We start from the raw sequence: 57,671 nt of genomic DNA, 5'->3' as shown, positions 1-57,671 counted from the left end.
GCAATTTTGATCCAGGGAGAAAGCATGCGGCAGCATAGCGCGACACCTCGACAGCATTCAGTACAGTTTGAAGATATAGTGCTTCTGATCCTGGGGCTCATCGCCGGTCCATTGCTGTGGTGGATGAGCCAAGCATGGCGTCAAAACCCTGCAGCATCTTCCGTCGAAACGATGGAGTATTGGATCGCACTATTATGTGGATGCTTGGGCATCGGTCTCTGTGCGATGTGGGGGATCTTCATTCTTGCAGGACTCGGTCTGGTCATTGCCACAAAGACTCGAAACAGAGTCCTCACATACTGGTCGAAGCTATTCACTCCGAAATTCTTACAAAGAATTATCATCGCTGTTCTCGGGATCCAACTCACTTTAGGTTCACAGGCTTACGCAGCTGAAGAGGCTCCTGCGGAATTCACAGAAGTAGCTTCTGCAACCGGTCATAACCCGTTCATGCCAGAACTTGCAGAAATACCAGCTACAGCCGATTCTGACGAAAGCTCATCGCCCACTGCATCAGTCACAAACGACAACGATCCACCTTCGGAATCACCGACCGCCTATCAAACTTCCGACAATCGGGCTAAAACGGAACCATTAGGCGTCCCACCTCAACCTCGCCAGACGAGTCAGATCAAAGAAGAGGTTGTTCCTGAGACCGCGGTAAGTCCGGAGGGTGAACAGAGTCCCGTCAGTCCTACTCCACGTCAAACCACCACGATTCCTGTCCCACAAGAGCCGGAGATTAACGCCATTGAGCAGGACACCACAAGACCTGGTCTGACCAAGACCTATACGCCCAAAAAACCAGCGCCTTCGCCGTATATTGCGGCTCCGAATCCTGATCGTAGTCCCGAAGGTCCCACGCTAGTAATACAAACTGGTGACAGCCTGTGGGATATAGCCCATCAAGAATTGGGGGCCGGTGCAACACTTGCAGAGATCGACCAACGCTGGCGCCAATGGTGGCAGCACAATGAGGACGTGATTGGGAAAGATCCCCACGACCTCTCCCCCGGAAGCATATTAGAAGCCCCACCTTTCACTCACTAAATCGCTCAGCACCTTCACACGAAATGAGGAACACCAATGTCAACTGCACTGCCCGAACCCCTGCACCTAGATCCAGAAGACACGAATGGTTCTGAGACAACTCGCCATTTACGCTCCGTCGCTGATGAGAAGCTGGCCATTACTCAAGTGTCTCGCCCCGACGTTGCTACGATTCAGACCCCCAAGCTTGCTTTACCTCTGACCAATCCTGCAGATGAATACGCTCCTCAACCACTACATCGCTCACCCCACACACAGCCAAATGTGGTTCCGATACATAAACCAGCCGCGACAAAAATTGCTGATCGTTGGCAACTAGAGCAGCGCGAGGCAATCAAGAGGATGACGCAAACAATAGGCGCCGCCTTCGTTGAAGCCGAACTTGGACTACGGCCATTCATACAGCTCAGTTCCTGGATCGAAATGGAACTGTTCCAGAAACTGCGTGCTCGTGTAGAACGTACTGTCAGCGGCAATTACCTTGTAGCGCAGTGCAACGAACCGGGGGTTACGTCAGTCCCCGCAATTACTCCGATAGGAATTCGTGCTGATGCGCGCGAAAATGGTGACTGGGAAACCTCCATGACGATTCGCGTCGGTCAGCGTGCCCGGGCAGTTGCCATGCGCCTGAGTCTGCGCCGGGAGCGCTGGAAAGTAACCGCGTTCGAAATTGGTTAGGAGGTCTTCCGAGCTTTCTTCGCTGCCTTGCGTGCCGCACGTTCTTCCGCTTTTCGCTCATCCCGAGACTTTTGCGGCTGCTCAACCTTCTGGCCATCCGCCGCACGAGTCTGGGTAACAGCGTCACCCGGTGCTGAAGCGGACGGGCCTGAATACTGCAGCGGCTGCTGTTGCTGATTTCCAAAGTTTGCGATCTTCGAAAAGTCACCGGCCACGCCAGGTAACGAAGAACCAGCTTTGACTTCAGGTTTCCGGAATTTGACGTTGAACAGTTTGTAGACTGCATCTTCACGCACCGCTTGCATCATCGATTGGAACATCGTGTGCCCTTCACGTTGGTATTCGACCAACGGATCACGTTGCGCCATGGCACGCAGTCCAACACCCTCGCGGAGGTAGTCCATCTCATAGAGATGCTCTTGCCACTTTTGGCCAATGGATTCCAGCAGTACACGACGTTCTAGGTCGCGCATCAATTCTTCGCCGAATTCCTCTTCACGAAGTCCGTAAAGCACCTTGGCATCGGAGACGAACTCTCGTTTGAGTTCTTCAGGCTTGACCCTCGAAAGCGAGCCAAATTCTTCTTCCATATCTTCTTGCGTGAGCGATACAGGATACAGTCCACGCAGATTCTGCCAAAGCTGATCTGCATCAAGTTCTTCATTCTTGTCGAGCTGATATGCATCATCGACGACGTCTGAGACAGACTCTTCGATAAACTCCACGATCCTGCTTTGCAGGTCTTCACCCTCTAGGATCTGGATTCGATCATTGTAGATTGCTTCACGCTGAGAGTTCATGACCTGGTCGTATTTCAGGACGTCTTTCCGCTGCTGCGTATTTCGCTCCTCAACGGTAGCCTGAGCGCGTTCGATCGCTTTAGTTACCATTTTGGCTTCAAGCGGCATATCGTCTGGGAAGTTACTCATGCCCATAACGCGTTGTGCCATGCCAGCGTTGAAGAGTCGCAGCAGATCATCGGTCATCGACAGGTAGAACCGCGATTCGCCTGGATCACCCTGACGGCCCGAACGACCACGGAGCTGATTGTCGATACGACGTGATTCGTGACGCTCTGTACCTAGGACATAGAGCCCGCCACTTTCTTTTACGGCCTCTCGTTCATGCTCAGTATCCGCTTGAGCTTGAGCAAAGACTTCGGACCAAACCTTTTCGTATTCCTCGGAGTTCTCTTCAGGGTCGAGGCCACGGCGGTTCATTTCCGCAACAGCTGCGAACTCCGCGTTACCACCGAGAATAATGTCCGTACCGCGACCGGCCATGTTTGTCGCCACGGTCACCGCACCTGGTCGACCCGCGTCTGCAATGATGGCAGCTTCACGGGCATAGTTTTTTGCGTTCAGAACTTCGTGCCGGATGCCTTCTTTAGCCAGCAGTTTCGAAACATATTCAGATTTTTCCACTGAGGTCGTACCGATGAGTACCGGCTGTTTATTCTTATGACGTTCTGCCACGTCTTCGATTACTGCCGCAAACTTGGCTTTTTCGTGTTTGTACACCAGGTCTTGTCGGTCGACACGCTGAACGTCTTTGTGGGTTGGGATGGGTACAACCCCGAGTTCATATGTGGACATGAATTCTGCAGCTTCGGTCTCTGCCGTACCGGTCATGCCCGAAAGTTTCGTGTATTTTCGGAAGTAGTTCTGCAGGGTTACAGAAGCTAGCGTTTGGTTTTCTGCATGAACCTTGACTTTTTCCTTGGCCTCGATCGCCTGGTGCAGACCATCAGAGAGTCGACGACCGGGCAACATGCGTCCGGTGTGTTCGTCAACGATACGGATTTCGCCGTCGATAAGTTCGTATTCTTTTCCACGCTGGAAGAGCTCTTTGGCGCGGATTGCATTGTTCAAGTGCCCAATAAGTGGCGTATTGGCAGATTCGTACAGGTTATCAATGCCTAACCAGTCTTCTACCTTGTCAATGCCGTGTTCTAGCACGGACACGGTGCGCTTCTTTTCATCGATTTCATAATCGGTGTCGCGCTTGAGTCGTGGTGCAAGTTTGGCAAACTGCGAGTACCAACCCGATACGTCACCTTGCGCTGGTCCGGAAATAATCAGTGGGGTACGGGCTTCGTCAATGAGGATCGAGTCGATCTCGTCCACGATGGCGAAACCGTGACCGCGTTGCACCATGTCATTTTTCGACATGACCATGTTGTCGCGCAGGTAGTCGAACCCAAACTCGTTGTTGGTTCCGTAGGTAATGTCGGCATCGTATTGTGCTTTGCGCTGGGAAGGTGGGAGTCCGGAGGAAATCACACCAGTTTCCATGCCGAGGAACCGGAAAATACGACCCATGAGTTCAGACTGATACTCAGCAAGGTAGTCGTTCACTGTCACAATATGCACGGCTTCGCCGGACAACGCATTGAGGTACGCCGGTGCAGTAGCAACCAGGGTCTTACCTTCACCGGTTTTCATCTCGGCGATCCTACCTTCGTGGAGCGCTGCACCACCCATGACCTGGACGTCGAAGTGGCGTAGCCCAACGGTCCGAGAGGCGGCCTCGCGAACAGCCCCAAAGGCTTCAGGAAGTAACGAATCGAGACTGACTCCATCGGCGATTTGCTGTTTGAACGAGTCCGTTTCGGCACGTAGTTCAGCGTCGGAGAGTGCGGCGAAGTCATCTTCTACCATGTTCACGGCGTCTGCGTATTGCCACAACCGTTTCAGCGTTCGCTTCTCACCGGTTCGCAAAATCCGTTCAATAAATGATGCCACGTGTCTTATTCTCCCGAAATCTTCGACTCTTGGCGGGGTTACCGCACACTCTTGACAGTCTACGTCGCAAGTCTGTGCACTTGCCAAACTGAAGTGTCTTCACATACATGATGCCCCACCGTTGCCGATGGGGCATCATATTTTAGCACTGAGCTTTAGGCTTCTGCTTGACGATAATCGCGTACCGTCTCAGATTCTTCCTCGCCCATGGCGATCACACCGTAGGACCAGCCACGGCGTCGGTATGCAACGGATGGTAGTTCTGACTCTTCATCGATAAAGAGGTAGAAATCGTGACCCACCAGCTCCATGTTGTCAATGGCATCGTCGAGAGTCATTTTCTGGGTTGGGAAAACTTTCTGACGAATCGTAACCGGAATATCACCGTTTTGTTCCAGCCGTTCTTGTTCTGCCTGTTCTTGAGCTTCGGCAGCTTGCTGCTCAAGTACTTCCTCAACCAGCGAGACATCGGAAGGTACCGGAGCAAAGTTTTGTGTCAGTTCTTGCACTGATGGACGACGACGACCGCTCTTTGCACGTTCACGGAGACGACGAAGTCGCTCTTGCAATCGAGCAAACGCGTGGTCAAATGCTATCTGCTTATCATTGTCATTCGCTTCGGAACGGACGACGTTACGAGGTGAATGCAGGGTAAGTTCTGCGGTAACTAAACCAGAAGCCCCGGTGTGTGATTCGCGGGAAACAAGTTTGACCTCCAGACGCTGTGCTTGTTCGGTCAATGACGAGATCTTGTCGAATTTCTCTTCAACATAAGTACGGAAGTCGTCCGTAAGATCTGTATCGCGGGCCAGGTAATTGATGTCTAAAGCCATCAAATCCTCCTCGTAGTACTTAGTGCAATAAAGTCAGCGGTGAAACAACTCGTGATCCGCTTTGCTTCACCGCCTACGCTGGGTCATCCCCATGGTACCTGTTGGATGCCTGGAGGATAAGTTTTGGTGCTACGATCTACGACATTTCATTGAATATTGATTTGTTCGACGCTTCACGTGACTAATTGCGTGGCGTCACGGTTGATACCACGACCGCTCCGACGACATCAAAACCATCAGATTCCAACGTTCTCGTCGCTGCGGCTAGCGTAGCTCCGGTAGTCAGGACGTCATCCACGAGTATGACTGGTTCTGCAGGGCGACGATATCGCAACGCCACCCGGAATTTCTTACGAGAGCTATCACGTCGGGACTGTGCTCCGGTACCCGCATGTGATGACCGGCTCAAGAGGTGCCACCGAGTTTTTAGAGTAGCACCGTCATACAGCAACATCGGCGGGATTGTTCTGGGCAGCATTGCGTCAACCGGGTTATACCCCCGCTTGCGCATACTTGCTCCAGAAGCCGGAATGGGCATGAGCCGATAGTACGGATAACCCATGGTCTCTGCGGCGTGCTGCAGTGTTCGGTAGACGATCGGCCGTAAAAAACCAGCGGCTTTGATCCGTTGGTGATCTTTGAAACGGAGCAGCAACTTGGACATTTCAGGGGTGTAATAGGAGGAGGCAAACACCGGTAAGGCCAAACCGGTCACCATGTTGAGTGGCAGAGCGTCCGCAAAGTCTTGAGCTTGTATCACCTGGGCATGTTGATCTTTCAGCAACTGCGTACAGCGGGAGCATAGCTGATGTTGGACGGCATCATCCCAAGCACACAACACACACGGATTGGGGATCACCAGGTTCGACATGCCTCGCCATGCAATGGCAATCTGCTTAGCGGTAGGTGAGGTGGCCAAGGCATCGACGATCTGCAAAAGTGAGTGCATATCTGCAGTATGTCGAACACCTCGAAGCGCCAGAGTGCGTGTTGGCACTTGTGTGGATATTACCCCGGGTACGACAGTTCTGTGGGTGCTTCCGGTTGTGCTCGCCAGTTATTACCGACTCGAAGATACACGTTGTCTTCAGTTTCAGCGTAGACATTGCCTGCACCGGTAGAAAAATTCACCATACCCAGCATGGGCTTGAAATTGACTGACGGGCCGCTGAAGCCCAACAGTTCCAGTTCTACACGATCACGGTTGGAGACGCGTCCCGCGAGCACTTCTGCAGTCGAATACCATTCCACGGAATTAGGCGGTTCATCGGCTTGGAGTTTGAATGTATTCCCCAAGGCTTGGGGCTGGCCCTGCTCGTCACGGATCAGACCAGCGAGATACAGTTCCGCGGGCTCATCGTCAGGTTTGACGACGATGGCTGCGCGAGTGCCTTCGGGAGAGATGCTTAGCGAAGTGATTTCAACATCCTGTCCGGCCCAGGGATGGGTGATCTCTAAGACTTGTCCGGTGCGAGTAGTTTTCGCCGCAATAATCTTGTTACCGTCAGTTGCCGAAAAAACCCAGTCGTGGACATCCATAGATGGTGCGATGAGGTCGCTGCCGGTGGCAATTTCATAAGACTGCGTCGTGTCGTTGGCCGCATAGAGGGTCTCTCGATCGGCGTCAACAAAGGCTGCCGTATCCCGCTGCCGGTTCATCGTGGGATCAGTGGGTTCCAAATTCGCCACGTTTGGGAAACCGTCCATAGTACTGGTCGAATTTGCCTCATAGGCGACCAGTTGTTGGGTCTCAGGGTGCACGCCAATTTGGGTGTTGCCGGTGGTGACGGTGCTATCGGCTGGGGTGAATTCCGCGGGTGCTTCATCGAGGTCAATCACGGAGCGTTCGCGGGTCATCGAAACGTCTGAGACCCCGGGGTACCGCTCCAGCGCAAGCTCCAGTTGTTGTTGCATACGGTGTCGCGTGAGTTCTGAGGTGTCGGCGAATGTCTCGTCTGTGAGATCTACCTGGGCCGTCGAGGTCGAGATCGGCACGATATCGCGGAACAGCTCCGCGTCCTGGTCAAAGGCGGAAACGACGGCGCCGTCAAGGTAATCTGCGGGGCCCTCAAGGAGCGCCTGGACAATGCTGGCGGTTTGATCTGAGGTGTTGAGCATCCACCGAACATCAGGCACCGCATACGTGTAGGTTGGATCGTAGAAGTAGAGCGTTTGGGTATTGAATAGCGCTCGGAACTGTGCCGAATCGAGGCTAATCCCGTCGGGCAGCTCGTCAATACGCCACTGACCGTCTACCTGCACCAGACTAAATTCAAAGTTTTGCGTCGCGCCGTCATCGGTCAGTTCCAAGACACCGGCTTCGTCTAATGTCCCAACGGAGGATAGCTCAACGCTGTACTCGTCGCCCTCATTGGCATCTACGATTGGGCGTCCGGTGTAAATGGTGGTCTTGGCGGTGGGATCCCAAGTCTCTGCGGCTTCATCGGTCAGGAATTCACGGGCCGTGGAGAACTCTCCCTGAATACCGGTGGCAGCCAAAATAAAACCGTTGATCACCGACGTCGGCGTAGCATCCTGTGCAGGTCCCGCGGGGTTAAACGTGTAGGCCACATTCTGATCCACATTGGCCTGCTGATCTGATTCACCGATTTGACCGGATTGTGGGATGTTGGCACATCCGACAACCATCGCCGAGGTAGCTAAACCAGCAATGACGAGTCGGAACAGACGAATCAATCTCATGATTGCTCGTCTCTGGGTTGGTAGAGGTGTTGTTCGGTGATCCGGTTAAAGACGGCGGACTGGGAGGCTGCATCATCAGGATCTACGGCGTCGACATCGCGCGGGGCAATACGTTTAGCGCGGTCGTATTCCGGCGGCAACTGTAGGGGTGAAGAGCCTGACACGACGGTGCCAGATATTCTCGGCAGTGTCACACGGAATGCAGCACCCTGTGAAGGTCTGCCCCAGGCGTCGATACTGCCGTTGTGCAGACGGGTGTCTTCCACGGCGATAGCCAAGCCAAGACCTGATCCGCCGGTGGTCCTGGTCCGCGCCGGGTCTGCACGCCAGAAACGGTCGAAGACGTGCTCCAGGTGCGCTTCGGTCATTCCCATGCCGTGGTCGCGAACCACGATCGACACCGAGGTGTCGTCACCTTCGAGTATGACGTCAACGGGTTGTGACTCTCCGTGCTCGATGGCGTTATTGACCAGGTTGCGCAAGATCCGCTCGATCCGACGTGAGTCGACTTCGGCGGTGAATGAGTCGCCCTTGGCCACAATCGACAGCAGCGAACCGGTCTCATCGGCCAGTGGCTGTGCGGTCAAGGCAACGTCGGCAACAAGGTGCAGCAGATCCGTTTTCTCCAACGAAACTTCAGCTGCGCCGGCGTCAAACCGCGAGATCTCTAAAAGGTCTGCCAATAGCGCTTGGAACCGTTCGACTTGGTGGTGCATGAGTTCCGTGGAACGCCGCAGCACCGGGTCCAATTCATTGCGCGATTCATAGAGCACCTCGGACGCCATGCGAACCGTAGTCAACGGGGTGCGCAGTTCGTGGGAGACATCAGATACGAAACGCTGCTGGATCTGTGACAGGTCTGCCAGCTGTGTAATTTGGTCTTGGATATTGTCAGCCATCTTATTGAACGACTCGGACAAGGATCCGATCTCGTCGGTGCGTTTGACGTCCATTCGCACTGAGAGGTCGCCCGATGACAACCATTCTGCGGTTTGTGCAGCCTGTTGGATGGGCTTACCAACCGAACGCGTCACCCACAGTGCGATACCGATGTTGATCACCAGTAGACCGACACCGGCCACAAGCAGGACGTTCATCAGATAATCGATCGTGGCCTGCACATCGGAAAGGTCATAAATAAAGTACAACGCATAGTAACCGCCAGGTGGCAGGACCACCTGGGTACCAAAAGCCAAGCCGGGCTGCGTTGATCCAGCGTCAGGTAACGAAATCGATTGATAGTAGATGCCGCTGCCCGAGGAGACCTGCTGCGCCAGGTCATCGGTAATGAGTTGCTCTGTGGCACCACCGGAGCTCATCGACCCGACATAGAGGTTGTCATCTTCTTCAAGGGGTACCAGCAAGAAGTCTCGTGCGAACGCTGTCTCATCGGTCGTCAGCTGACGCAGCGTGTCAGCAACCAGCGACGTGGTCGATTCTTCATCAGCGGTCGCTGCGTTCTCAAAGACCTGACGGGTTTGCTGCAGAGCATGATTGGCTTCTGCCTGGACCTGGTTGAAGCGTGATTGAAATAGCCCGTTGGTGATCTGCTGGGTCAAGAAAAACGCCAGAAATAACGAGCCGATGATGGTGGCTGCTGCCGCGATAACCGCAGTGCGCAACGACATCGACGAATCCCACTCACGAACAAACCGGCGGCGGGTTCGTTTAAACACGCTGAGCACCCGTTTTACCCACGATGATTTGGGTTCTTCGGGTGCTGGATCGGCGGGGATGACGACGTCGGTGGACATAGCTAGCCGGCTTTATATCCGACGCCACGCACGGTGAGAATCACCTCGGGGTTGTCAGGGTCTTTCTCAACCTTGGCACGCAACCGCTGGACGTGGACGTTGACTAAACGAGCATCTCCCTGGTGGCGATATCCCCAGATCTCTTCGAGGAGCTCTTCCCGTGTCAGAACCTGACCTGGGCGACGTGCCAATTCTACTAAGAGATCAAATTCCAGTGGAGTCAGACTCAAGGAAACGCCATCACGAGTCACTTCGTGGCCTGCAACATCGATGGTTAAATCCGAAATCTGGAGGGTTTCAGAATCCTTCGGGTCCGTTTCGCGTAGGCGAGCGCGTACTCGAGCCACCAGTTCTGCTGGTTTAAAAGGTTTCGGCACGTAGTCATCCGCACCCGCTTCAAGGCCGCGCACGACATCTGCGGTTTCAGACTTGGCGGTTAACATAACCACCGGTGTGTCAGACTCTCTGCGCAGTTCGCGCAGGATTTCGATACCGTCCTTGCCGGGCAACATTAGATCGAGCAGCACCAGATCAGGTCGCACACTGCGATACATGTCATTTGCTTGACTGCCGTCGTAACAAAAATAGGTTTCAAAACCATCGTTGTTCAAGACGATACCGATCATTTCGGCTAACGCTTCATCGTCGTCAACCACTAATACTTTGGTCTTCAACCGCATTCCTTCCAGCGCAACTCGCGTTCTCATTACCAGGGTAAAGCCTACCGGACAAGTTCAGGTATGACTCCTCATCATGGCTTTTCCAGTAATCGCGGCGAAATTGCCGCGATCCTTCAGTGTCATGTGACTAGAATCTGGTTTACCACCGAGTGGACCCACACGGTATATGACACCCCAGCTCGAACAACTCTTGAGGACGGCATGTCGCATTACGGCCCACCTAGCCCAATTCCAGGGCAACCAAACCCGTATCAGAGTGGTTCATATGGCTGGAACCCGCAAGGGGGTGCTCCACAACCACCCCAGAATTATCACCCGGGCTTCGTACCCGTGGCGCAGCCTGGTACGTTCCCCCTCCGTCCGTTGGGGCTCGGCGATTATTTCAACTCGCTGTTTTCCACTCTCCGGAAATCCCCGGGCCTGTTTTTTGGTGCAGCGCTGATCTTCGGTGGGCTTGCCGCGATTTTGACCGCGACCGGAGACTTCCTACTGGGCCGGTCTTTGGGGAACCTCGGTGGGCTAGACACCGCAGCACAACTCGGTCAGACGATGGGGAGTTTTGCCATTTGGATTCTCGTCTCCATGCTGCTGGGCCAGATCGCTATGGTGTTCGGCTACGTCTTCACGTGGGGTATTTATTCCACCATGGTTGGTCGTGCTGCCATCGGGATGAAAACGTTACTGGGCCAGGGCTTTCAACTCCTGCGAGGCCACTGGGGGCGCCTCATTGGGCTAACCCTCATCATCTTCGCCGGCTTTGTCATCGCAACCCTGATCACTGCACTGTTTGTCGGGGTCTTCATTTACGTCTTCTTTAGCGACTTCGAACCAGCCAACGGCGGCGCTATCATCGGCCTGCTCTTCATTATTCTGCTGCTGGTACTCATACCCCTGATGCCGATTTTGTACTTTATGACCCGCTGGTGCCTCGTGGTACCCACCATGATCGTTGAAGATATTGGCCCGTTCGCAGCGATGCGACGCTCCTGGCAACTCACCCGCGGCTACTTTTGGCGCACCTTCGGCATTGGTGCCTTATTCACGGTCATTGTGTCGATTGTCCAAACGGTGATTATGATGCCAATGGCGATGTTTAGTAATTTCGCATTGCTCGGGGCAGGGACCGAAGCAGAGCTGAACCTCGCCCTCATTGTCGCGAACACCATCATTAGTGCCGTTGGCACGCTGATCACCTTTGTCGTCTACAACATGTTGGCAATCGTCACGAACGGTTTGTACTACGACTACCGGTTCAGAAAAGAGGGACTGCACCTGCAGTTCCAGCAGCTCGCAGCGCAGTACTCCACTTCCTCCACGGTGGATCGTTTTGATACATCTCCTGACCAGTGGCAAAGCACCGTTGATGACAGCAGTCTGATCATCCCAGGTCGTCAAACTGTCACGACGCAACAGCACGTGCCCGGCTTGTATGGACAGCAGCCGCCGCAGGGCCCACCGCAACCTCCGGGACCGTTTCAATGATGTCAACATTCTGGACTCCAGACGATGACGAAGCGCGCAGACTCCTCACCGAACGCATCGATTCCTACGATGTCGATGGTTCCTTAAGCCTCTGGGAACGCTTCCTGCGTTGGCTCAGCGAGTCCCTGTCGATCAGTGTCGATTCCTCGGGGCCTGGCAGCATCATCATCGTGGTCTTGCTCGTCGCCGCTGTCGCCGTTCTGCTATTCCTCCTGATCCGCTATTTCCGTCCTTCGGTGAGCCCAACGACGGCCAATGACCCCGAACTCGTTGACTCATCCATTGCAGCAGAAGAATACTTTGCTTCTGCTAAACGTTATCTCGCTTCTGGCGCGCTAGATCAGGCATATGCCCATGCCTACCGTTCGATTGTGCGCAATGCGCAGCAACGGCAACTGGTCGAAGTCACACCTTCGACCACCGCAACAACATTCGGCTGGAGCATGGGTGCTATATTGCCCAACCACCGTGATGCTCTCGATGAAGCTTCCAGCGGGTTTAACCGAGTGGTATACGGTTCTACGACCCCAACTCGAGATGCTGTAGAGACGGTCATGCAGCTGGCACAGTCGCTGAAGGTCGCACAGCCTCAGGCATATAATCCGCACAACGATCCAGCCAGGTTGATACCTCGATGAAAACTGTCCCGCGTCGAAAGTTGGGGTGGATCACCGTCGTGAGTCTGGTGATCGTAGCCTGGCTCGCAGTGTTAACGTGGATCGCTTTCCAACCGCAGCGCACCGAAGGTGACCTCGGTATAGACGACGAAACGAACCAGGGTGCTGCAGGGATCACCAGTGTGCTGGAAAATCAAGGTATTGCGGTACGGCCCGTGCAATCCATGACGCAATTGCGTTCCGAGTTGAGTAGCCATCCAGAGGCCACCGTGCTCTTCCATGATGCGAATTCTGAAATGCAGAACAGCTCGTACGAGCGGCTCGAAGAACTCGCCGAACTGGTACCGGCCGACCAGCGAGTCTTTGCTGGCGTACCCGGCACCGTGGCGCAGTATCTCTTAGACGGCGTGGACACTACGGTCCAGGCACCGGTGGTCGACCAGCTGGAAGTCAACGAATCTTGTCGGCTCGACGCAGCACGCGAAGCCACAGATATCAACAATATTCGCTCGGGTGTGCTCCTCCGTGATGGCGCCCAGGGCTGTTTTGCGTTCGATACCGATGACACGGGCACTGAGCAACCGGCGTATGCCTATGCCGAGACGTCCGAGGGATCCATCGTGTTTGCAGATTGGCAGATGCTCTCGAATGCTGGTCTCCACGATAACGGTACGGCCACCCTGGCCACCTGGGCGCTCGGCCAGAGTGACATCGTGATCTGGTTCCAACCAGATTTCAGTCTGGACCCAGATCACCACGGCGATCTCTCACCGGTCCAACTGCCCGATTGGGTGCGTATGAGCATCGTGTGGGGCGTCGTCGTTACCGGAATTTTCCTGTTGTATATCGGTCGTCGGACCGGTCCGGTCATTACCGAACCGCTGCCGGCCGAAGTCTCCGCAGCTGAGACGACCGTGGGTCGCGGGCGGATGTATGCCAAAGGCAAGCACCATGGTCATGCGCTGGGCATGCTCCAGCAGGCCAGTCTCGCTCGGCTGGCGCGAATGTTGCAATTGGGTCCCGGTACAGCACCGGAGGCCATCTTGGCAGAGACCGCAACTCAGCTTCATCGACCGGTTGCAGAACTGCAGCAGCTTTACAGCCCGCCTGCTCACGAACTGACCAGCAAGGATTTTGTGTCCTGGGCACAACACCTACAACAGCTCGAACACCAAGTGCGTGACCGCTTCGCAGCACCAACAAAGGAGTCATAGTGAACCAATCCCCCCGCCCCGCACTCAACGATGTCCGGGCTGAGGTCGCCAAGTCCGTCGTTGGGCAAGACCACGCGGTGACCTCGTTGCTCATCGGGTTGCTGGCCGAAGGCCACGTGCTGCTCGAGGGTGTTCCTGGCGTTGCCAAAACTCTCTTGGTCCGGAGCCTCTCGGAAGCAATGGACCTCACGAACGCCCGAGTGCAGTTCACACCGGATCTGATGCCTGGCGATGTGACGGGTTCCCTGATTTATGATGCGTCGACATCACAATTCCGTTTCCGTGAAGGCCCGGTATTCACGAACCTTATGTTGGCCGATGAGATCAACCGGACCCCGCCCAAAACTCAGGCAGCACTCTTAGAAGCTATGGAAGAACACCAGGTCTCGGTAGATGGAACAACCTATCCCCTGCCTGAACCCTTCATGGTGATTGCTACCCAGAACCCCATTGAATATGAGGGCACCTATCCTCTACCGGAAGCTCAGCTGGACCGGTTTATGCTGAAGGTAAAACTCGATCTTCCGGCACGCAATGACGAGATCGAAATTCTGAACCGTCACGCGGCGGGGTTCCGGCCAACCGACCTCATTGCAGCGGGGTTGACGGCGGTAGCCAATCAGCAGACGGTTGAGGCTGCGCGGGTCGAAATTGCACAAGTCAAGACCTCGCCCGAGGTGCTGGCCTATATTGTGGATCTAGTCCAGGCCACCCGAACTTCGCCGTCATTCCAGACTGGAGTGTCCCCGCGTGGTTCGACTGCCTTGATGAAGACTGCCAAGGCGTGGGCATGGCTGATAGGTCGGGATTTTGTGACCCCCGACGACGTCCAGTCCCTCGTGTTGCCCTGTCTGCGGCACCGTGTCTCACTGCGCCCGGAGGCCGAAATGGATGGTGTCAGTATCGATCAGGTGCTGCAGGGTCTTACCGCAACGGTGCCGGTGCCTCGGTAATGTTCATTTCGTTTCGGTTCGTCATTCTCGCAATACTTGGGTTTATCCCCATGGTGTTGTGGCCCGGCTATCTCACCGTGTTTGGGCTATTAGGCGCGCTCCTGATCGTGCTTGTCATTGAGCTGCTTCTGACACCATCCCCGCGAATGGTGACGCTACACCGCAGTGAGAACAAACAGGTTCGTCTGGAAGAACCACTCGAGGTCTGGGTCGAAGTTTCAAACCGTTCGCAGCGCCGAATGCTTGGTCGAGTACGCGACGGGTGGCAGCCCTCGGCCCACAATACGCAGGCAGAACATCACATGGATATTCCGGTTGGTGCCTCCCAGCGTTTCACCACGACACTTGCCCCGGGCCGGCGCGGCACCGTTCGAACCCAAAAACTGACCCTTCGCACCTATGGCCCATTACGCTTGGGCGGCCGTCAGCACACGCATACGTCTGCTGGAAGCGTGACCGTGGTCCCTCCGTTTCGATCTCGTCGGCATTTACCTTCAAGGATTCACCAGCTGCGTGAAATCGAGGGGCGATCAGCTGTGCATGCGCCCGGCGCGGGCCACGAGTTCGATTCGTTGCGTGAGTATGTTCGCGGTGACGATGTGCGGACCATCGATTGGCGCGCTTCGGCACGTTCTGACGAACTGATCGTGCGGACATATCGCCCGGAACGTGACCGCCGAGTGGTGGTCGTCCTTGATTCGTCGCGTGCCTCTGCCGTGAGGGTAGGCGATGAGACTCGCTTCGATGCGGGCATTGAAGCCGCGCTCTTTATGTCTGCACTAGCCAATGCTGGTGGGGACAGAGTCGACTTATTGACCCTAGATCAGTCCATCCGGACGCGCTCCTCGTCCGAGGAAAAAGGCCATCTGCTGCATCGCGTCTCCACGGCGTTATCGCAAGTATTTCCTCGCCTATTAGCTGCCGATTGGTCAGTTTTACCGCCCGAGATCTCTAAGGTGACCAGGCAGCGCGCCCTCATTGTGCTCGTGACTCCCCTGGATTCTGCTGCGATTCAAGAAGGATTGATTCCTATCTTGCCGGTGTTAGCGAAACGTCACGTCGTTTTGGTTGCTGCGGTAGCAGACCCTGAACTTGATGAGATGGCAGAAAACCGCAGCGCCTCCGATGAGGCGTTTATTGCAGCAAGCGCCGAGACGCAAAAATTGCGGAACCGTAAAATGGTGCAACTACTGAACCGTTATGGCGCAGATGTCGTAGAAGCCCAACCAGATGATTTACCAATGGCAGTCGGGGATATGTATTTACGGCTCAAAGCGGCCGGCCGGCTTTGAAAGCTTCGTAACCGTACCGACCACCTCTTAGCCGTTGCTCATAGGCGTTACAACGTGGTGACGTATCCTGCCGCGTGATCGGCCAGCATACGCAGCCATTGGAGACCAGCACCAGTTTCCACTTCACCGGCTCGGTCAAAACGTCGGACAAAATGCACGCGGTCCAAGCCGCTGGGGCTCACACCCCAATCCAGGTATTGCTCGATGAGTTCTTCGGCATAACGCTGAGGGTTGTCACGATGCTGGATTTGAAAAGCAACGGGTTTCTGTGCCTGAACGAGTCCGTCAACGCGTTCCCAAGTACGCTCAGTTGTCAAGCTTCGACCCTGCGGCCAGTCGAGTATGATGCCCCCGACTTCAGCCGCCGTGTCGACTAGCTCAGCAGAAGTTTCTAATAGCACGTTTGCATCCGGGGTGTGGGCGGCTTCCCAGTAGGTTCTGACTTCGGAGAGGTCAATGGACCGCTCAAAGCCCGCCCCTGATGCGGTGCGCACCTGACCGGTGACAGCTCGATGCGCTTGGAGCTCGTCTATAAGCAGGGTCGGGGTAGCTCCCAGTACCGCACGCATGCGTGCACTCAGTGTTGCTGCACCTTCAACCCAGGCTCCTGCAAGATCTTCGCGGGCACCTGGGTCACGCAGAATTCGTTGACCTGAGGGCAGCCAACCAGACATCATCAGTGTTACAGGACCTACCAGACGTACCGATACTTCTGGGATGGCATCGGCAGCAGCGATATCTGCCATGGCCTGGATGACACTATCGCGGTGGGATGTAGCTCGTAACTGGTCGCTGGCCGAGATTCTGGTACCGTGCTGCAACTGCCACCCGTATGAGCGCAGTTCAAGAGGCACGCTGAGATTGGCAGCAACTTTGCCGACGTCTGTGGCATGTGGGCCGACGTCTGGCAGTTCCACCAGCGCGGGAATGTGCGGGGCCCCGATTTCGTTGCGCTGCAGTTCGTACACAGCGTGAAGGTCAGTTCCCGCAAATGTGCCATCGACGAGACCCACCGGGGTCGTCACTGCTGCTCCTGCGAGATGGCTTTGTGGTGCTGAATGACTTCCTCGATGATGAAATTCAAGAATTTCTCGGCGAATGCCGGGTCGAGTTCGGCGTCACGCGATAGCGAATGCAGCCGTTTGATCTGAGACTTTTCACGTTCCGGATCCGATGGCGGCAGTTCGTGTGCAGCTTTGAGCTGCCCAACCTTCTGGGTGCATTTGAATCGCTCGGCCAACAGATACACCAGGGTGGCATCAATATTATCGATGCTGGAGCGGATGGACAAGAGTTCTTCAAAGATGGCCGGATCGGTTTTGCCCGCCAACGATGACGCCGTGGAATCGTAGTTCATGGTTCCTAGCTTAGACGTGTGCCAAACGTTCTGCGTTGATTGACTTGTGAATGGTGGCCTGTCCAAGGACCCTGGTTCCCTGGTACACGACAGCAGTTTGTCCAGGTGCGACACCCTGGATCGTTTCGTCGAGTTCCATTTCCCACACCACGGCGTCGGTGCCGTCGACGTCGCCGGTGGTGACGCGGGCACGACCGGGTACAGGTTCTGCGTGTGCCCGCACCTGTACGTGGCAGTCAAACCATGCACCGGTGGCCTCCTCAGCGATTGGAGCTCCTGCCCAGGACGGGCGGATTCCGGTGATGCGATCAACCGCGAGCATTTCGCGTGAACCGACCACAACGGCGTTATCTTTCGGGCTAATTTCCAACACGAAACGAGGTTTACCGTCTTCTGCAGGTTTTCCGATGGATAACCCGCGACGCTGTCCAATGGTGAAGGCCTGAGCGCCGGGGTGGGTGCCGACCTGTTCACCGCTGGTGTCGTAGATCGGGCCGTCTTCCATATCGATCTTTTCTTCCAACCAGCCACGGGTGTCACCATCAGGGATAAAGCAGATATCGTGGGAGTCTGGTTTCTGGGCTACCGAAATGCCACGTTCGGCGGCTTCGGCACGCACCATCTCCTTCGAGGGTGTGTCACCCAGCGGGAACATCGAGTGTTTGAGCTGTTCTGCGGTGAGCACACCCAGCACATATGACTGGTCTTTCGCGTCGTCTGCGGCGCGGTGAAGTTCGAGTTCACCGCTTTCACCCTCAATGACTTTGGCGTAGTGGCCGGTCACGACGGCGTCAAAGCCCAGGGCCAATGCACGTTCCAGCAGGGCAGCAAATTTGATGCGTTCATTACAGCGCATGCAGGGGTTCGGCGTACGGCCGGCAGCATACTCTTCGATGAAATCGTCGACGACTTCTTCTTGGAAACGTTCCGAGAAGTCCCAGGTGTAGTACGGAATCCCCAGCATTTCGCAGGCACGCCAGGCATCGGAAGCATCTTCAATGGTGCAGCATCCTCGCGAGCCGGTACGCAGAGTGCCTGGCATACGAGATAGTGCCAGGTGCACGCCGACGACGTCGTGTCCGGCGTCTACTGCACGTGCGGCAGCCACGGCCGAGTCGACACCGCCTGACATTGCTGCCAAAACCTTTAACTTTTTCATAATGTTCTCCCGTTTAGCGGTGTGAATTTGCTGTGCGGATCGATGACTTCTCTGCGGCCATCCCGGCATCCGCTGCTGCCCGGTAAATTCCCGGTAGCGCAGCTATCACCGAGTCGATATCTTCTTGCGTCGTCGTATGCCCCAGACTAAACCGCTGGGTGGATCGGGCCGCTGGTTCGTCTTGGCCGGTAGCCAAAATAACGTGCGAGGGACGTGATACCCCCGCATTACACGCCGAACCCGTCGATGATTCGATCCCTGCCATGTCCAACCCAAATAATAACGAGTCACCCTCGGCCCCCGCAAAGGAAAAGTGCACGTTCGTTGGAAGCCGATAATTTGGGTCGGTCGGTCCCTGCAGTTTGGCAGTCGGGATATGTTCCTGAACCGCTTCAATCAATTGGTCTCGCAACCCGGCTAATCGAGACGACTCTGCGGTCAGATTCTGGGTGGCCTCAACGGCTGCGGCAGCAAACGCCACAATCAGTGCATCAGCGATCGTGCCGGAGCGGATTTCACGTTCCTGTCCCCCGCCGTGTAGGACCGGTACCGGTTTGGCGTCCCGGCGTACCAGCAGGGCTCCGATTCCAACCGGTGCACCAATCTTGTGCCCGGAAAGTGCCATGGTTGTCATCCCCGGCGCAAAGGTAATGGGCAAACTGCCAAAGGCTTGCACGGCATCGACATGGAAATCCACGCCTGCTGCCTGGCACAACTCAGCCACGTGCTCGACCGGCTGGATGGTGCCAATTTCATTATTTGCCCACATCAGCGTAGCAAGTGCAATGCGTCCTGCGTATTTCTCGAGCGCGGTTTGGAACGCAGCAACATCGATAAACCCTTCCTCGGTCACGTCCACAAACACCAGGCTCGCGTTTTCGTGGGCTTCTAACCATTCCAGTGTTTCCAGGACGGCAGGGTGTTCAACGCCGGTGGCGACAATGACGTCATTGGGCTGATTGGCCCAGTAAAGCCCTTTGAGCGCCAAATTGTCTGCCTCGGTGCCACCGGCGGTGAAGAGCACCTCGGTTGGATCTGCGTCCAAGGTCGCGGCCAACTGATCTCGAGCATCTTCCACTTGGAATTTTACCGAGCGGCCAGCCGAGTGCAGCGCCGATGCGTTGCCATTGCGTTTTGCCTGGCTCACGAATGCTTCGAGCGCGGCCTCGCGCACCGGTGTGGTGGCTGCGTGATCAAGATAGATTCGGGACATGTCCTCCAGTTTAGAACAGGACCGGTAGAATATGGCCCGTGTCAGACAATCTCAGCAACCGTTCAGACCCCTATCAGGTGCTCGGGGTCAGTCCGTCGGCCAGTGAAAAGCAGATCCGCCGGGCCTATCTTGCCTTAGCAAAACGGCACCATCCGGATCGTGGTGGTGATGCAGCACGCTTTGATGAAATAACTAAGGCGTGGAAACAATTGTCTGAACTTGATTCCATGCCCAACGACACGTTTGAGCAACGAACAACGGCGACGCGACAACCAACTGCGCGTGCCTACGAAACGCGGCCGAATGCTTCGAGGCAACCCGAGCCACTGCGGTTCATTCCGCCCTTGGCAGATGGGCCAGTTCAGTTACCGGGCAATCCACCGGTCACCGTGGATTCACCCCTGTCACAACAGGTCGTCCACGGGGCTATCCCGGGCGGATTCTTTAGACGCAAACAACAATCCTTGCACGCACGGCTTTCAGAGGTATTACAGACGCGAGTGCAGTCAGCTCTGCCCGCGCTGCGTATCTTTCACGGCGTCAAGTTGTCGCGACGAAACGTGCTCAGCACCGTGGTACTCGGTGGGACGAAGGTCGCCGTATTTTCCGTGGCCCATGCCCCGCCGGACGTCTACCAGTTCAACGGCACCGCCCTGACCGGACGCAAAAATATTGAACTGACCGACCTCTCCGAAGCCGTCGCCGGGCTCCAGCAGTTGCTACCGGATTTTGAAATTGGCGGATTCGCTGTCGTATTCTCCACGAATCCGCATGCACCTACCATTCAGGCCCCCGTCTCCCTCAACACTCTGGGGCTTACAGAAGTTCCCGCATCGATCATGGATGCGGTCCGTCAGATCAAACTCTTTATCGGTACCGGTGACCACAACGTGGTAGATCGGACTGCGATGGGACAGCTGCTAGCAAGACTATGAATCCACACGCCAACGCACCACGCACCCCCACGGCAACCAATCCGAAATTTCGCGTCCTGTTTCACGAGCCCGAGATTCCCGGCAACACCGGCAATGCCATCCGACTCGCAGCGATTACCGGAGCGGAACTACACTTGGTCGAACCCCTGGGCTTTAATTTTGACGACGCACACCTACGCCGTGCCGGACTGGACTACCACGACTTGGCCCTGGTCACCGTGCATGCCGACCTCGCTGCTGCCTGGGAGGCACTGCAGCCCACCCGAGTATTCGCGTTCACTGGGACCGGCAGTGTGCGCTATGACGCCGTTGCGTATCAGCCCGGCGATGTGTTGGTTTTCGGCAAAGAATCCGTTGGACTCAGCAACGATGTGCTGAACGACCCGATGATTACGGACACGGTCTTTTTGCCCATGCAATCCGGAAGACGTTCCTTAAACCTGGCAAATACCGCTTCAATTGTGCTGTACGAGGCCTGGCGTCAACATGAATTTTCAGGTAGTTAGGGTACCCTGTGGCGCGCCGAGGTGCTCTAGGCGACAACACCTCATAAGCTAGCAGAGATGGAAACTCAAACTCCGGGACCAGCCCAACTGTTGAAGCTTGCCGGCGACGACGATACCGCGGCTTTTGCCGCGCTCTACGATCTCACGTCACCGCAGGTCTATGGCATGCTCACCGTACTTTTTCCTATCGAACATGACGCCATGCAAGCTACGACTGATGCGTATACGTCACTCTGGCGTCAGGCACCACACTTCACGTTTGACTTCAACGTCGACCACGCCGATGAACAGGCGCGAGATCGAACCGTGGTGGCATGGATTAACTCCATTGCCCAACAAATTGGCCGCTATCATCGGCCTGACGCCCAGGACATCGGCGATGTCTCCCGCATGCAGGCCGTTGCGTCCCGGCTCAAAGAACTTGAACCTCTCACCGAGGCACAGGCTTTGGCTTTAACGACCATCTGGTTGGGTGGCCGTACGGTAAACGAGGCGGCCGCAGAGCTCAACGTTGCCGTGCCGACGTTCAAATCCCGTCTTCGGGATGCGACGATCCGGTTGACGCGGCACTATCAGACGGAGATCACCGGCCGTACAAGCGGCGACAATGACCCGCTACTGACGACCCGGGTCACCGGATCGCTGTCCTCATCTGGTGGGCAGACCGCCGCATTTTCTGACGACGTTGAATCCGACCTGCAGGTTGGCCTCGGCACAGAACTGGCCACACTTAATGCACTGCAGGCTTTCGATGATGACGACTCGGTTGCGGTGGAGGCCTGGATCAATCGCCAGGATCGTGAGGTCGCAGCACAGTTACGTGCCCGGCACGCTCTCTTCCAGCGCATGCTCACCTGGGCCTATCGTCGCGTCTCCGCTCACCCTCCAGCCTCACTTTTAGACTCTGTCCTCGATCAGCTGCCCGAACAAAACGTCGGCATTGGCTTTATCGAAGGCGTCGAAGAATACGAGGTTGAAGAGGACCCAGAGCAGCAGCGCCGCAGCCGCACGATGTTTATCGTGGTCGGCATTGTGCTGGTAATCGCCGTACTGGCAGCCGTTATTTTCTTGAACACCGGTGACCTACGCATCCGTAGCAGTGTCGATGATGCGGAGGACACCGTTACCGTTGACGCCGAAATGGAAGACGGCACCGCAACCGGACGCTTCTCCACATCAGAGGACGCAGCCTATCTGACCTTTGACAATGTCCCAGAGATTTCCGAAGACGAGACCTACCAGGTGTGGCTCTTCGAAGAACCCGGCGGGTCAGTAGTTTCCGTTGATACCTACACTGTCGAAGACTTAGAGAACGACGAGGTGGAGTTCCGCGGTGTAGCAGCATATGAGCTGCTATGGATCACCGTAGAACCAGACACCGGTTCGGAAACGCCATCCGGCACTGCGGTCGTAGAAATGTCGCTGCAGGACTAGAATCCGGCAAACGTAGTTTCGTCATTGATCGCGACCACATGGAATACTTCGGCAGCACGGCCAGCTTCCGGGTGGTTTGCTTCTAGCGCGCTGCGCACCCGTGTGTCCATGGCGGCCGGATCTGGGTGCTGTGAGTTATGTTTGTGCAGCGCCTCGAGCTTCATATCCACGTAATCGGTGATATCAACGCGCAGGTTCACCAAGTCGGCAGGTGCACCCATCATCCAAAGTTGGCCGATACGAAAAGCCGGTAGGTGCTCGAGGTCCGGGTAGGCAAAGGGGTTCTCTACAGCCGGGTAGACGGCTCGCACCGTTGCTTCCCCTACCGCAATATGGTCAGGATGTGAGGCTTGCAATCGGTCCCAGTTGCGTTGTGGGTGCTGGCTGATGACGACGTCCGGTTGCACTTCACGCATGAGGGCGACCAACGAGCTGACCAGCTCATGATGAGGTTCGACGTAACCGTCCAAATGCTTCAGGTATCGGACGTCGCTGACACCCACCACTTTCGCGGCGTCGCGCTGTTCCTGTTCCCGTCGTGCAATCATGGCTTCTCGTGAGTGGTCGAGTTCGAAACCACCGGCGTCTCCGGAAGTGACCAAACAATAGGTCAATTCCACACCGGAGGCGCTGAGTGCAGCAATCGTGGATGCTGCGCCAAAATCAATGTCATCGGGATGTGCTGCAATGACGAGGGCACGAGAAATTTCTGACCTTTTAACCAGGTCATGGGCATATACGGGTTGCATATGCCCAGTCTAGCCCGAGTTCATACCGCCCAATTGCAGCGTTTCAGTAAATTCTTCCCCGTCGCGTACAACGGTGAGTTCGACGTCGGAACCAGCCGGATACTCACGCACAGTTGCTGACAGCGAGCCCGGATCTGATACCGATTTTCCCTCAATCGCAGTAATGACGTCATCGGGCTCAAGGTTGGCCCCCGCTGCAGGACCGTCTTCGACGACTTCGACCACACGAGCGCCTGAGGATATGTTCTCGTCACCCGACGGTACGATCGACACGCCAAGCATGCCGTGCGAGGCTTCACCGTTTTCGATGAGCTCACCTGCAATGCGCTGCGCGTATTCGGCAGGAATGGCAAAACCCAAGCCCACGTTGCCTTCTGAGCGCGTTGCGATGGCCACGTTAATGCCAATAAGCCGACCGGCGTGGTCGACAAGAGCACCACCGGAGTTGCCGGGGTTGATAGCGGCGTCTGACTGAATCACGTTCAGATGGATTTGGCCTTGTTCAGCGGGTACTTCCTGGTTTTCAGGCAGACCGAATTCGAATGGGCTTTCCTGTTCAGGCATCTCAGGTTCTTCCGGAACGGCCGAGGACGCCACGGAGATCGTGCGATCAAGATTGGAGATAATCCCCTCGGTGACCGTGCCCGAGAGTCCCATTGGAGCACCAATGGCCACGGCCTGGTCCCCCACATTCAGCTCTTCAGCGGAGCCCATTTCGATGGGAGTGAGTCCTTCTGCATCAATTTTGATAACCGCCAGATCAGACATCGGGTCGGTGCCAACTACTTCGGCACGGTGCACTTGTCCATCAGAGGTTTGCACCTGAACATTTGCCGCTGCTGTTTGTCCACCCAGGGTCACCACGTGACTGTTCGTGAGGATGTGTCCCTCCTTGTCGAGGATGACCCCCGAGCCTGAGCCTTGGGCCTCGTCTCCACCAACCGATAAAGTCACAACGGAGGGCGAGGCGATGGCGGCTGCTTCGGTAGTTGGCGTGACATCGTCGGTGCGATTGAGCTGTGGTGACTCTTGCACGTTTTCGCTGCTCGTTGCACCGGTAGAGTCCGCATAGTGGACGGCGAGGCCACCTGCTCCCCCACCCAGCACTCCGGCCAGAACAACGCCGGTGAGAAGGACGGGCCAACCAAATCGACGTGATTTGTGCTGCGCAGGTTCAGACGGCTGGTCAGACCAATATGGTGAGGTCGATGTTGGTGGAGGCGGGGGTGGAGTCTGCCCTAGTGTCTCTGTGGGCTGTTCGTCTCGGCGACCGTGCTCGCGGGCCTCGTCTGACCAGTTATCGTTCATCATCCGTCCTTTCCTAACAGGACTATTTTGGTACAGCTTGCTGAGTGTCACCCGAATGAAATCGCCATGGAAGCTGTGCACCGGGTACAAGAACTCCGGGCATGCGAAAAGCCCCCGACCTTGTCGGGGGCTTTTCTCTTACTCGTTGCGGGGGCAGGATTTGAACCTGCGGCCTTCGGGTTATGAGCCCGACGAGCTACCGAACTGCTCCACCCCGCGGCGTGTAATTACACTCTACACACCGCGGAAATGGAATGCAAACTGACGAATCAGTTCATAACCCTTAGTCAGAGCCGTTTTCGGCGTCGCTGTTACCAGCGTCACCTTCGTCCTCTGCCGGGGCTTCACCCTCGTCGAGTTCGATTGCACGTTCCAGTGCAGCTTGCAGGTCGGCTTGCGCCTGACCGTATGCTGCCCAGTCGCCATCGGCCATCGCTTCATCCGAACGAGCCATCGCGTCGCGTGCGTCTTCGAGTGCTTCGTCAAGCTGCGCGGATGGGGCATCGGCCATCGGTGGCTCTGCCTGATCGGTTTCTTCGGTGCCTTCTTCCCCTTCGGTTTCAGCTGGACTTTCTGCCTGCTGTTCCTCTGGAGTTTCTGCACCGGCGTCGCCTTCGAAGACCTGGTCGAGTGCTTCAGCGAAGGTGTCAGCGAAGCCGACCTCGTCACCGAATGCCACCAAAACCTTTCGCAGGACCGGGTAGGACGTTTCGCCAGTTGAGCGAACGTAGACCGGCTGGACGTAGAGGATACCCTGCGCGACTGGCAGCGTAATCATGTTGCCGTTGATCACGTCGGAAGCACCCTGACGCAATAGGTTCAGCTGACGAGACACGGTGTCATCAGAGTTGAAGTTGTTCTGCGCCTGTCCAGGACCAGGTGTTGTGGTCTGGCGTGGCAGCTCAAGCATCTGCAAGTGTCCGTAGCCGTCGGATTTGACGCCGTCCTCCCCGGTTCCTGCGTCACCGTTAGCACCCAGAAATCCGTACAGTACGTTTCGCTGGGCGACGCCCTCACGTTCCTGCGGGATAAATGGCGTGGTCAACTGGAACGCTGGATCCTGACCAGGCATCTGCATGGTCATGTAATACGGCGGCAGCTTGACGTCGTTTTCAGCGCCTGAAGTTGGGTCATCTGGAATAGACCAAGCGTCGTTGTTTTCGTAGAAGTCGCCTGGATCATCCACGTGGTAACGGGCAAGTTGTTCACGCTGAACTTTGAACATGTCCTGTGGGTAACGGACATGGTCCATCAGCTCAGCTGACATTTCAGAATACGGTTTCACCGTGCCGTCATAGACTTCCATCCATGCTTGCAACAGTGGATCCTCCGGTTCCCAGGCGTACAGGGTCACCGAACCGTCGTAAGCGTTCACGGTCGCTTTGACCGAGTTACGAATGTAGTTGACCTGACCGGTCAGGGTGAGGTTCTGGTCAACATTCAACGCATCGGTGGTAGCCGATTCCAACTGGGACTGATCCGAGTATGGGAAGGCATCCGAGGTGGTGTACCCATCGACGATCCACTGGACTTCGTCATCCACGATGGCCGGGTAGGTGTTGGTATCTACTTCGAGATACGGTGCAACTTTTTCGACGCGCTCAACAGGATCACGGTCGAACAGGATCTGTGACTCTGAGTTCACATCCTGCGACAACACAATTTCTGTTGCGCCGAATTTGATGGCGAATGCCAACTGGTTGAACAGGCCACCAACTGCTGGACCACCGTCACCGGAGAAGGTGTACGAGGTATCCTGATCCGACCCAGTTTCCTGAGGACGGTCACGTTCACGGTCTGGTTCGCCTTCTTCATTACCGACGATGGAGTAGTCGGGTGAGTTTTGGCCGAAGTAGATACGAGGTTCGTAGTCATCTTCTGAGGCCAGCACACCGGAGGTTGGAATACCTGACAGTAGGAACGATGGCCGTCCACCGCCACCAACTTCAGAGGCATCCGCAGCGACGATGCCGTAACCGTGGGTATAGATCACGTGCTGGTTAACCCAGGAGTCATCTCCCGGAGGGTTCACTTCACGAGCAGCCAGCACGGCGTCACGGACTTCGCCATCGATCTCATAGCGGTCAACGTGCAGTGTTTCTGGGAACGAGTAGTACGGACGGAACTGCTCGAGCTGACCGAACGTCTGGCTTAGCAGATTGGGGTCCATGAGGCGGACGTTTGCTGTCGTCGCGGCGTCACCGGCCAGTGCGCCACGTTCCGCCGCGGTTTCACCTGCGTAATCGGTGTATTCCACATCTGACACGTCGTAGCCTTCACGAGTGAATTCGATGTTTCGCTCGATGTATTCGGCTTCCATGGTCTGCTCAGTTGGTCCTACCCGGTATTCCTGAATCAAGAATGGGTAGATCGCACCGGCGATTAGGGCAGCCACGAGGAAACCAGCGACACCAATAATAGACAGGCGCCACCGTCCGGTGATCATGGTTGCGATGAACAACACGATAATCAAAATTGCGGCAATAGCCAAGATCGTGGAAGTAGGAATGACGGCGTTGACGTCCGTGTACATCGCACCGGCCCAGTTACCAGACTGGTCCTGGAGTGTGCCGTAGCGGTTGAGCCAGAAACGGCCAGCCTGCAGCAACATGTAGATGCCGGCAAAAATCAGAATGTGGAAGCGTGCAGCACGTTCCACTGTGATGCCAGAGCCGTCTTCAATGCGGACCCCACCGTAGAGGTAGTGCACAATGAGGCCGGCAATACCTGAGACCAGCACGACGGACACCAGGAAGGAAACCAAGGTGTTCAAGAAGGGCAACGTAGCCATGTAGAAGGTCATATCCAGACCAAACTCTGGATCCTCCATGCCGTATGGCACCTGATTGAAGAACAGTAAGACTTGTTCCCACCCGTTCATCCCGGCGGTACCAGCGAAGAAACCAATGAGAATTGGGGCACCAATGAATACCAGCCGGCGAATGGGTTCGAGCTGTTTCTGGTACTGCTCGACGTTGCGACGCAGTTGTCCTGCCAAGTTCTTTGGTCGATATTTATAGGCCAGATGTAGTGCCAACCAGGTGATCGCGGCCATCACCAAACCGGCAGCAACAAACAGTATTGCCTTGGTGATGTACTCAGTCCAGAAGACCTGCTGGTAGCCCAGCTGGTTGAACCACAACACCTCGGTGTAGACCATGGTGAACAGCACGAAGAGTGCCACCAGCACACCGAGAATAATCAGTGTGAGGAGGAGTGCTCCTGGACGACGCGAACCTGCGCCGCCGCTGCTTGTAGCATCGCCATTTGACGAGCCTCCGCTGCCTGACGAGAAACCGTTGCCGCGGTCAGCGCCGCCGGAATCGTCAGAGCCACCGGAGGGATCATTCGGGCGGCCGAATATGCCACCGAATCCTTGTCCGAAACTCACGGTAGTTCCCTATCTGCGGGCTGTGCCCGACTTATTTTTTGTACAATCAGTGAAATTCTAGCGAACTGACAGCTTATGAACAGGTGGGGTAATTCATTTCACCTGCGGGCGCATCCAAAATTTCTAGTGCGGTGTCCAACGTGTCGACGCTATAAACGGTCATGTCATTCGGTACATGTGTGATTTCTTCGCAGTTCAGTTCGGGGGCTAAAAAGATGGTGGCGCCCTCGGATGCTGCGGCCGTAACCTTCTGTTGTATTCCCCCGATGGGTCCCACCGTGCCATCGGGATCAATGGTGCCAGTTCCAGCGATGTGACGTCCGTCGGTCACTGACTCTTCGGTCATACGGTCAATTAACGCCAGCGTAAACATCAACCCGGCAGACGGGCCGCCGACATCTTCCAAGAAAATATCCACGTCGATGGGAAACTCAAACTCCGAGTCCAAAAAGACCCCGACCTGATACGTCCCGTCCTCGCCTTGGGTAACCGGGATGGTGTGAGTCTGTTCGGCACCATTCCGACGGATCGTCATCTCGACTGGCTCGCCTTCGGCTTCCTGGATGGTATTGACCAGCTGCCCATGACCGGTAATTTCTGTTCCGTTGACGCTCACGATCTCGTCATTGGGTTCCAATATGTCTTGCGCCGGGGAGTTCTCAGTGAAATCCAATGCGAACAATCGCTGCATATAGTCCTGATCAAGATGTTCCAAAGCGGCGGCCACCGCCCAGGACTGCGAATCCACCATGGCTTCAGCATTTTGATCGCGAACTTCATCGCCGGTTGTTTCAGGCGGATACAACAACTCGGCCGGCGTGATTGCCGGATACGGTTGCACGGCGTGATACAGCACTTCAAGAATCAAGGACGAAGACGTTGGCGGGCCCGAAACCGAGATCGTGGTCAGATCCAGACGCCCCTCAGTCGGATAGGTCTCAGCCCCGTCAATTTCGACCATGTCGTGGGTCGTACCCTCCACCTCGACTTGCTCGAGGGTGTCAAACGTCGGCCCGGGTGCCTGAATCGTGTACGGAGTGGGAATGAACATCGTCAAGAACACCACAATCGCCAAATAGGCTCCTACGCGTTTGGCCCGTGGCCGAAGTTTTCGCTGTGCGTCCATACATCGCTTTCGTTCCGTCAAACTTGGAGTTGAGTGCCCAACACCCGTTTAGGGTAAGTTGATCCAAGAACTTAGGCTACCCATACATACGTTATATAAGGACCACATTGGACTGGCTCGTCAAACTCAGCATGAAGAATCGTGCTTTTATCGCCTTAGTCACCATCGTCATCATGGTGTTGGGACTCGTTTCGCTTAACATGCTACGGCGGGAGCTCATCCCGCCGGTTGAGTTACCAACGGTTGCAGTGACAGCCACCAACCCGGGAGCCTCTTCGGAGCAAATGGCCGATCAGGTAGCCGAACCCATAGAACGGCAATTAACCACGGTCGATAACGTGACTTCGACGTCGTCGACTTCCAGTTCGAATTTCTCCATGGTGACGCTGGAAATGGAATACGGCTCAGATGTTTTCCGAGCCGCTTCCCAAACAGACACCTTATTGAACTCACTGGACGAGCAACTGCCTGATGGCACAACCACCACAACACTATCTGGTGGTTCAGCTGATATTCCGGCAATGGTGGTCACCATCAGTTCTGATCTTTCCGCAGCAGAGTTGGATCGGCGCTTTGAGCAGTCGGCGCGTTCCGATATTGAAAACATTCCGGGTATTGCCCAGGTACAGCTCTTCGGCGCCAATGACGAAATTATTCGTCTGAGTCCCGATGATGACGCTCTGGAAGCAGAGGGACTCGACCGTTCAGCCATTGTGGATGCGTTGGAGGATGCAGGCGTCGTCTTCCCCGGTGGCAACGTCTCCGAGAACGATCAATCTCTAGATATTTCGATTGGGAAAGCCTTCGACGACGTCGACGATTTGGCCGCCACACTCATTCCGGTAGACGAGGGCACGCCAATACAGCTCTCCGAGGTTGCTGAGGTCGAACAGACAGAGGCTGAAGCCGAATCGCTGTCGCGCACCAACGGTAATGAAGCGATCACGCTGTTGGTGATGCCGTCTAATGACGCGAACTTCATTGAAGTATCCGAACAAGCCCTAGCTGAGATGGATGAAGCCGCGCAGCAAATGGGATCGGGCACCGAATTTACGGTGGTCTTTGACCAGGCTGAATTCATCGAAGACGCGATTGCCGGACTCGCCAATGAAGGGCTGTGGGGGTTAGCCCTAGCTGTCCTGGTGATATTTGTCTTCCTGTTATCGCTCCGTCCGACCATCATTACCGGTATTACGATTCCGTTGTCAGTGCTGTTCGCGTTCGTAGGCATGCTGGCCACCGGCACCACGGTCAATATGATGTCGCTTGCCGGGTTGATGATCACCATCGGACGTATGGTTGACGACTCGATCGTCGTGATCGAAAACATCATGCGACACCTCCGACAGGCGCCCAAAGGTGAGTCCAAACTCAGGACCATTACCAGGGCTACGGGCGAAGTTTCATCCGCGGTGATTTCTTCAACGGTCGTCACCGTCATGGTGTTTGTACCGATCCTGCTCGTCGAAGGCATGGCCGGCGAACTGTTCCGGCCCTTTGCGCTCACCGTAGTCCTCGCCATGGTTGGTTCAACCCTCGTGGCACTGACCATCGTGCCGGTATTGGCCTACTGGTTCATGCGTAATCAGAAGATCCGTGGCGATAAAGCCGCACAGATGACGGATACAGACATTCGAGTCACCACCAACTGGATGGCACGACTCTACCGTCCAATCATCGCCTGGGCTATTCGATCGCGTGTGACCCGCTGGTCTACCGCTGTCGTTGCCCTCGGCATCTTTGTCGGTTCATTAGCACTGGTACCGGTCCTGAAACTAAATCTGTTAGGCGACACCGGCATGAACATACACGCTGTCACCTACACCGCCCCACAAGGATCAACCCTGCAACGCACGTCAGAACTCTCTGCTGAGATAGAAGAAGAGCTCGCTGACGTTGAACAGGTGGAGACCGTGCAAGCAGATATCGGCGGCGGCATGATGGGTGGTGGCCCTGACCAAGCATCATTCACCCTCATCACCGATGCCAGCGCTGATCAGGCCGAAGTTGAATCTGATATCCAGAAAACGCTAGATGCCTACTTCGAAAATAATCCAGCGGCCGGCGAATTCCAGCTTGAAGCCGGTGGCGGCATGGTCGGTTCGGATACCGTTGATATCAAGCTTGATGCCCTCGACGAATCCGATCTGGCTGAGGCCACCGAGACACTCAGCGCTAGTTTTGAAGATCTCGACGACGTCGCCCGTGTGGAATCTGATTTCGAAGCCGCAGCACCTTCCCTCGAGATCGTGCCTCTCGAGGACGAAATCGCGAATTACGGTATGACCGTTCCCGAAGCAATGGGACTGATCGCATCGCACACTTCCGACTTCCCCGTTGCCGAAGTCACCATCGATGACACCGAACTCGATGTGCACATGGATTCCGCCTCAGCTGTAGAAACTGTAGAAGACATCGAAGAGTTGGATCTCTTTGGCATTCCACTGACCGATATTGCCGAGGTCAACCGAGTCAATATCGCACCGTCTGTTACCACGCTCAACTCAGTCCGTACCGTGACCATTTCGGTCACTCCCCAGTCCACCGACGATGTCGGCGCTGCAACCACGGCGCTCGACACAGCCATAGATCAGGCTGAGTTACCCGACGGGGTGCGAGCCGAAGTGGGCGGTGTGGCCGAAGAAATCGACAAGACCTTTGAACAGCTGGCACTTGCTATGGCGGCCGCTGTCCTCTTGATTTACGTGGTACTCGTATGGTTGCTGAAGTCCCTGATTCAGCCACTGATCTTGCTGGTAGCCATCCCGTTTGGTGCTACAGGCATGATCTTGGCACTGCTAATCACCGGCACGCCGTTGGGGGCGACCACCCTGGTAGGCATGCTCATGCTCATCGGCATCGTGGTCACCAACTCGATTGTGCTGATGGACTTGATCAACCAGTACCGACGACGCGACGCGAACCTGGACCAAGCAATTATTGCCGGTGCTCAGAACCGTGTTCGGCCGATCATCATGACCGCAGCAGCCACCATCGGCGCGATGATTCCGCCGTCACTTGGACTCGCCGGACAGTCGAGCTTCGTTTCAGCACCCATGTCTATTGCTGTCATCGGTGGATTGGTTGCTTCGACATTAATCACCTTGGTGATTGTGCCGGTTCTTTACCGAATGACAGAAGGTACCGCGCAGCGCTTGAGCGAGCGTCAAGCGCTACGTGAAAAAGAAGCCTTGACGACCTAGAAACATTTAGCGTATAGCCCACAGAGGCTATTGTTTGAACCGGCCCCTACAGTAACGTGGAGAGATATGAGCAATACAGGCCCAACGAACGGCGACGACCACGATCCAATGTCCGAAATGTTCCGGAAAATGTTTGGTGAGAACGCACCCGACCCGGAAGAGATCCAACGCGCTATGAATCAATTTGGCGCATCCGGTATGCCTTTTGATCCTTCGATGATGGACCCGCAGATGATGCAAAACATCATGCAGCAGTTCCAATCGATGATGCAGGGATCGAACGACGATGCACCGGTTAACTGGGACTTGGCAAAGCAGACTGCCCGTCAATCGATCGCTGGGCAGGATCCCTCAGTAGGCTCATTTTCTGCCACTGAAATTGATGATGCTGTCCGTCTGGCAGACTCATGGTTGGATAATTCGACCACCCTTGAAGCAGCCAACGTTCCCGTCATTGCGTGGTCACGTGCCGAATGGGTTGAGGCAACCATGGACAACTGGCGCGAGATGACCAACCCCGTAGCAACCTCCCTATCCGAGGCCTTAAGTCGAACCATCACGGAACAGCTCCCAGGGCAAATGCCAGAAGAATTTCAGGGCGCCTTTGGCGATATGCAGCCGATGATGAAAAATCTTGGTGGTTCCATGTTTGGGCTACAACTCGGCCAGGCCATCGGTGAGCTCGCCCAGGAGGTTCTCTCCGGAACCGACACCGGTTTTCCCATCGCAGGCCAACGCATGGCGATGCTGCCGGTGAATATCGAAGAATTCGGCGACGGACTCGCAGTTGAACCCGACCAAGTCCGCATCTACCTTGCGCTGCGTGAAGCCGCCCGCATGCGTCTCTTCGCAAACTCACCGTGGTTAGCACGCGATCTCACCGCTATGGTGCAGCAGTATGCCGCAGGTATTACCATCGACGTTTCGGCGATCGAAGATGCGGTTCAGCATCTTGACCCCACCGATCCAGAATCAATGAACCAGATGTTCTCCGGATCAATGTTCATTCCAGAACCTGAGGGCGCTCAAAAGGCTGCTATCGAGCATCTGGAAACATTGCTTGCGCTCATTGAAGGCTGGGTCGATGTCGTCGTCACCGAAGCTGCCACACCATTAGAATCTGCCAATGCACTCCGAGAGATGATCAATCGTCGTCGTGCTTCTGGTGGACCTGCGGAGCACGCTTTTGGCTCTCTGGTCGGCCTTGATTTGCGTCCTCGTCGACTCCACGACGCCACGAAGCTCTGGACCACCATCCAAGAAGCCGAAGGGATCGAATATCGCGATGCCATCTGGGAATCCCAGTTGCGTCTACCAACCGACGAAGATCTGGATGATCCTGAAGGCTACGTTCAACGGCAAACCTCTGCAGATGAGCAGTCGGCCACGCTCGATGACGACCTCAAGAAGTTGCTCGAAGGTGGCTTCGACGACGACCAGGACAAGAAAAACTAGTCGTATTCGTCCGGGAATGTTTTGCCCTCGCCACGGTGCTGGGCAAAACTCACTCCGTCGAGGAAGGCATTGGCTTCACTCATGCGTGGGTACCGTGCTGCAAAGTCACGAAACTCTTGACCGTGGTCGGTGTATTTCAGGTGGGCAAGTTCGTGCACCAGCACCCCATCGATAACCCACTGGGGCATCCCGTGCAGCATCGTAGAAATGCGGATAGCACCGGTGGCAACAGTGCAGGACCCCCACAGTGTTGTCTGCCGGTCAGACCACACCACTGAGGTGGGCATGACCTCCGAGCCGAGCCATACGCGGGCTAAATGTTCTGCCCGACTATACAATTCTGAGTCCGAACGGGGTGTTTGTCGCTGACGGGATTTGAGTTTCGATATCAGCGCCGTCCCCGACCGCACGATATCCGCGTCTCGCATACGCAGTGGGACAGATAACTCGATCATCCCGTCATGCATTTTCGCCGATATGGTCTTCTTCCGTCGTGCCGAACTAATCAGGCGAACGGTTTCTCCACCGATCTCGACAATTGATGATATTCGGCCACCGGAGAGTTGCTCGATATCTTCGCGTCTCAAAGTTGAAATAGTATCCATGTCCTTCATGCTGCACCAGGGCACAAGCTCCCGAGGCTGAACGCCAGAACCTGTGGAGAACGTATCCGAAACATCCTAGCTGTGGAAAACACGCCGCTTGCACTGTCACGATAGCCCAACATGGTAACACCTTGAACCGATGAGGAGTCACCATGCAAATCAATCCGGGACTATCCATAACGAAGCTGGCTGCCAATCATCTACAGATCGGGTCCGGTCATCGTGGTTTGGAACTCGCAGGTCTCAACAAACAGGCTGCCATGTACTTACATTGGCTTCGCCAAGGAATTCCCGACGGCCAAGAAGCTCAGGTTGCCACTGATTGTGACGTCTCCCCGGTCGATTTTGAACTACTGATGCGCAAGCTAGCACCCCTACTGGTGTCAACTCCCTTTGCCGACAGCGCGGTAACAAGCTTTGATCAGGACCATCGTGGGAGTCTGTCTCGCCTGCGTTGCGTCACGCCTATTTTTGAAGGTGGCAAACTTCGCGGTCTTGCGCCGCACAACGAAGACCAGTTCCAAACGCAACGATACGCTGCCGCGCTGCAGGTGTTCGGGTTGGGTCGAACAGGTGTTGCTTTGAGTGGCGTGCTACAGGATTCGGGTATTGGTCACCTCAGTGTCTGGGATTCGCACAGGGTTTCCTCCAACGATGTTGGCACGGGATTACGTGAAGAAGATATTGGCTCAGTGCGTTCACTGGCAACAGCCTCCGCATTGAATCCACAACATCAACGACCACGTATCCACCCCACTGGCCGAGCGAAACAACCACCACTTTCCACGCTTGCTACGGTCCACATCACCCTAGGTCGGTGGCACACCGCGACTATTCAACAAGCAAAAGAGTTGAAACACCCGTATTTACCCGTTGTAATTCGTGACGACGAAATCGATGTTGGACCCTGGGTTGCCCCTGACGCAGCAGCCTGTCCCATGTGCTTAGAGACTGCGTCTACCGAAACCGCTATCCATGACCGACCTTTCTCAGCACTAGATGGGCGCTGCGGTGGTATTGAAACCCTGGCTGGTGCTCACTTAGTGGCTGGGCTCATTGCCACCGAGCTCCTGTCATTGGTCGATTCGCAACACTTGCGTCACCGTGTCCCGGTGACCAAACACGGCATGGTCCCAGGGCTGAATCTCAATACTTTTACTCGAATCCATTTGGCCAACGGCTGGATTCAAACCTTCGAAGTCGCCCCACGGCGGGGCTGTTGCGCAGCCGTTCAAGAGCTCAAAATCGCCAGCACTTCAGCCCCGTAGCGCTCTAATTTTTTGGGCCCGACACCGGGTAACTGCCGCAATTGCTGAAGGTCCGTGGGCATGTTTTCAGCGATGGCCACCAGTGTGGCATCCGTAAAAACGACAAACGCTGGGACCTTATCCGAAGTCGAAATGTCTTTTCGCCAGGTAACCAACTTATCGAAGGTTGCTGGATCATACGTTGGCGGGCACTCGTCGCAGCGGCCAATCTTACGCTCGCCACCGGTGGTCAACACCGTACCGCAGGTGCGACACTTGGCTATTTTTGCACGGGTAGAGCGCTTGGCCTTGGGTTCCGCTGCTGGGCCGGCTTTGGTAGTGGTGGTGCGGATCGCCCGCAGGAATCGTGACGGCCTCCGGTTGGCACGACCACCAGCTGACCTTGATAGCGCCCACGACAGATATAACCGAGTTTTGGCTCGAGTGATACCTACGTAAAAGAGTCGTCGTTCTTCATCGACGTTCTTGTCTTCGGTAGCAAAACTGATGGGCATCAAGCCTTCAGTCACGCCCACGAGAAATACGGTGTCCCATTCCAGACCCTTTGCTGAGTGAATCGATGCCAACGAGACGCCATCCATCACGGGCGCGTGCTGGTGTGAGGCTCGCTCATCAAGCTCTGCTACCACCACATCCAGGGTCACTTGATCGCCACGAGCCTCCACGAGATCTTGTGCGAGATTCACAATGGCGTTGAGTGACTCCCAACGTTCCCGCACCGCACCGGATTGTTGTGGAGCTTGGGCGGTATAACCTAACGATGCCAATACGTCCTTCATGCGGGGTATAACGGCTGTTCCTGCGATACCATCGGCAGATTTTGCAGCCGCGCGCAGTTGCAAAATACCATCGCGGACTTCGCGACGGTTAAAGAAGCGTTCTGCACCACGCACCTGGTAAGAAATACCAGCATCACTAAACTGCTGCTCAAAGGCTGCAGATTGTGCGTTAGTGCGGAACAGTATGGCAATGTCCGAGCCTTTGTGCCCTGCCGCGAGAAGTTCCTTGATTTGGCCGGTTACCCATTCAGCTTCGACCTGATCATGGCTGCATTCTGCGAAGACGGGTTCTGGCCCTGTTTCACGCTGCGAGAGCAGTTCAAGTGGCTCCGGCCAGCGCGGCAGCGACGGGCGATCAGATTTTGTCCGTTCTTGTAATAGACGGTTAGCTAGATCCACGATCTGCGGAGTCGACCGGTAGTCGCGAATCAGCTTGATCTGGGTGGCATTGGGGAACTGTTGACCAAAGTCCAACAGATAGTCCGAGGTTGCCCCGGTAAAAGAATAAATAGTCTGGGAGGTATCACCGACCACACAGAGATCATCACGATCCCCCAACCAGGCTTTGAGTAAGCGGTATTGCAGCGGCGAGACGTCCTGAAATTCGTCGACAAGAAAGACCCGATATTGGTTACGGACGGTCGCTGCAATGCGTGGTTCGGATTCGAGGATGCCAACCAGAATCAACAAGACGTCTTCGAAATCAATGAGGGCTCGGTCTGATTTCAGGTCTTCATAGCCTTGGAACAGTCGGGTCACCGCAACGAGGTCCCATCCTGCAGGCATAGTGCGGTGGGCACCCTGCTGTTGATAGGTCTGCGGTGTGAGCATGTTGAATTTTGCCCACTCAATTTCCCCAGCCAGGTCTCGAATTGTGGCTTTATCGGTGCTCATGCGTAGCCGCTGAGCAGCTTCCATGATCAGGTGCGTCTTGTACTCGACCAATCTGGGGACATCTCCCCCGATTGCTTGCTGCCAAAAGTATTGCAATTGCGCCAGTGCCGCAGCGTGGAAAGTTTTTGCTTGGACTCCGTGTGCACCCAGATCTCGAAGTCGGGCGCGCATTTCCGCTGCGGCTCGAGCTGTGAAGGTTACTGCTAAAACGTTGTAGGGGTTATATACCCCGGTAGCTACCCCATAAGCGATGCGGTGAGTGATGGCTCGGGTTTTACCCGTTCCTGCACCGGCCAAAATACGGACCGGTCCGCTCAAGGTGGTGGCTGCCTGGCGTTGTTCAGCATCCAGGCCGGCTAGAATCTCGTCGGGATTTTGCAATCTAATTCTCTAAAGTTCTGGGTTGCGGCAATGGTCCACCGTACCAGTGGCGCATTAAGTGGTGTGCGATCGAGGCGGCTCCCGGAATGAACATCCGGCCAGACTCCACCTCTTCGCGTAATTCTTCACGGCTAAACCAACGAACCTCTGCAAGTTCTTCATGATCCGCTTGCGCGTCTTCAGGATGTTGGGTTTGACCAAGATATCCCAGCATGAGCGATTGTGGGAAAGGCCAAGGCTGTGATCCCATGTACTCTACGCCATCGACAATCACTCGTGATTCTTCATACACTTCGCGTTTGACTGCTGCTTCCAACGATTCGCCGGGTTCTACGAAACCTGCCAGCGTTGAATAGCGCTTATTACCCCACGCTTTGTTATTGCCTAAGAGCGCCCGGTCGTCGGGGTCGGTAATTAACATGATCACCGCCGGATCGGTACGTGGAAAAAGTTCGTACCCGTCCTTTGGACACACTTGCACCCAGCCGGACGTTGTGAGTTCAGTTTTAGTTCCGCAACGAGGACAGAACTTATTAGCGTTGTGCCAGTTAGCAATGGCAATTCCTGAGACAAAGATACCCACGTCTCGGTCGTTGAGTGCCGGAGCAATGTCCGACACCCCTAACCAGTCAATATCTGCAGGTTCTTCGACCACTACTCCACCGACTTGGGGATCCTGTAGCCATGGCGCTTTGGTATCAGATTTCGCGATCAACAGCACGATTTCTACATGCTCTTCATCCCGATCCACAAATTGACTATGTTGCGGAGTGTGCTCAGCGGAACGTCCAAGGTAGACAGCGTCGCCTGGAAGCTCTCCGGTTGGAGCGGTCAGGACCAAACCCCCGTCATACATGGGTGCTGTCCGACCGTGCAGCCAAAGCACTCGGGTGTTGGGCTGATCCCAGATGGTTGAGAGCCACTGCTCGTCGTCGCGAAGTTCAGTTCCACGGTCTACATCGTCACGGGCAAGCGGAAGGCGTCCAAGGCCGGGCAGCATATTCATAGTTTCCACTGTAGGTCGAGGCGCAGAGTTTTTCGACTCACCAGGTTTACTCAACCAGATCTTCTCCAAGCGGGCGTATGGTAGATGTGATGAAACGAACCGCCATGGAACTTGCAGCACTGGCATCGGCCGCCATGCCCGGGCTGGATATTGTCCAAGCCTCCGCCTCACCAGATGACCCGCGAGCCTTTGACTCTGCCATCGTGACAGACACTGATAATAATCATTGGCGAGTTCGTTCCCCTCGAAACTCTCAGGCCGCATTCCGCCTGGAAACTGAAATTCAAGTACTCTCTGGTTTCACTCCAGCCATTCGCGCGCATTTGCCGTTCCGCGTACCGTCGGTCGCCGGTGCGGTCCAGATCGATTCACTGAGAACCTTCATTTACCACCAAATGCCCGGCCAGCCGGTGGAGTTGGACACCATCACGGGATCCGAAGCCCAAACTATCGATGACATTGGTCGTATTGTCGCGGCCATTCATAAGCTCCCCCGAGCCGTGGTCGAAACAGCCGATTTACCTTCGTACGGGGCCGAACAGCTCCGGTCTCGATTGCTGTCAGAGCTAGATCAAATCGCGCTGACGGGCAAGGTACCGTCAGTCCTGCTCCGCCGCTGGGAAAGTGCCTTCGAAGAACGCCGCATGTGGTCGTTCACCCCACGGGTTGTGCACGGCGATTTTGATGAATCATCTCTACTGATCGATCGCAACAGGGCAGTTGGCGTCACAGCCTGGACCGACCTGCATATTGGGGACCCAGCCCAAGACTTCACGTGGCTCGCCTCCACAGACTCCATCGAGTTCCGCGAAACACTGCTGTCCGCCTATCACCAACACATGGACTTACCTGCTGATCAACTCGATCTGCACATCATGCGCAGGGCAGCACTGGCTGCGGAGTTCTCGTTGGCGAAGTACCTGATGTCAGGAATCAACGCTTCCGATGACGAGGTCGTGTCTGAGGCTCAAGCCATGCTGGATGAATTAGTCGCCGATGTTGAAGCAACCGGGGGTCAAGATATTGGGCAAAAATTCTGGGAACCGGAACCAACCCCAGAACCTTCGGCACCGGTAACTGCCCCGACAACCACAGCTGAGCCAGAGTCTGCCATCGTCATGGACAACGAGGTACCGTCCACCGAGACTCAGGACGATGCTGAACCTGAGCAGGGCACTGAGCCTGAATCAGATGACACGCCAAACAATGCCGCCGGGGATGCAGAACCAGAACCAGAATCTCAACCTGTTCCAAAAGCCGCGCTCATCCACGATGAGTCCGACGAGCCCGAAACTAGCGAAGCACAGCTGCCCGAGGACTCCGCGTCGATTGACGACGCTGAGGAAGAACTCGACGAACTGCCAGAGCCACAGCGTCCCGAAGCTGAGGACGATGGCACGACGCTAGTTGTTCACTCATTATCGGATGAGGATGAAATCGTGCGTCACGTCGAGCCAGCCCAGCCCGCTGCACCCGACGTTGATACCCAACCCATCTCGTGGAAAACCGTCCAAGAGAATTCGAACGACCGCTAAACTTCGGTCATTGCCTTGACAAGAATCTCCTCGAGTTCTTTCGCCGTCGCGAAGTCATGGGGCGTTTTTTCTACTCCATGTGCCAAGTACACAAATTTGCCGGTGATGTTTTCCATAGGGATCCCGTGGAGTCGTGACCATGCCAACCGGTAGATCGCTAACTGCAGGCTACGTCGTGGCATTTCACTGTCTGCCGGAACTCGACCCGTCTTCCAATCAACTAACTCCCAGGTAGCGTCTGGATCGAATGCACGGTCCGGGTCTCCCCCACTTCTAAAGACAGCATCGATACGTCCACGAAGCGTCAGTCCCGAGACTGAGGTCTCGACTGCAGCTTCGATCATTGTGGGGACACGGTCGGCCCAGGATGTTTGCTCAAACTTTTCGCGTAACTCAGCAAGTCCGGTTGCCGCATCCCACTCCGCATCCACGAGTTCTTCGGTTTCTTCGATATCGAAGGATGGCGTTAACCCAGGCATGGACTGTGCATAGAAGAGTTCAATCCATTCGTGCATCAGCGTGCCTTCGCGTGCGGCCGCGGTAGGTCTCTGCGGCATCGGACGCCGAATCTGGCGTGCTACTGCGTCTGGATCGTGAGCAAGTTCCACAAAGCGGCTTGTTGAAATATGCTCAGGCATGTATACATCGTTGATCGTCGACATCTGTACACGATCTAATACCCAGTCGATACGTTGGGCCAGATCATCGTCGAGAGATGTCTTGGATATCTCGGCCTCACGTACCCGGGCAGCAGCCTGTTCCAAGACCTCGCGACGCGGGTGACTGCGCCGGACAAGTGTCGCCTCCTGGTCGGGTTCTGGAAGACGATCGTCATCACGGGCATCCACCCGGTACTGGTCAGGACCATCGAGGGGGTCATAGGGCCACTTCGCTACGACCGCACGAGAACGACGGGGATTCTCTTCAGGAAATTCAGTAGCCCAATAAACCTTTTGGTCGAGCCCACGTTCCTCTTGATATTCCAGCATTTCTTCCAGAAAAACTGACATTGGGGCAGGTTTCTTGTTGGTCCCTTGCCAGTGGGCGCCCGCAACCCACAACAGCTCTTTAGCCCGGGTAAATGCAACATATGCCAATCGACGGGCCTCGGAAAGCTCATGGATTTTCACTTGTTCTTTGAGCGTCAAAACTTCCCGTCCCTGCGTTTCAGCGAGCTTTTCTCCCATGGTTTCTGACCAACCATCAACGCCGGACAGGCCTGCCCACTCGCGGACATCGGATGCAGCGTACTGTTCCCATTTGGGAAGAGTCTCACGGTCACCGCGAAGTGACCATGGCAGATCCCCTCTAGCTTTGCTGGTCCATAAATCGTTTTGGGTTCCGGGAAAGATGCTTTGGTTCATGCCCGGTACGAAAACGGCATCCCATTCGAGGCCTTTGGAAGCATGCATGGTCATAATTTGGACAGCACCGGGTTTTGGCTGCTCCGGCGGCATATCTAAACCATTTTCTTCTTCCGCGGCAGTTTCAAGCCAGGTGAGAAACGTGACGAGATCGAGTGTGCGAGTATGATCGGCCGAGGCTTGGAAAGCTTCGGCAACCTGTAAGAATTCATTGAGATACCGTCGCGCCTCAATGGCATCGCTTCCAGGTCTGACAGCAACTTCGATTCCAAGGCCCGTAGTTTTTTCGATCTGACGAATCAGCGTTGGGATTGGCAGATGAATCTGCTCCATGAGAGTTTGCAACGACCTGCCAAAACGCTTCAAACGTTCGAATCCCCGGTCGCTAAACGTTTGCCCCTGCGAGCTAACCCAGTTGCTATCTGGCAGCCCAATGATGGCATTGACCATCGAAGGATGGTCAATATCCTCCTGGGGTGAGCTATCGGCATCGAGCGGGCTCGTACGCGCTTGTCTGTCTAGTCTTCTCGCAAATTGATTCAACACCCAGAGATCCTGTGGCCCGATACGCCAACGCGCATTGGACAGTACCCGTAGTAGTGACTCGGAGGACTGTGGATCCGCCAGAATTCTCAGGACCGATACAATTTCGATCACTTCTGGGATACCAAGCAGCCCTGCTAGACCAACGACTTCGTAGGAGATGCCGCGGGTTTCGAGTGCTTCAATAAGTGGCGAGAATTGCTTCTTGGTACGACACAAGATGGCTGCGGTGCGTTCACCTTCGCCAACACCCAGTGCTTTGACACGTTCTGCTAGCTGTTGTGCTTCGGCATCAGCCGATTCGAACCAATTGAGTTCAACATTACCTGCTTCAGCACCTTTCCTGGCGTGAAGTTGTGGAATGACTTGGCCGGCAGCAGCATTGTCACGCAGTGGTCGGGCCACATGATTCGCCATTTCCAAAATATCGCTGCTGTTACGCCAGGCAGTCGTCAATTCCAATTGCTCTGCGTCGAATTCATGCACGAATGAGAAGAGCTGCCCAGCAGATGCTCCACGGAAACCGTAAATCGACTGGTTGGGATCGCCCACAGCTGTCACAGAGTGCGGCTGTTGGGTTCCGTCACCCCTACCAAAGAGGTGAGAAAAGAGTTGAAGCTGGGCGTGCGAGGTGTCCTGGAATTCGTCAAGAAGCACGATCTTGTACTTCTCACGCTCGATAACCCGTACTTCGTCGAGCTTGGTGGCGATAATTGCCGCATAACGAACCAGGTCGCCGTAGTCCATGACATTATGCTCTTGCTTTTTCTCAAGATAAGCCGTGACCATATCGGCAATTTTTGTTCTCAGTTTTAGCATCGAGAATAGGGACTCAGTATTCTTCGTCATGGTTTTCGTCACCGGCAGGCCCTGACCAAATGTGAACATCTCAGCTAGTGCCGTTTGCACAGCAACAGGTTCGACAAGATGTTCGCAGCAATCGCCGGCAAGCTTTTTCACAGCCTGAATCGTCGACGACAACGGACGGTCCCTTACGTCATCAGCAATGATCCCCCGGAGGTCTTCAGATTCGACGTCATCGAGATCGATATCCGAATCATGTTCACGAACCACCTCCGTTATCAGCTGATAAGACTCCGCTTCCCCGATCAGTCGCGCATCTGGTTCCACTCCGATCCGCAAACCGTGGTCTGCCACAAGCGAGTTAGCATACGAGTGGTAGGTCGTCACGGTAGCCTGGCCAAGGTCTGCTGTGTCGAAGGCTAATTCGATGTCCTCGCGTTCGGCCAGTTGTTCGATGGCATTATTGACCCGGGACTCAAGCTCGCCCGCGGCCTTTCGGGTGAAGGTTACGCCAAGCACTTCTTCTGGCCGAACATAGCCGTTGGCAATCAGCCAAACGACTCGATCGGTCATCGTGTGTGTTTTACCAGAGCCTGCACCCGCAACAACCAACAGTGGGTCGGGACCCGACTCGATGATGGCGGTCTGTTCATCCGTTGGGTAGAGCCGTTTTTCTGGCGGAAGGTGGTCCTGCAGCAGATCTTGAAGTTCGTGAGCGCTATACCGTGGCGCGTTTCCCCATGTTAGACCAACCATTCGGTTACCTGTTGTCCTTCCTTGCACATCGGGCACAGTGTTTTCAGACTGCAGCTGTCCTCTTGGTGCACAGTATAAAAGTAGGGACCCTGCACCCACCGGGCTGCATCGGCGATATCTTGTTCTGCCCAAGTGGGACCTGTGTCCAGGGCTGCCTGGGGTTGAATTTGTACAGTGGTTGGCGTTTTGCCTAGCTGCACTAGTGCAGCACCGGCCGGTGCACTACGATCCACGAGGTGTCGTAGTGCACCCGCTTTGATCATGGCTTGATAGACGCCTAACTGCGGTAGTTGGGCCATTTCTGCCACAGTGACACTGCGTGAGCCAGTTTTGAGGTCTACAACGTAGGCACGGCCCTGTTGGTCAACTTCAACGCGGTCGATCACGCCGTTGAGTTGCACGTTGACACCGTCCAGTTCCATATCCACTTGCAGCTTTTCTTCGACTGCCAGGAGTGTGCGTGGACCAAATTCTTCTTTTGTGGCGCCTCGACCTGTGGAATAACCGTGCCGCATTTTATCGACGTACTGGTAGTAGTACTCCAATGCACGTTCTGCCTTGGCATAGAGCGCATCGTATTCCCATCCTGGTTCCAGTCCCGCTTCAGCTGCGAGTAAGGGGAACTTCGCTTTGAGTTCCGTATACATCTTGCCAACGTCCGCGTCAGGGTATTTCTCCGCGATCGCGTGAACAAACGTACCGGTAGCAGCTGCAGCCGACGAAGCCGAGGTGGAGACCTGATAAATGAACCATTGCAGTGGCGATTGGACCGCAGTTTCCACGGTAGATGGGGACAGTCGGATCCTATTTGGCGTCCCGGTTTCATCAACGCCATGAATCGGGTCGTCTGTTGAGAGCTGAGTCAGCCCCCACCAAGAGTCTGGATGTGCCAAAGTGACACCTCCATCGGCAAGGACTGCGAGCGCCTGGGCAGCTTGTGCCGCGTTGGCTTCCAGCCGATGAATTTCTGTCTCGTCAGTGGGGGTCGTCAGTTCTCGCTGGCTAGTTTCGAGAGTACGTCGCAGCTCGATGACCAGTCCATCGGTGGTCAGCGGAGTCGCGACCGTGGTGTAAGGGCGAACAGGGTGTTCGTCAGACGGCGTCCAGGGATCGAGTCGTTCGATAAACATGGAGGGCTGGTGGTCGGCATCGGCGACTGCGGTAGCGATCAGGGTATTCGACGCGCGTGAGATTGCCGCGGCAAATGTACGGAGTTCATCGTGGCGTACCTGGGCGATACGTTCGTTGATCGGTTGGTCTCCTGCGGTTCCGGTCATTTCTTCCACGAGCTGTTGGGTGTGGAGAAGTTGACCTCGAAGTCGCGTATTGGGCCAGATCCCTTCTTGGACACCAACAACAAACACGGTGTGCCACTGTTGTCCTGCAGCAGTCGTCGGGGTTAAAACGGAGACACCATTGTGTGTGGACCGCGATGACAGTGAGTCCATCGGTAAGTCTTGCTCTGCGAGGTATTCGGTAAAGCCAGCGGCGGTTTGACCCGGGAATTGCACAACATAACGCTCTGCGGCTTCGAACAGTGCCACTACAGAATCGAGGTCACGGTTGGCTCGGACAGCTAGATCTTTGTCGTCCCCCAGGGCTTGTTCTTCCCAGAGGGTACCGACTTCTTGTAATGCTGCTGCCCATCCAGCCCAAAGCACCATCTCCGCAGAGGCTTGCTCTTCGATAGTTGCCTGAACCATTGCCGCCAGCATGCGGCCGATACGTACTGCACCGCGAGCATATCGCGGCATGCTCCGTCCTGCGTCGAGCCCAAGGATAGTGTAGGCATCATCGGGGTTGGCGACTAAGGTATCGAGGAGTTCAGCGGAGTCTCGCGTCCCCTGTGTCTCACGTTCAACGGCCAGCAGTCGACGACGTAAGTTCCGAAGTTCAAGTGGTGTAGAGGTACCGTAGCGGCCGGTAATCAGCCAATGGAGATCTGTAGGTTCAATAGCGGTAGCTGAGACTGCTGTCTGGTGAGCAACGGCATCGGCAGCTGTGGTTAAAGCTAGGAGGGGTGCGGCTGCGGGCTGCTGATTTAGCATGACCTCAGAAATCGAACGTGATACCGGGATGGATTCTGATTCCAGCGCGGTCGCTACCTCCGCGACTTTGGAGGCTGTCCGTGATAGCACCGCCATATCTTCGAAGGCCACTCCGTGACGATGATGCAGCTCCAGTACTTGCTGCACAATGAATAAGTGTTCTTGCACCGGAGATGCTAGGCGGTGGACCGACAGCTTGCCCTCGTGGTCAGCAGGCCGCAGTGTGGTTCTGGCGTCGGGTAAACCGGCTACCGCTGGGATTCGTCCCACGGTGCGCTGGTAGGCAGTGTGCAATGGTGAAGACAGGCGGTACCCCGAGTCCAGTGTGGTAACCGTGGCATCGGCAGATAAGTTTTGGGGCCAGTCCACAAGGGCTTGCGGACGTGCACCACGGAATCCTTGTACCGTGGTGTCTGGATTCGCTGTCAGGACGATATCGCGCTCGGTACCGATCAGTTTTACAAGCCGATGTATGGCGGGGGTGGCGTCTTGGAAGTCATCCACCATGATGTGCTGGATCTGAGTGCTTTCAGCAGTTGCAAAGTCCGGATTAGCTTCCCAGAGATCCGCCGCAGAGGTTATGAGTCCCGAAGCGTCATATGCGGCATCCCCGGAGAGGTCCAAAACGTCGCGATAGTCTTGCAGGATGCGGGCGGCCACTCGCCATTCCGCACGCCCTTTCATACGACCTAGCTCTTCTAGTTGGCCGGGTTGGATCCCGTATTCGGCGCTACGGTCGATCAGTTCGCGTAGCTCGTGACGCAACCCACGCAGGCCAACGGCTTCTTTGAGGCTTTCTGGCCAGTCCAGTGCCAAGTCCGGGTCGGTCATGTAACCGTCGATCAGTTCAGCTATAACTCGGTCTTGTTCAGCGCCTGCCAGCAGTCTTGGTACAACCGTCTCGTTTTCGCGAATTCTAGTGATGAGGTCAAAAGCATAGGAAGCAAAAGACCGCACTGGCGTCTCAGCACGGGAATCAATACCTTCGTCGTTCAACCGTGCGGTGAGCTGGCTGCGCAACTGGGCGGCTCCAGTACGGGTGTTCGTTAACAGCAGCACCTGACTTGTAGGTACACCGGCTTTAATTTTTGCCACCGCATATTCAACCGCCGTCGTGGTTTTACCACTGCCCGGTCCGCCAAGCACCAAGATGGGCCCATGACCAGCAGGCTGCTCAACTACAGATTGCTGCTGACTATTAAGTACGGGTGGGGGGCGGAAGAGGTTCTTGGGCCGTAGCAATTGCGGAGTTGAAACCATGACCTCCATTGAACCACTTTTACCGCAGAACCGCGCAAAAATATCCACATCCTCAGACGGTGTCCACAGGCCGCTGAATCCTCGCCGCCCGGACCGATGACAAGGTATTTTGGAACCATGGTAAATCCCGACAACGTCTTAGTCATCCCCGGCCCGGGCGATCCGTGGCATACCGGTTCAATGGTGGGCTTCGATTTAGAAACCACCGGCCCCAATCCACACGAGGCCCGAATCGTCACTGCTTCGATCGTGCTGATGGACCCAGATGGCCAGATGCGGGCAAACACCGAGTGGTTGATCGATCCGGGCGTTGAAATACCGGCCGAGGCTGCCGCGGTTCACGGCGTGTCAACAGAACATGCTCAGGCCCACGGGATGGATGCCACCCAGGGGCTGACTGAAATCGTGGCCACCCTCCAGGACTTCATGCATCACCGGGTTCCTATTGTGGCCTATAACGGGGTCTATGATTTCACCGTACTGGCCAACGAACTAGCGCGTCGAGACATGGATGAATTCCCTGTGGCTGGCATTATCGACCCATTCGTCCTCGACAAATACGCCGATACCTATCGCAAAGGTAAGCGCACCTTGACGGCAGCGTGCGAGCACTACGAAATCGTATTGGAAAACGCACACACCTCACAGGCCGACTCCGTCGCTGCAGTGCAGGTATGTAAGGCCATCGCCACGAAGTTCCCGGACAAGTTCAACATGCCGTTGGAACAACTCTTCAATCAGCAGATTCGATGGAAGTCTGACCAGGCGGCAAGTTTCGAACAGTATTTACGACGCAAAAACCCAGACGCGACCGTGTCTCGAGATTGGCCCGTAGAAAAACTATCGTAACCTCCCGTCATTCGAAACTTCTCGTACAAGGCGCATGATTATGCCATTAACCGATACCTGTGGTAGCAAATACATGCTTCACGATTCGAATGCCGCTCATACTTTTCGCATAACAATCCCCAAAAATGGGTCACAAATTGTTCATTGTGTCGTAATCTATGAGATGCGGATCACGCGCTGGTGGGAGCCTACTGGCGATGTGCTTCACCTGTGTTCCACACAATCGGAACACGACCTCATTACTTGCATTACCCTTTGAACGGAGATCCCGTATGCAAACGAAGCGGACATTTAAATACGTTGCAGCACTATCTGTTGGAGCGCTAGCCCTAACAGCTTGTGGCGGCGGAGGCGACAACGGTGGCGACACCGCCGATGGCGAGATGATCATCAACGCCCACGGCATCGAACCACAGAACCCCCTGGTGCCGACCAATACCAACGAAGTCGGTGGTGGGCACATTGTTGACGCCATTTTCGCTGGGTTAGTCTCATACAACACCGACGGTTCAACTGAGATGGAAGTCGCCGAGTCCATTGAGTCGGAAGACAACGTCACCTGGACGGTCACGCTCAACGATGGTTGGACCTTCTCAGATGGCTCACCTGTTACAGCAAACTCATTCGTTGATGCTTGGAACTACGGTTCCGACCCGGATAACGCCCAGCTGTCGGCGTACTTCTTCAATGCCATTGAAGGTGCCAATGAAGAAGGCAACATCGAAGACGGATCTGACACATTATCTGGTCTAGAAGTCATCGACGATCTCACGTTCGAGGTAACTCTCAAAGAACCAGCGGCAGACTTCCCCGATCGTCTCGGCTACTCTGCCTACTTCCCACTGCCCGAAGTAGCATTTGAGGATATGGAAGCCTTCGGTGAACAGCCGGTTTCAAATGGCCCATACGTGTTGGACGAATGGAATCACGACGTCGATGCGAAACTGTCTGCTAACCCAGATTACGAAGGTAATCGCACGCCCGAAAATGATGGTCTGACGTTTACGTTCTATACTGACCCAGACGCGGGCTATACCGACGTGCAGTCAGGCGTGTTGGATGTCATGGACCAGGTGCCACCATCGGCCATCGAGACGTTCCAAGACGATGAGAACCTCGAAGCTTACACCGAGGACGGTTCAGTCAACGCTACAATCACCATCCCAAGCTCACTCGAACACTTCGGTGAGGATGAAGAAGGCCAACTCCGCCGCGCGGCTGTCTCAAAGGCCATCGACCGCGAAGCAATCACCTCAACTATTTTCGACGGTACCCGAACACCATCTACTGATTTCTCGTCACCGTTGATGCCAGATTATTCAGAAGATATCCCCGGTGCTGAAGTATTGGAGTTTGATGCTGAAGAAGCCCAAGACCTGTGGGCGCAAGCCGAAGAGATGGCACCGTTTGAAGGAAGCCTGCAGCTGTCGTACAACTCTGACGGTGCCGGAAACAAGGAATGGGTCGAGGCCGTCACCAACCAGATCCGCGAAAATCTCGAAATTGAGGTTGAACCAAATCCCTTTGCAACGTTCGCAGAATTCCGTGAGCTCATTACAAACCGGGAGATCGGCACGGCGTTCCGGACCGGTTGGCAGCCTGACTATCCATCCGTCTACAACTACATTGCCCCCGTATTTGGGACCGGGGCAGGCGCAAACGATGGCGACTACTCGAACGCAGACTTCGATGCAGCACTCGTCAGTGCAGCTAGCGCTGAGGACGAAGAATCAAGAACCGAGGCGCTAACCGAAGCCCAAGCCATCCTGATGGAAGATCTGCCGGCAATTCCGCTCTGGAACCAAGACGCCCTCGCCATTGCTGCCCAGGGTGTTGAAGGTGTGCAGCTCAACTGGCAAAACCAGCCCGAGTACCATCTGATCACCAAATAAATCCTGACGATTGACCAGGTTCTGTGGCCGCCGATTTCCTCGGCGGTCACAAGCCTGTTCAACCTTCTTACAGCTCGCGTCGCCCCAGGTGACAAGACCCACAATAGAGGTACAGCATGTGGCGTTATATCGTCCGCCGACTGCTCCAGACCATCCCGGTAATTTTGGGCGCAACACTACTCATTTACGCCCTCGTGTTTTTACAACCTGGTGACCCCATCGTCGCCCTATTCGGCGAAAAACCAGTTTCAGATGCAGTCCGAGCAGAACTTGAAGCACAATACAATTTAGATCAACCCTTTCTCATCCAATGGCTGCTCTTCCTCAAGGGCGCCCTTGTTGGCGACTTCGGTGTTTCCTATTCGGGACAGCCAGTTTCTGAACTCATTGGAAGAACACTGCCGGTCACCTTCCAGCTTGCCTTTATGGCCATGATTATCGAGGCCATTCTCGGTGTCATCGCGGGCTTCTACGCCGGTATGCGACGCGGTAAAATTTTCGATTCCACGATGCTCGTAGTTTCACTGACGGTTATCGCGATTCCGATTTTTGTGTTGGGTTTCGGACTCCAGCTCATCTTTGGTGTCCAACTCCAGTGGGTGCCACCAACCGTTGGCTCAGATACTTCCTTTACGAATTTGATTCTGCCCGCAGTTGTACTTGGCCTCGTGTCATTTGCATATGTCCTGCGGCTCACTCGCACTTCCGTTATTGAAAACCTCACTGCTGACCACGTGCGCACTGCACGTGCTCACGGCGTATCCGACAGCCTCGTTAATCGACGCCATGTCCTTCGCAACTCACTGATCCCGGTTGTAACCTTCTTAGGCGCAGACCTCGGCACACTTATGGCCGGTGCCGTGGTCACCGAGGGAATTTTCAATATCAATGGAATCGGCAACCTGGCGTATCAAGCTATTCTTCGTGGCGAAAACCCCACCGTCGTCTCTGTGGTCACCGTTATGGTGCTCATTTACGTGGTGGCCAGCCTCCTCGTTGATCTGCTCTACGCTGCTTTAGATCCTAGGATTCGATATGCATAACCACACACCACGTCAAGGACAAGAACGCTTCGTTGCACCCGCTGTCAGTTCCGAGCTCCCAGCACTTCATGTGGATACGTCTCATCCACCCGAAAGCCAGTGGAAACAGGCTTGGAAAGCGCTTCGACGGAATTGGCTATTCTGGTTTTCAGCCTCATTATTGGTGATCATATTATTTGTGGTCTTCTTCCCCAATGTGCTCACCTCGGTCGATCCTCGTAGCGCTGATTTGTCCCATAGTTTAGGCAAACCACAAGCTGGACACATCTTCGGTTTTGACCGCCAGGGCTACGATGTCTTTTCCCGTACGATTCACGGAGCACGGGCCTCTGTCATTATCGGGCTTCTCACGACAATAATCGTGACGATCATCGGTCTCTTTACCGGTGCCCTAGCGGGATTCTTCGGAGGCTGGCTCGATACGATCGTCTCACGTGGTGCAGATATCTTCTTTGCCATCCCTCTGCTGCTTGCCGCAATCGTTGGACTCTCAGCTCTGAATAACGTTTGGCCCGATCGGGGCTACTGGGGCGGCGTCTTCGCCGTCGTTATTGCATTAGCTGTCTTTGGGTGGCCACAGATAACTCGTATTGCACGCGGGGCCGTATTGGAAATTAAACATCTGGAGTTTGTAGATGCCGCCCGTTCTCTGGGCGCTTCGAAATGGCGTAATCTCTTCACACACATCATCCCCAATGCTCTGCCACCAGTCATTGTCACTGCTACCGTCTCGTTAGGGGTCTACATTGTGGCAGAAGCGACCCTGTCGTTCCTCGGAATAGGGCTGCCACCAAGCGTTGTTTCGTGGGGTAATGATATTGCCGCCGCGCAGCCACAAGTGCGTTCCGGCGATAACTTGCACGTGCTTTTCTTTCCAGCGGGTGCGCTAGCCATCACGGTTTTGAGCTTTATGCTGCTCGGTGACGCGGTACGAGATGCTCTGGATCCGAAAGCGAGAAAATAACATGGTAAATCAAACACCACTTTTGGAAATCGAGAACCTCCATATCAACTTCAGCGTGGATAAGCGCCAAGTTCATGCGGTTCAAGGGTTGAACCTGACCGTGTACGAAGGACAGACGGTAGCTATTGTCGGCGAGTCTGGGTCCGGTAAATCGACCACGGCGCACGCCATCATCGACCTGCTGCCAGGAACCGGCCACGTTGCCCAAGGTTCCATAAAGTACCAGGGCAAGGACCTTGTACAGCTGCAGCAGAAAAAACGTCGCAGCTATCGTGGTTCGCACATTGGCCTTGTGCCGCAGGACCCGCTATCAAACCTCAACCCGCTGTACAAAGTGGGAGCTCAGATTAAAGAGGTTCTAGAGGTCAATGACGTTGTTAAAGGTCGCGATGCCGATCAGCGCGTTATCGAACTATTGGAAGAGGCAGGATTACCCGATGCACAACGTCGTGCAAAGCAGTATCCACACGAGTTCTCAGGTGGGATGCGGCAGCGCGCTCTCATCGCGGCTGGACTTGCAGCTCGGCCACAATTGTTAATTGCCGATGAACCTACATCGGCGCTGGACGTGACGGTCCAAAAGCAAATCCTGGACCATCTCGATGTCCTCACTGATGAACTTGGAGTAGCAGTGTTGCTGATTACCCATGACCTCGGTTTGGCCGCTGAGCGTGCTGATCATTTGGTGGTCATGTACAAAGGTGAGGTTGTCGAGTCCGGCCCAGCACTGGAGATCCTGCAGGATCCGCAACATCAATACTCGAAACGGCTCATCAATGCTGCGCCATCTCTGCAATCGGAACGCCTTGCTTCGCGTGAGCGGATAGCAGCTCGAGAGTCCGCACAGGAGCACGTTAGCGAAGATGGTCAGTCCCTTACCGATGACATCATGCAAATCCAGAATTTGACGAAAGTGTTCAAGCTTCCCGGCAAAGGATTCACTAAAACTGACTTGGTCGCTGCGCAGAATGTGAACTTCGACCTGACACGCGGCACGACGACAGCACTAGTCGGTGAATCAGGGTCTGGAAAATCGACCGTGGCACGTATGGTGCTGGGATTAGACGCACCAACCGAAGGGCAGGTGTATTTCGAAGGCGTCGATATTTCGACTATTAAAGGGCATGGCCGGCAGATGAAATTCAGACGTCGAATTCAACCAGTGTTCCAGAACCCCTATGCCTCACTTGATCCAATGTTCTCGATCTTTGATGCGATCGAAGAGCCACTCGTAGTCCATAAGACTGGCTCTAGGTCGGAACGTGAGCAACGGGTCAGGCAATTGCTTGACCAAGTCTCGTTACCACACAGCGCCATGAATCGTTACCCGAACGAATTGTCCGGTGGTCAGCGACAGCGTGTAGCCATTGCTCGCGCTTTAGCGCTGAAACCAGATGTTTTGGTTCTTGACGAAGCAGTCTCAGCCCTCGATGTGCTCGTCCAGGCTCAGATTCTAGAGCTACTAAACGAACTGCAGGTTGAGCTAGGACTGTCTTATCTGTTCATTACCCACGATCTTGCTGTCGTTCGCCAGATTGCTGACAACGTGTTGGTCATGCGACACGGCAAAGTTGTAGAGCAGGCCTCAGCCGACAATATTTTTACTGCCCCGGCAGTTGAATATACCCAAGACTTGTTGGCTGCGATCCCGGGACGTGATATCCAGCTGGCTGGATAAGAGAAGACAACAAACCGGAACAGTGCTCATTGGACTGTCCCGGTTGTGTTTAAGCCACAAAGGCCTGGATACCGTCCCACGAACCAGACCCGAGGTCGCTCAAGTCCCACCCCTAATCCCCCGGTTGAGTCAATGAGACTCAGGTTTCTTGCCAAAACCAACAGTTCTGGGAATAATCTCTACCTAAGACCTGTTACTTGAGTTAGATACACTCAACTTTTGATGCACTTCTTCATCGGAGTGCCCCAACTAGGAGGACATAATGCCTGCATTCTTCGGCCCCGCCGGTTCCAACGGCGACTCCTTCGATGAATTCCTCGCCCGCTATCTTCATGGACAGCGCGCTGGACGACAAGGAGGGCCCGTCGACCTGAACCGGCTGCTGAGTAAGCAGACCCACGACGTTGTCGCGACCGCAGCAAAATTCGCGGTAGAACGTGGTCAAACCGATGTCGATGCGCTCCATATTCTGCGCGTCATGCTCGACCAAGATCCTGCTGCCGCCGGGGTGCGCCAAGCAGGAGCAGACCCCCAAACCATTATCGATGCCCTCGATGAGCGTCTGCCAACCCCCGAAGACAATCAAGGTGAGGTAACAGCTTCACTCAACGCCTCGGCACAAAAGGTGCTGCTTGATGGCTACCAGGTGGCCCGTGCCTTCGGGTCAACCTATATCGATCCAGAACATGTGTTCTTTGCATTTGTGCTGAACCAGGAATCCCCTGCTGGATCACTGCTTGCGCACGCCGGTGTAACACCGCAGTCGCTGCAGGCTGGAGCACAAGAGGCACAGCTTGGCCACGCACACGACCAGGCCACTGATCAGGATGCATCCGAAGAATCGATGCTGGAGCAGTACGGACTGGACCTGACCGCTGAAGCACAAGCTGGTCGTCTCGACCCGGTCATCGGTCGTGAAGACGAGATCGAACAAACCGTCGAGGTCCTGGCTCGCCGCACCAAGAACAATCCGGTGTTGATTGGTGAAGCTGGTGTTGGCAAAACTGCCATCGCCGAAGGTCTGGCACAAGCCATCATTGACGGCAAGGTTCCAGCACAGCTGAAAGATCGTCGCATCGTGGCCCTGGATCTGCCGGGCATGGTGGCGGGCACGAAGTACCGCGGTGAATTCGAAGAGCGCCTAACCGGTGCGATCGCTGAGCTGACCGAAGACCAGAAAACGATCGTCTTCATCGACGAGCTGCACACCGTGGTCGGCGCTGGTGGTTCAGGCGAATCGGGTGGCATGGATGCCAGCAATATCCTGAAACCGCACTTGACCCGCGGTGATCTCCACATGGTGGGCGCCACGACGCTCAAAGAGTACCGCACCATCGAAAAGGATTCAGCGCTTGAACGCCGTTTCCAGCCGGTGACCATTGGCGAGCCTTCGATTGAGGACGCTGTGACCATTTTGGCCGGCCTTGCCGATCGGTACGCGGAACACCACCAGGTGACCTACACCACTGAGGCTTTGCGTGCCGCAGTCGAGCTCTCGAACCGGTACATCACCGACCGGTTCCTGCCCGATAAGGCGATCGATCTGATCGACCAGGCTGGAGCACGCCGCTCGTTGCAGCGCGGTCCAGACGCCGATGGCCCAGCGGTCGACGTCGAGGCACTGCGCTCAAAACTGGCCGAGTTGGAAGCTGACAAGAATGCCGCCGTCAATGCTGAAAATTACGAGCGCGCTGGCGAATTGCGTGACGAGGTTAACGAGGTCAGCGCCCAGTTGTCGGAGGCTGCTGCAAAACCGAACGTCACGTCCTCGGAGATCGATGAACATGCCATCGCTGAGATGGTTGCTCGCGCCACGGGTATTCCAGCCGCGCGGATGACCGAGGCGCAGAAGTCGCGCTTGGCACGTTTGGAAGACGAACTCCATGAACGCGTGATCGGCCAGGATGAGCCCGTCGCGGCAATTGCCAAATCCATTCGCCGGTCCCGTACCGGTATGGCTGACCCATCGCGTCCCGTTGGCAGCTTCTTATTCCTGGGCCCAACCGGTGTCGGGAAGACGGAGCTTGCCAAGTCGTTGGCGCATTCGCTCTTTGATGACGCGGATGCGATGGTCCGGTTCGATATGTCCGAATTTGGTGAACGCCACACGGTGTCTCGTCTGGTCGGTGCTCCTCCAGGCTATGTCGGCTATGACGAGGCAGGCCAGCTGACCGAACAGGTACGTCGTCGTCCATACTCGGTGATCCTGCTCGACGAGATCGAGAAGGCCCACCCGGATGTGTTCAACCTGTTACTGCAGGTGCTCGACGATGGACGCCTGACCGACGGCCAGGGTCGTACCGTGGACTTCCGCAATACCGTGTTGATCATGACCTCGAACCTTGGTTCTGAGTTTTTGTCATCGAGCGGCGCTCCGCTGGGCTTTGTGTCCGGTGATGCGGCAGCAAGCCAACGAGACATCAAGCAAAAGGTTATGGGGCGGGTGCGTGAGTTCATGCGTCCCGAGTTCTTGAACCGCATTGACGATACGTTGCTGTTCAACCCGCTCAGCACAGAGCAGCTGCGTGAGATTGTCGGGCTGCAGCTGCGTGATTCCGAGCAGCGTCTGGCGGATCAGGGCATTAGCCTGACCGTCAATGACGCCGCCAAGGATTGGATCGCTGAGGCCAGTTACGAGCCAGCCTACGGTGCCCGTCCGATGCGTCGGGTGATCCAGCGGCAGTTGGATGACAAGGTCGCCGACTTGCTGGTTGCCGAGTCCGTGGCCGAAGGCGATAATGTGCTGGTGACCGTGGCAGATGACGACCTGCGCGTCACCCCGGTCCAAGCTCAGAAACAACTGGTCGCCTAATAACGACCGCGCTAGGACCAGCTAGCGAATGCATCCGGGCGTCTGCTGAACTGTCAGCGGACGCCCGGATCCGTTCGTTACGGTGCTGAGCTGTCGACCTCTGACACATCAGCAAAAGAATAGGGTGGCCAGGGACCTGAATACCTGATCTGCACACCCGGTTGGCTGTCTCGGATGTCTGCTAGTTCAACACCCACTGAGTCCACGGTGAACCGGTGGACGAGTAGCGATACTGTGAGGACCCCGACGCTGCCGGGATTGCGGCCGGGTCGACTATTCTCAACGAGGTCTTCGGCCAGCGCGGCTAAGCGAGGCCGATAAGCTGTGTAGAGTTGGTCGGCAGCTCGCTCCGCAATCTCACGTGTACGTTCTTCAAAACGCTTGCGGTACAACCGTTGCACCCCGGCAGGCCGAGCTTCGGTTGTTTGGCGCATTTCAACAAGTTCTGGACTATTGGAAGCGACAACTGACTCATCGAGTGTGATCTCGACTCGTAGTTCTACCCGGTCGCGCAACTGTTCAAGATGTTCCGATGCGGTATCTGAGATTCCGGCAAGCCATTGCGTCAGCCGATTTTCAGCGGTTTCGCTCTCGCCTGGATTGACGATGACGTTAAAGCTCACAGGCAGGACTGTACCGGCTGCTTCCCACGCCGCGTCAACGACTTGACTATGCTCCAAGATCCAACGTTCGACGTGGGAGTCCGGCCCCTGGTACGGCTCGGTCTCACTAGCATGCACGACCGCAGCAACGCTCCCTCCTGCGACCACGCGTAGTCGCTCCGCGTCTATGCCGGTGCCAAGTTTGTTCTCGGTTTTGGCCTCTGCGGGGATTATGGCGTACACATACAGCCCGGCTTTGGTCACTGTGCGGACTTCCCTTCTGACGGTGAAGTTTGCGCGTCATCAGCCCAACGCGCTGGGTTTATCAGTTTGTCGACCACTTCGTCCACGACGTCATCGAGGCCGCGATGCAAATCCGTCACCGAGGCTGTGATGCCATGTTCGGCTTTAATTTCATCCATGGCCTCGTCAAGTTCCATGAGCGCTTCGCCCAGCCGGTTCTGTTCTTCTTCTGTCAGGTCGCCGCCTTCGAGTCGGCGAATCGCTTGGATCTCGAGTGCTTCCTGAATAACCTCGACTAAGGTCACAACGAGAGTCAGGACGCCGTGTTTCAGACTTTTCTCATCGACTTCCAACATGGGATTCCTTTTCTGCAACAGTCTGCTGCGCAGTCTTGTTGGCCAAGAGCTGGCGCCACTGTTCCGCATTCGACAAGGCAAGATGCAAAGAACCGTGCTCCGTAACAAGATGCAATGCCAGCCGTCGCCCGGCCGATGTACTCATATGTAGTG

The 57,671-nt window shown here is 55.4% G+C and carries 42 protein-coding genes and 1 tRNA gene (1 of these 43 only partly in view); 20 read left to right on the top strand and 23 right to left on the bottom strand.

Translation table 11 applies throughout. The features are described from left to right. Nucleotides 1-24 precede the first annotated feature (24 nt). Both G583_RS16440 and G583_RS0110885 read left to right on the top strand, forming a co-directional pair. Entirely contained in the window at nucleotides 25-1,050 is a 1,026-nt protein-coding gene (locus G583_RS16440) for a LysM peptidoglycan-binding domain-containing protein (protein ID WP_022871214.1), read from the top strand. A gap of 36 nt (nucleotides 1,051-1,086) precedes the next feature. Then, nucleotides 1,087-1,728, top strand: a complete 642-nt coding sequence (locus G583_RS0110885) for an Rv3235 family protein (RefSeq protein WP_022871213.1) — start codon at nucleotides 1,087-1,089, stop codon at nucleotides 1,726-1,728. On the opposite strand, the gene secA is transcribed toward G583_RS0110885, so the two are convergent. The 6 genes from secA to mtrA all read right to left on the bottom strand — a co-directional run bounded on the left by secA (nucleotide 1,725) and on the right by mtrA (nucleotide 10,436). Continuing rightward, nucleotides 1,725-4,472, bottom strand: coding sequence for a preprotein translocase subunit SecA (gene secA / locus G583_RS0110880; RefSeq protein WP_022871212.1), 2,748 nt, complete (start codon nucleotides 4,470-4,472; stop codon nucleotides 1,725-1,727). The genes G583_RS0110885 and secA overlap by 4 nt on opposite strands. A gap of 155 nt (nucleotides 4,473-4,627) precedes the next feature. Then, a complete protein-coding gene (gene hpf / locus G583_RS15695; protein WP_022871211.1) occupies nucleotides 4,628-5,305 on the bottom strand; it encodes a ribosome hibernation-promoting factor, HPF/YfiA family in 678 nt (225 codons plus the stop codon). 181 nt (nucleotides 5,306-5,486) lie between these two features. Further along, on the bottom strand, nucleotides 5,487-6,254 hold the full coding sequence (locus tag G583_RS0110870; protein WP_022871210.1) for a ComF family protein: 768 nt from the start codon (nucleotides 6,252-6,254) through the stop codon (nucleotides 5,487-5,489). 59 nt (nucleotides 6,255-6,313) lie between these two features. Continuing rightward, nucleotides 6,314-8,008 carry an LpqB family beta-propeller domain-containing protein gene (locus G583_RS0110865; RefSeq protein WP_022871209.1) on the bottom strand — a complete coding sequence of 565 codons (1,695 nt, stop codon included), beginning with the start codon at nucleotides 8,006-8,008 and terminating at the stop codon, nucleotides 6,314-6,316. Continuing rightward, entirely contained in the window at nucleotides 8,005-9,762 is a 1,758-nt protein-coding gene (gene mtrB, locus G583_RS15690; protein ID WP_022871208.1) for an MtrAB system histidine kinase MtrB, read from the bottom strand. Before mtrB ends, G583_RS0110865 begins: the two co-directional genes overlap by 4 nt. 2 nt (nucleotides 9,763-9,764) lie before the next feature. Next, nucleotides 9,765-10,436, bottom strand: coding sequence for an MtrAB system response regulator MtrA (mtrA, locus tag G583_RS0110855; protein ID WP_022871207.1), 672 nt, complete (start codon nucleotides 10,434-10,436; stop codon nucleotides 9,765-9,767). Nucleotides 10,437-10,565: 129 nt separating this feature from the next. Between mtrA and G583_RS0110850 the strand changes: the two genes are divergently transcribed. The 5 genes from G583_RS0110850 to G583_RS0110830 are packed head-to-tail and all read left to right on the top strand — an operon-like array spanning nucleotide 10,566 to nucleotide 16,000. After that, nucleotides 10,566-11,924: a glycerophosphoryl diester phosphodiesterase membrane domain-containing protein gene (locus G583_RS0110850; protein WP_169558790.1), complete on the top strand. Its 1,359-nt coding sequence runs from the start codon at nucleotides 10,566-10,568 to the stop codon at nucleotides 11,922-11,924. Then, nucleotides 11,921-12,562 carry a DUF4129 domain-containing protein gene (locus tag G583_RS0110845; protein WP_022871205.1) on the top strand — a complete coding sequence of 214 codons (642 nt, stop codon included), beginning with the start codon at nucleotides 11,921-11,923 and terminating at the stop codon, nucleotides 12,560-12,562. The genes G583_RS0110850 and G583_RS0110845 overlap by 4 nt, the downstream gene beginning before the upstream one ends. Further along, nucleotides 12,559-13,755, top strand: coding sequence for a DUF4350 domain-containing protein (locus G583_RS0110840; protein ID WP_022871204.1), 1,197 nt, complete (start codon nucleotides 12,559-12,561; stop codon nucleotides 13,753-13,755). The genes G583_RS0110845 and G583_RS0110840 overlap by 4 nt, the downstream gene beginning before the upstream one ends. After that, complete coding sequence (locus tag G583_RS15685) at nucleotides 13,755-14,708, top strand: AAA family ATPase (RefSeq protein ID WP_022871203.1); 954 nt, start codon at nucleotides 13,755-13,757, stop codon at nucleotides 14,706-14,708. The genes G583_RS0110840 and G583_RS15685 overlap by 1 nt, the downstream gene beginning before the upstream one ends. After that, a complete protein-coding gene (locus G583_RS0110830) occupies nucleotides 14,708-16,000 on the top strand; it encodes a DUF58 domain-containing protein (protein ID WP_022871202.1) in 1,293 nt (430 codons plus the stop codon). Before G583_RS15685 ends, G583_RS0110830 begins: the two co-directional genes overlap by 1 nt. Nucleotides 16,001-16,047: 47 nt before the next feature. Here G583_RS0110830 and G583_RS0110825 read toward each other — a convergent pair whose 3' ends face one another. Genes G583_RS0110825 through G583_RS0110810 form a run of 4 tightly spaced genes read right to left on the bottom strand, consistent with a single transcriptional unit; the run spans nucleotide 16,048 to nucleotide 19,729 of the window. Continuing rightward, a complete protein-coding gene (locus G583_RS0110825) occupies nucleotides 16,048-17,025 on the bottom strand; it encodes a hypothetical protein (RefSeq protein ID WP_022871201.1) in 978 nt (325 codons plus the stop codon). Further along, a complete protein-coding gene (locus G583_RS15680) occupies nucleotides 17,022-17,357 on the bottom strand; it encodes a chorismate mutase (RefSeq protein WP_022871200.1) in 336 nt (111 codons plus the stop codon). The genes G583_RS0110825 and G583_RS15680 overlap by 4 nt, the downstream gene beginning before the upstream one ends. 10 nt (nucleotides 17,358-17,367) lie before the next feature. Next, on the bottom strand, nucleotides 17,368-18,516 hold the full coding sequence (gene mnmA / locus G583_RS0110815; RefSeq protein ID WP_040895597.1) for a tRNA 2-thiouridine(34) synthase MnmA: 1,149 nt from the start codon (nucleotides 18,514-18,516) through the stop codon (nucleotides 17,368-17,370). 13 nt (nucleotides 18,517-18,529) lie between these two features. After that, entirely contained in the window at nucleotides 18,530-19,729 is a 1,200-nt protein-coding gene (locus G583_RS0110810) for a cysteine desulfurase family protein (RefSeq protein WP_022871198.1), read from the bottom strand. Between the two features lie 38 nt (nucleotides 19,730-19,767). On the opposite strand from G583_RS0110810, the gene G583_RS0110805 reads away from it, so the two are divergent. From G583_RS0110805 to G583_RS0110795, 3 genes are read left to right on the top strand one after another with little or no spacing between them, the layout of a single operon-like run. After that, nucleotides 19,768-20,664 (top strand): J domain-containing protein, encoded by an 897-nt coding sequence (locus G583_RS0110805; protein ID WP_022871197.1) that lies wholly within the window; start codon nucleotides 19,768-19,770, stop codon nucleotides 20,662-20,664. Beyond that, nucleotides 20,661-21,170 carry a tRNA (cytidine(34)-2'-O)-methyltransferase gene (locus G583_RS0110800; RefSeq protein WP_022871196.1) on the top strand — a complete coding sequence of 170 codons (510 nt, stop codon included), beginning with the start codon at nucleotides 20,661-20,663 and terminating at the stop codon, nucleotides 21,168-21,170. Before G583_RS0110805 ends, G583_RS0110800 begins: the two co-directional genes overlap by 4 nt. A gap of 57 nt (nucleotides 21,171-21,227) precedes the next feature. After that, on the top strand, nucleotides 21,228-22,604 hold the full coding sequence (locus G583_RS0110795) for an anti-sigma factor domain-containing protein (RefSeq protein ID WP_022871195.1): 1,377 nt from the start codon (nucleotides 21,228-21,230) through the stop codon (nucleotides 22,602-22,604). Here G583_RS0110795 and G583_RS0110790 read toward each other — a convergent pair. From G583_RS0110790 to G583_RS15670, 5 genes are all read right to left on the bottom strand, one after another. Continuing rightward, on the bottom strand, nucleotides 22,601-23,353 hold the full coding sequence (locus tag G583_RS0110790) for a PIG-L deacetylase family protein (protein ID WP_022871194.1): 753 nt from the start codon (nucleotides 23,351-23,353) through the stop codon (nucleotides 22,601-22,603). The genes G583_RS0110795 and G583_RS0110790 overlap by 4 nt on opposite strands. 9 nt (nucleotides 23,354-23,362) lie before the next feature. Beyond that, nucleotides 23,363-24,664 carry a S1C family serine protease gene (locus tag G583_RS15675; protein WP_022871193.1) on the bottom strand — a complete coding sequence of 434 codons (1,302 nt, stop codon included), beginning with the start codon at nucleotides 24,662-24,664 and terminating at the stop codon, nucleotides 23,363-23,365. Between the two features lie 142 nt (nucleotides 24,665-24,806). Further along, nucleotides 24,807-24,880 (bottom strand) — tRNA-Met (locus tag G583_RS0110780). 64 nt (nucleotides 24,881-24,944) lie between these two features. Further along, the gene (locus tag G583_RS0110775) at nucleotides 24,945-28,052 is read right to left on the bottom strand and encodes a UPF0182 family membrane protein (protein ID WP_022871192.1); all 3,108 of its coding nucleotides are present in this window, start codon (nucleotides 28,050-28,052) and stop codon (nucleotides 24,945-24,947) included. 73 nt (nucleotides 28,053-28,125) lie between these two features. Beyond that, nucleotides 28,126-29,178 (bottom strand): YlbL family protein, encoded by a 1,053-nt coding sequence (locus G583_RS15670; protein ID WP_022871191.1) that lies wholly within the window; start codon nucleotides 29,176-29,178, stop codon nucleotides 28,126-28,128. A gap of 131 nt (nucleotides 29,179-29,309) precedes the next feature. Here G583_RS15670 and G583_RS15665 point away from each other — a divergent pair, with 131 nt between their 5' ends. Continuing rightward, entirely contained in the window at nucleotides 29,310-32,381 is a 3,072-nt protein-coding gene (locus G583_RS15665) for an efflux RND transporter permease subunit (RefSeq protein ID WP_156832104.1), read from the top strand. Between the two features lie 66 nt (nucleotides 32,382-32,447). After that, on the top strand, nucleotides 32,448-33,836 hold the full coding sequence (locus G583_RS0110760) for a zinc-dependent metalloprotease (protein ID WP_022871189.1): 1,389 nt from the start codon (nucleotides 32,448-32,450) through the stop codon (nucleotides 33,834-33,836). Here G583_RS0110760 and G583_RS15660 read toward each other — a convergent pair. Then, nucleotides 33,833-34,441: a M48 metallopeptidase family protein gene (locus G583_RS15660; protein WP_022871188.1), complete on the bottom strand. Its 609-nt coding sequence runs from the start codon at nucleotides 34,439-34,441 to the stop codon at nucleotides 33,833-33,835. The genes G583_RS0110760 and G583_RS15660 overlap by 4 nt on opposite strands. 152 nt (nucleotides 34,442-34,593) lie before the next feature. Here G583_RS15660 and G583_RS0110750 point away from each other — a divergent pair, with 152 nt between their 5' ends. Next, complete coding sequence (locus tag G583_RS0110750) at nucleotides 34,594-35,709, top strand: ubiquitin-activating E1 family protein (protein ID WP_022871187.1); 1,116 nt, start codon at nucleotides 34,594-34,596, stop codon at nucleotides 35,707-35,709. On the opposite strand, the gene G583_RS0110745 is transcribed toward G583_RS0110750, so the two are convergent. Together G583_RS0110745 and nudC are read right to left on the bottom strand one after the other, a co-directional pair. Beyond that, nucleotides 35,673-37,763, bottom strand: a complete 2,091-nt coding sequence (locus G583_RS0110745) for an ATP-dependent DNA helicase UvrD2 (RefSeq protein ID WP_022871186.1) — start codon at nucleotides 37,761-37,763, stop codon at nucleotides 35,673-35,675. The two genes, G583_RS0110750 and G583_RS0110745, sit on opposite strands and share 37 nt — an antisense overlap. Before the next feature lies 1 nt (nucleotide 37,764). Then, nucleotides 37,765-38,769: an NAD(+) diphosphatase gene (nudC, locus tag G583_RS0110740; protein WP_022871185.1), complete on the bottom strand. Its 1,005-nt coding sequence runs from the start codon at nucleotides 38,767-38,769 to the stop codon at nucleotides 37,765-37,767. An 89-nt stretch (nucleotides 38,770-38,858) separates the two neighbouring features. Between nudC and G583_RS16435 the strand changes: the two genes are divergently transcribed. Next, the gene (locus G583_RS16435; protein ID WP_022871184.1) at nucleotides 38,859-40,304 is read left to right on the top strand and encodes a phosphotransferase; all 1,446 of its coding nucleotides are present in this window, start codon (nucleotides 38,859-38,861) and stop codon (nucleotides 40,302-40,304) included. On the opposite strand, the gene G583_RS0110730 is transcribed toward G583_RS16435, so the two are convergent. Together G583_RS0110730 and G583_RS15650 are read right to left on the bottom strand one after the other, a co-directional pair. Beyond that, nucleotides 40,301-43,771 (bottom strand): ATP-dependent helicase, encoded by a 3,471-nt coding sequence (locus G583_RS0110730; RefSeq protein ID WP_022871183.1) that lies wholly within the window; start codon nucleotides 43,769-43,771, stop codon nucleotides 40,301-40,303. The two genes, G583_RS16435 and G583_RS0110730, sit on opposite strands and share 4 nt — an antisense overlap. Next, complete coding sequence (locus tag G583_RS15650; RefSeq protein WP_169558788.1) at nucleotides 43,759-47,079, bottom strand: ATP-dependent helicase; 3,321 nt, start codon at nucleotides 47,077-47,079, stop codon at nucleotides 43,759-43,761. Before G583_RS15650 ends, G583_RS0110730 begins: the two co-directional genes overlap by 13 nt. 117 nt (nucleotides 47,080-47,196) lie before the next feature. Between G583_RS15650 and G583_RS0110720 the strand changes: the two genes are divergently transcribed. From G583_RS0110720 to G583_RS0110695, 6 genes are all read left to right on the top strand, one after another. Beyond that, the gene (locus G583_RS0110720) at nucleotides 47,197-47,928 is read left to right on the top strand and encodes a 3'-5' exonuclease (protein ID WP_022871181.1); all 732 of its coding nucleotides are present in this window, start codon (nucleotides 47,197-47,199) and stop codon (nucleotides 47,926-47,928) included. A 272-nt stretch (nucleotides 47,929-48,200) separates the two neighbouring features. Continuing rightward, nucleotides 48,201-49,820, top strand: coding sequence for a peptide ABC transporter substrate-binding protein (locus G583_RS0110715; RefSeq protein ID WP_022871180.1), 1,620 nt, complete (start codon nucleotides 48,201-48,203; stop codon nucleotides 49,818-49,820). Nucleotides 49,821-49,936: 116 nt separating this feature from the next. After that, nucleotides 49,937-50,863, top strand: coding sequence for an ABC transporter permease (locus tag G583_RS0110710; protein WP_022871179.1), 927 nt, complete (start codon nucleotides 49,937-49,939; stop codon nucleotides 50,861-50,863). Beyond that, nucleotides 50,856-51,827 carry an ABC transporter permease gene (locus G583_RS0110705; protein ID WP_022871178.1) on the top strand — a complete coding sequence of 324 codons (972 nt, stop codon included), beginning with the start codon at nucleotides 50,856-50,858 and terminating at the stop codon, nucleotides 51,825-51,827. The genes G583_RS0110710 and G583_RS0110705 overlap by 8 nt, the downstream gene beginning before the upstream one ends. 1 nt (nucleotide 51,828) lies before the next feature. Continuing rightward, nucleotides 51,829-53,505: a dipeptide ABC transporter ATP-binding protein gene (locus tag G583_RS0110700; protein WP_029629495.1), complete on the top strand. Its 1,677-nt coding sequence runs from the start codon at nucleotides 51,829-51,831 to the stop codon at nucleotides 53,503-53,505. A gap of 262 nt (nucleotides 53,506-53,767) precedes the next feature. Further along, nucleotides 53,768-56,317 (top strand): ATP-dependent Clp protease ATP-binding subunit, encoded by a 2,550-nt coding sequence (locus G583_RS0110695; RefSeq protein WP_022871176.1) that lies wholly within the window; start codon nucleotides 53,768-53,770, stop codon nucleotides 56,315-56,317. A gap of 77 nt (nucleotides 56,318-56,394) precedes the next feature. Here G583_RS0110695 and G583_RS0110690 read toward each other — a convergent pair whose 3' ends face one another. The 3 genes in view from G583_RS0110690 to G583_RS16750 are tightly spaced (each overlapping or abutting the next) and all read right to left on the bottom strand, a layout consistent with a single transcriptional unit that may run on beyond the window. Continuing rightward, entirely contained in the window at nucleotides 56,395-57,183 is a 789-nt protein-coding gene (locus G583_RS0110690) for a GvpL/GvpF family gas vesicle protein (protein WP_022871175.1), read from the bottom strand. Continuing rightward, nucleotides 57,180-57,518, bottom strand: a complete 339-nt coding sequence (locus G583_RS15645) for a gas vesicle protein K (protein WP_040895591.1) — start codon at nucleotides 57,516-57,518, stop codon at nucleotides 57,180-57,182. Before G583_RS15645 ends, G583_RS0110690 begins: the two co-directional genes overlap by 4 nt. After that, nucleotides 57,502-57,671 carry the end of a gas vesicle protein gene (locus G583_RS16750; protein ID WP_022871173.1) on the bottom strand. It continues 799 nt past the right edge of the window, so 170 of the gene's 969 nt are visible here — the last part of the coding sequence; the start codon falls outside the window, past its right edge; its stop codon occupies nucleotides 57,502-57,504. The genes G583_RS15645 and G583_RS16750 overlap by 17 nt, the downstream gene beginning before the upstream one ends.

The sequence above is a fragment of the Yaniella halotolerans DSM 15476 genome, assembly GCF_000420805.1.
GTDB classification, from domain to species: domain Bacteria; phylum Actinomycetota; class Actinomycetes; order Actinomycetales; family Micrococcaceae; genus Yaniella; species Yaniella halotolerans.
Note: the sequence above shows the minus strand (reverse complement) of the source record. Positions and strands in the feature narration are given on the sequence as shown.

Bases quoted from the DNA above. Each gene is read 5' to 3' on its own strand.
- G583_RS0110810 (WP_022871198.1), bottom strand. From the start codon at position 19,729: ATGTCCCGAATCTATCTTGATCACGCAGCCACCACACCGGTGCGCGAG.
- G583_RS15680 (WP_022871200.1), bottom strand. From the start codon at position 17,357: ATGAACTACGATTCCACGGCGTCATCGTTGGCGGGCAAAACCGATCCG.
- G583_RS0110695 (WP_022871176.1), top strand. From the start codon at position 53,768: ATGCCTGCATTCTTCGGCCCCGCCGGTTCCAACGGCGACTCCTTCGAT.
- G583_RS15645 (WP_040895591.1), bottom strand. From the start codon at position 57,518: ATGTTGGAAGTCGATGAGAAAAGTCTGAAACACGGCGTCCTGACTCTC.
- G583_RS16435 (WP_022871184.1), top strand. From the start codon at position 38,859: ATGAAACGAACCGCCATGGAACTTGCAGCACTGGCATCGGCCGCCATG.
- G583_RS15670 (WP_022871191.1), bottom strand. From the start codon at position 29,178: ATGGACGCACAGCGAAAACTTCGGCCACGGGCCAAACGCGTAGGAGCC.
- G583_RS0110840 (WP_022871204.1), top strand. From the start codon at position 12,559: ATGAAAACTGTCCCGCGTCGAAAGTTGGGGTGGATCACCGTCGTGAGT.
- G583_RS0110750 (WP_022871187.1), top strand. From the start codon at position 34,594: ATGCAAATCAATCCGGGACTATCCATAACGAAGCTGGCTGCCAATCAT.
- G583_RS0110700 (WP_029629495.1), top strand. From the start codon at position 51,829: ATGGTAAATCAAACACCACTTTTGGAAATCGAGAACCTCCATATCAAC.
- G583_RS0110730 (WP_022871183.1), bottom strand. From the start codon at position 43,771: ATGGTTGGTCTAACATGGGGAAACGCGCCACGGTATAGCGCTCACGAA.
- G583_RS0110830 (WP_022871202.1), top strand. From the start codon at position 14,708: ATGTTCATTTCGTTTCGGTTCGTCATTCTCGCAATACTTGGGTTTATC.
- G583_RS0110715 (WP_022871180.1), top strand. From the start codon at position 48,201: ATGCAAACGAAGCGGACATTTAAATACGTTGCAGCACTATCTGTTGGA.
- G583_RS0110800 (WP_022871196.1), top strand. From the start codon at position 20,661: ATGAATCCACACGCCAACGCACCACGCACCCCCACGGCAACCAATCCG.
- G583_RS15660 (WP_022871188.1), bottom strand. From the start codon at position 34,441: ATGGATACTATTTCAACTTTGAGACGCGAAGATATCGAGCAACTCTCC.
- G583_RS0110795 (WP_022871195.1), top strand. From the start codon at position 21,228: ATGGAAACTCAAACTCCGGGACCAGCCCAACTGTTGAAGCTTGCCGGC.
- mtrB (WP_022871208.1), bottom strand. From the start codon at position 9,762: ATGTCCACCGACGTCGTCATCCCCGCCGATCCAGCACCCGAAGAACCC.
- G583_RS0110870 (WP_022871210.1), bottom strand. From the start codon at position 6,254: ATGCACTCACTTTTGCAGATCGTCGATGCCTTGGCCACCTCACCTACC.
- G583_RS0110865 (WP_022871209.1), bottom strand. From the start codon at position 8,008: ATGAGATTGATTCGTCTGTTCCGACTCGTCATTGCTGGTTTAGCTACC.
- hpf (WP_022871211.1), bottom strand. From the start codon at position 5,305: ATGGCTTTAGACATCAATTACCTGGCCCGCGATACAGATCTTACGGAC.
- mnmA (WP_040895597.1), bottom strand. From the start codon at position 18,516: ATGAAAAAGTTAAAGGTTTTGGCAGCAATGTCAGGCGGTGTCGACTCG.
- G583_RS0110760 (WP_022871189.1), top strand. From the start codon at position 32,448: ATGAGCAATACAGGCCCAACGAACGGCGACGACCACGATCCAATGTCC.
- G583_RS0110705 (WP_022871178.1), top strand. From the start codon at position 50,856: ATGCATAACCACACACCACGTCAAGGACAAGAACGCTTCGTTGCACCC.
- G583_RS0110720 (WP_022871181.1), top strand. From the start codon at position 47,197: ATGGTAAATCCCGACAACGTCTTAGTCATCCCCGGCCCGGGCGATCCG.
- G583_RS0110845 (WP_022871205.1), top strand. From the start codon at position 11,921: ATGATGTCAACATTCTGGACTCCAGACGATGACGAAGCGCGCAGACTC.
- G583_RS16440 (WP_022871214.1), top strand. From the start codon at position 25: ATGCGGCAGCATAGCGCGACACCTCGACAGCATTCAGTACAGTTTGAA.
- nudC (WP_022871185.1), bottom strand. From the start codon at position 38,769: ATGAATATGCTGCCCGGCCTTGGACGCCTTCCGCTTGCCCGTGACGAT.
- G583_RS0110710 (WP_022871179.1), top strand. From the start codon at position 49,937: ATGTGGCGTTATATCGTCCGCCGACTGCTCCAGACCATCCCGGTAATT.
- G583_RS15650 (WP_169558788.1), bottom strand. From the start codon at position 47,079: ATGGTTTCAACTCCGCAATTGCTACGGCCCAAGAACCTCTTCCGCCCC.
- G583_RS15675 (WP_022871193.1), bottom strand. From the start codon at position 24,664: ATGATGAACGATAACTGGTCAGACGAGGCCCGCGAGCACGGTCGCCGA.
- G583_RS15665 (WP_156832104.1), top strand. From the start codon at position 29,310: ATGAAGAATCGTGCTTTTATCGCCTTAGTCACCATCGTCATCATGGTG.
- G583_RS0110790 (WP_022871194.1), bottom strand. From the start codon at position 23,353: ATGCAACCCGTATATGCCCATGACCTGGTTAAAAGGTCAGAAATTTCT.
- G583_RS0110885 (WP_022871213.1), top strand. From the start codon at position 1,087: ATGTCAACTGCACTGCCCGAACCCCTGCACCTAGATCCAGAAGACACG.